This window comes from Candidatus Acetothermia bacterium, from assembly GCA_024653305.1.
Classification (GTDB): Bacteria; Bipolaricaulota; Bipolaricaulia; order Bipolaricaulales; family Bipolaricaulaceae; genus JACIWI01.
This window is the reverse complement of the sequence record JANLFW010000002.1, coordinates 11,993-68,732: the sequence shown is the minus strand read 5'-3', so window position 1 is coordinate 68,732 and position 56,740 is coordinate 11,993. Positions and strand designations below refer to the sequence as shown.

General features: G+C 67.6%; 53 protein-coding genes and 1 pseudogene (2 of these 54 cut by a window edge). 30 read left to right on the top strand and 24 right to left on the bottom strand.

From position 1 onward, the window contains the following. From NUV94_01515 to NUV94_01505, 3 genes and pseudogenes are all read right to left on the bottom strand, one after another. A protein-coding gene (locus NUV94_01515) for a hypothetical protein (GenBank protein ID MCR4391467.1) crosses the window boundary here: on the bottom strand, window positions 1-3,607 show its 5' portion. Its footprint begins 221 nt before the window's first position; only the first 3,607 of its 3,828 coding nucleotides appear in the window; its start codon is at window positions 3,605-3,607; its stop codon lies beyond the left edge, outside the window. Further along, on the bottom strand, window positions 3,604-4,419 hold the full coding sequence (locus NUV94_01510) for a hypothetical protein (GenBank protein MCR4391466.1): 816 nt from the start codon (window positions 4,417-4,419) through the stop codon (window positions 3,604-3,606). The genes NUV94_01515 and NUV94_01510 overlap by 4 nt, the downstream gene beginning before the upstream one ends. Window positions 4,420-4,799: 380 nt before the next feature. Continuing rightward, window positions 4,800-6,572 (bottom strand): annotated as a pseudogene (locus NUV94_01505) (S8 family peptidase). Between the two features lie 82 nt (window positions 6,573-6,654). On the opposite strand from NUV94_01505, the gene ftsH reads away from it, so the two are divergent. From ftsH to NUV94_01480, 5 genes are read left to right on the top strand one after another with little or no spacing between them, the layout of a single operon-like run. Then, window positions 6,655-8,496 carry an ATP-dependent zinc metalloprotease FtsH gene (gene ftsH, locus NUV94_01500; GenBank protein MCR4391465.1) on the top strand — a complete coding sequence of 614 codons (1,842 nt, stop codon included), beginning with the start codon at window positions 6,655-6,657 and terminating at the stop codon, window positions 8,494-8,496. Beyond that, a complete protein-coding gene (dxr, locus tag NUV94_01495; GenBank protein MCR4391464.1) occupies window positions 8,493-9,659 on the top strand; it encodes a 1-deoxy-D-xylulose-5-phosphate reductoisomerase in 1,167 nt (388 codons plus the stop codon). Before ftsH ends, dxr begins: the two co-directional genes overlap by 4 nt. A 10-nt stretch (window positions 9,660-9,669) precedes the next feature. Beyond that, window positions 9,670-10,128 carry an Rrf2 family transcriptional regulator gene (locus tag NUV94_01490; protein MCR4391463.1) on the top strand — a complete coding sequence of 153 codons (459 nt, stop codon included), beginning with the start codon at window positions 9,670-9,672 and terminating at the stop codon, window positions 10,126-10,128. After that, window positions 10,125-10,430, top strand: coding sequence for a metal-sulfur cluster assembly factor (locus NUV94_01485; GenBank protein ID MCR4391462.1), 306 nt, complete (start codon window positions 10,125-10,127; stop codon window positions 10,428-10,430). The genes NUV94_01490 and NUV94_01485 overlap by 4 nt, the downstream gene beginning before the upstream one ends. Window positions 10,431-10,486: 56 nt before the next feature. After that, window positions 10,487-11,020: a hypothetical protein gene (locus NUV94_01480; protein MCR4391461.1), complete on the top strand. Its 534-nt coding sequence runs from the start codon at window positions 10,487-10,489 to the stop codon at window positions 11,018-11,020. On the opposite strand, the gene murJ is transcribed toward NUV94_01480, so the two are convergent. Continuing rightward, on the bottom strand, window positions 11,004-12,491 hold the full coding sequence (gene murJ / locus NUV94_01475; protein MCR4391460.1) for a murein biosynthesis integral membrane protein MurJ: 1,488 nt from the start codon (window positions 12,489-12,491) through the stop codon (window positions 11,004-11,006). The genes NUV94_01480 and murJ overlap by 17 nt on opposite strands. Before the next feature lie 107 nt (window positions 12,492-12,598). Next, the gene (gene rplI / locus NUV94_01470; protein ID MCR4391459.1) at window positions 12,599-13,045 is read right to left on the bottom strand and encodes a 50S ribosomal protein L9; all 447 of its coding nucleotides are present in this window, start codon (window positions 13,043-13,045) and stop codon (window positions 12,599-12,601) included. A gap of 74 nt (window positions 13,046-13,119) precedes the next feature. On the opposite strand from rplI, the gene folP reads away from it, so the two are divergent. From folP to polA, 4 genes are read left to right on the top strand one after another with little or no spacing between them, the layout of a single operon-like run. Next, window positions 13,120-13,953: a dihydropteroate synthase gene (gene folP, locus NUV94_01465; GenBank protein ID MCR4391458.1), complete on the top strand. Its 834-nt coding sequence runs from the start codon at window positions 13,120-13,122 to the stop codon at window positions 13,951-13,953. Beyond that, complete coding sequence (locus NUV94_01460) at window positions 13,950-14,426, top strand: YceD family protein (protein MCR4391457.1); 477 nt, start codon at window positions 13,950-13,952, stop codon at window positions 14,424-14,426. Before folP ends, NUV94_01460 begins: the two co-directional genes overlap by 4 nt. After that, window positions 14,423-14,890, top strand: coding sequence for a crossover junction endodeoxyribonuclease RuvC (locus NUV94_01455; protein MCR4391456.1), 468 nt, complete (start codon window positions 14,423-14,425; stop codon window positions 14,888-14,890). Before NUV94_01460 ends, NUV94_01455 begins: the two co-directional genes overlap by 4 nt. Next, entirely contained in the window at window positions 14,887-17,589 is a 2,703-nt protein-coding gene (gene polA / locus NUV94_01450) for a DNA polymerase I (GenBank protein MCR4391455.1), read from the top strand. Before NUV94_01455 ends, polA begins: the two co-directional genes overlap by 4 nt. Here the strand turns inward: polA and nagB are convergent. From nagB to NUV94_01405, 9 genes are all read right to left on the bottom strand, one after another. Then, window positions 17,586-18,323, bottom strand: a complete 738-nt coding sequence (gene nagB, locus NUV94_01445; GenBank protein MCR4391454.1) for a glucosamine-6-phosphate deaminase — start codon at window positions 18,321-18,323, stop codon at window positions 17,586-17,588. The two genes, polA and nagB, sit on opposite strands and share 4 nt — an antisense overlap. Then, window positions 18,320-19,531 (bottom strand): N-acetylglucosamine-6-phosphate deacetylase, encoded by a 1,212-nt coding sequence (gene nagA / locus NUV94_01440; GenBank protein MCR4391453.1) that lies wholly within the window; start codon window positions 19,529-19,531, stop codon window positions 18,320-18,322. Before nagA ends, nagB begins: the two co-directional genes overlap by 4 nt. Then, the gene (locus NUV94_01435) at window positions 19,524-20,654 is read right to left on the bottom strand and encodes a serine hydrolase (GenBank protein MCR4391452.1); all 1,131 of its coding nucleotides are present in this window, start codon (window positions 20,652-20,654) and stop codon (window positions 19,524-19,526) included. The genes nagA and NUV94_01435 overlap by 8 nt, the downstream gene beginning before the upstream one ends. Beyond that, window positions 20,651-21,820 carry an anhydro-N-acetylmuramic acid kinase gene (locus NUV94_01430; protein MCR4391451.1) on the bottom strand — a complete coding sequence of 390 codons (1,170 nt, stop codon included), beginning with the start codon at window positions 21,818-21,820 and terminating at the stop codon, window positions 20,651-20,653. Before NUV94_01430 ends, NUV94_01435 begins: the two co-directional genes overlap by 4 nt. Before the next feature lie 81 nt (window positions 21,821-21,901). After that, on the bottom strand, window positions 21,902-22,819 hold the full coding sequence (gene murQ, locus NUV94_01425; protein MCR4391450.1) for an N-acetylmuramic acid 6-phosphate etherase: 918 nt from the start codon (window positions 22,817-22,819) through the stop codon (window positions 21,902-21,904). 29 nt (window positions 22,820-22,848) lie between these two features. Beyond that, complete coding sequence (locus NUV94_01420; GenBank protein ID MCR4391449.1) at window positions 22,849-23,664, bottom strand: ABC transporter permease; 816 nt, start codon at window positions 23,662-23,664, stop codon at window positions 22,849-22,851. A gap of 37 nt (window positions 23,665-23,701) precedes the next feature. Continuing rightward, a complete protein-coding gene (locus NUV94_01415; protein ID MCR4391448.1) occupies window positions 23,702-24,649 on the bottom strand; it encodes an ABC transporter permease in 948 nt (315 codons plus the stop codon). Window positions 24,650-24,711: 62 nt separating this feature from the next. Beyond that, window positions 24,712-26,259 (bottom strand): ABC transporter substrate-binding protein, encoded by a 1,548-nt coding sequence (locus NUV94_01410; GenBank protein ID MCR4391447.1) that lies wholly within the window; start codon window positions 26,257-26,259, stop codon window positions 24,712-24,714. A 109-nt stretch (window positions 26,260-26,368) separates the two neighbouring features. Continuing rightward, entirely contained in the window at window positions 26,369-27,124 is a 756-nt protein-coding gene (locus NUV94_01405; GenBank protein MCR4391446.1) for a GntR family transcriptional regulator, read from the bottom strand. A gap of 80 nt (window positions 27,125-27,204) precedes the next feature. Here NUV94_01405 and NUV94_01400 point away from each other — a divergent pair, with 80 nt between their 5' ends. The 3 genes from NUV94_01400 to NUV94_01390 all read left to right on the top strand — a co-directional run bounded on the left by NUV94_01400 (window position 27,205) and on the right by NUV94_01390 (window position 30,652). Further along, window positions 27,205-28,008: an electron transfer flavoprotein subunit beta/FixA family protein gene (locus NUV94_01400; protein MCR4391445.1), complete on the top strand. Its 804-nt coding sequence runs from the start codon at window positions 27,205-27,207 to the stop codon at window positions 28,006-28,008. A 9-nt stretch (window positions 28,009-28,017) separates the two neighbouring features. Then, window positions 28,018-29,028, top strand: a complete 1,011-nt coding sequence (locus NUV94_01395) for an electron transfer flavoprotein subunit alpha/FixB family protein (GenBank protein MCR4391444.1) — start codon at window positions 28,018-28,020, stop codon at window positions 29,026-29,028. Between the two features lie 199 nt (window positions 29,029-29,227). Then, window positions 29,228-30,652 (top strand): FAD-binding protein, encoded by a 1,425-nt coding sequence (locus NUV94_01390; GenBank protein ID MCR4391443.1) that lies wholly within the window; start codon window positions 29,228-29,230, stop codon window positions 30,650-30,652. Window positions 30,653-30,682: 30 nt separating this feature from the next. Here the strand turns inward: NUV94_01390 and NUV94_01385 are convergent, their stop codons facing one another. Then, the gene (locus NUV94_01385; GenBank protein MCR4391442.1) at window positions 30,683-31,579 is read right to left on the bottom strand and encodes a nucleotidyltransferase family protein; all 897 of its coding nucleotides are present in this window, start codon (window positions 31,577-31,579) and stop codon (window positions 30,683-30,685) included. A 12-nt stretch (window positions 31,580-31,591) separates the two neighbouring features. Beyond that, window positions 31,592-32,974 (bottom strand): glycosyltransferase family 4 protein, encoded by a 1,383-nt coding sequence (locus tag NUV94_01380; protein ID MCR4391441.1) that lies wholly within the window; start codon window positions 32,972-32,974, stop codon window positions 31,592-31,594. A gap of 209 nt (window positions 32,975-33,183) precedes the next feature. On the opposite strand from NUV94_01380, the gene NUV94_01375 reads away from it, so the two are divergent. The 5 genes from NUV94_01375 to NUV94_01355 are packed head-to-tail and all read left to right on the top strand — an operon-like array spanning window position 33,184 to window position 38,480. Beyond that, window positions 33,184-34,464 carry an ABC transporter substrate-binding protein gene (locus NUV94_01375; protein ID MCR4391440.1) on the top strand — a complete coding sequence of 427 codons (1,281 nt, stop codon included), beginning with the start codon at window positions 33,184-33,186 and terminating at the stop codon, window positions 34,462-34,464. Window positions 34,465-34,512: 48 nt separating this feature from the next. Next, window positions 34,513-35,388, top strand: coding sequence for a sugar ABC transporter permease (locus NUV94_01370; protein ID MCR4391439.1), 876 nt, complete (start codon window positions 34,513-34,515; stop codon window positions 35,386-35,388). Further along, entirely contained in the window at window positions 35,385-36,206 is an 822-nt protein-coding gene (locus NUV94_01365) for a carbohydrate ABC transporter permease (GenBank protein ID MCR4391438.1), read from the top strand. The genes NUV94_01370 and NUV94_01365 overlap by 4 nt, the downstream gene beginning before the upstream one ends. A 4-nt stretch (window positions 36,207-36,210) precedes the next feature. Continuing rightward, complete coding sequence (locus NUV94_01360) at window positions 36,211-37,335, top strand: ABC transporter ATP-binding protein (protein ID MCR4391437.1); 1,125 nt, start codon at window positions 36,211-36,213, stop codon at window positions 37,333-37,335. Beyond that, a complete protein-coding gene (locus tag NUV94_01355; protein MCR4391436.1) occupies window positions 37,332-38,480 on the top strand; it encodes a hypothetical protein in 1,149 nt (382 codons plus the stop codon). Before NUV94_01360 ends, NUV94_01355 begins: the two co-directional genes overlap by 4 nt. A 64-nt stretch (window positions 38,481-38,544) precedes the next feature. Here the strand turns inward: NUV94_01355 and NUV94_01350 are convergent, their stop codons facing one another. The 3 genes from NUV94_01350 to NUV94_01340 all read right to left on the bottom strand — a co-directional run bounded on the left by NUV94_01350 (window position 38,545) and on the right by NUV94_01340 (window position 41,370). Further along, the gene (locus NUV94_01350; GenBank protein ID MCR4391435.1) at window positions 38,545-39,894 is read right to left on the bottom strand and encodes a Gfo/Idh/MocA family oxidoreductase; all 1,350 of its coding nucleotides are present in this window, start codon (window positions 39,892-39,894) and stop codon (window positions 38,545-38,547) included. 117 nt (window positions 39,895-40,011) lie between these two features. Continuing rightward, entirely contained in the window at window positions 40,012-41,205 is a 1,194-nt protein-coding gene (locus NUV94_01345; GenBank protein ID MCR4391434.1) for an FAD-dependent oxidoreductase, read from the bottom strand. Window positions 41,206-41,208: 3 nt separating this feature from the next. Further along, window positions 41,209-41,370, bottom strand: coding sequence for a rubredoxin (locus tag NUV94_01340; GenBank protein ID MCR4391433.1), 162 nt, complete (start codon window positions 41,368-41,370; stop codon window positions 41,209-41,211). Between the two features lie 171 nt (window positions 41,371-41,541). Between NUV94_01340 and NUV94_01335 the strand changes: the two genes are divergently transcribed. Continuing rightward, window positions 41,542-43,209 carry a M3 family oligoendopeptidase gene (locus NUV94_01335; GenBank protein MCR4391432.1) on the top strand — a complete coding sequence of 556 codons (1,668 nt, stop codon included), beginning with the start codon at window positions 41,542-41,544 and terminating at the stop codon, window positions 43,207-43,209. A 13-nt stretch (window positions 43,210-43,222) separates the two neighbouring features. Here NUV94_01335 and NUV94_01330 read toward each other — a convergent pair whose 3' ends face one another. Continuing rightward, entirely contained in the window at window positions 43,223-43,372 is a 150-nt protein-coding gene (locus NUV94_01330; GenBank protein ID MCR4391431.1) for a hypothetical protein, read from the bottom strand. On the opposite strand from NUV94_01330, the gene NUV94_01325 reads away from it, so the two are divergent. The 10 genes from NUV94_01325 (at window position 43,371) to NUV94_01280 (ending at window position 50,492) form a co-directional block, all read left to right on the top strand. Continuing rightward, on the top strand, window positions 43,371-43,760 hold the full coding sequence (locus tag NUV94_01325) for a transcriptional repressor (protein ID MCR4391430.1): 390 nt from the start codon (window positions 43,371-43,373) through the stop codon (window positions 43,758-43,760). The genes NUV94_01330 and NUV94_01325 overlap by 2 nt on opposite strands. A gap of 3 nt (window positions 43,761-43,763) precedes the next feature. Then, window positions 43,764-44,267, top strand: a complete 504-nt coding sequence (locus NUV94_01320) for a rubrerythrin family protein (protein ID MCR4391429.1) — start codon at window positions 43,764-43,766, stop codon at window positions 44,265-44,267. A 13-nt stretch (window positions 44,268-44,280) separates the two neighbouring features. Then, window positions 44,281-44,952: a peroxiredoxin gene (locus NUV94_01315; protein MCR4391428.1), complete on the top strand. Its 672-nt coding sequence runs from the start codon at window positions 44,281-44,283 to the stop codon at window positions 44,950-44,952. Further along, on the top strand, window positions 44,949-45,443 hold the full coding sequence (locus tag NUV94_01310; protein MCR4391427.1) for a ferritin: 495 nt from the start codon (window positions 44,949-44,951) through the stop codon (window positions 45,441-45,443). Before NUV94_01315 ends, NUV94_01310 begins: the two co-directional genes overlap by 4 nt. Before the next feature lies 1 nt (window position 45,444). Next, window positions 45,445-45,837 (top strand): class II SORL domain-containing protein, encoded by a 393-nt coding sequence (locus NUV94_01305; GenBank protein ID MCR4391426.1) that lies wholly within the window; start codon window positions 45,445-45,447, stop codon window positions 45,835-45,837. Then, entirely contained in the window at window positions 45,804-46,799 is a 996-nt protein-coding gene (locus NUV94_01300; protein MCR4391425.1) for a DUF523 and DUF1722 domain-containing protein, read from the top strand. Before NUV94_01305 ends, NUV94_01300 begins: the two co-directional genes overlap by 34 nt. Further along, window positions 46,796-47,698: a UV DNA damage repair endonuclease UvsE gene (gene uvsE / locus NUV94_01295; protein MCR4391424.1), complete on the top strand. Its 903-nt coding sequence runs from the start codon at window positions 46,796-46,798 to the stop codon at window positions 47,696-47,698. The genes NUV94_01300 and uvsE overlap by 4 nt, the downstream gene beginning before the upstream one ends. A gap of 296 nt (window positions 47,699-47,994) precedes the next feature. Continuing rightward, the gene (locus NUV94_01290; protein ID MCR4391423.1) at window positions 47,995-48,231 is read left to right on the top strand and encodes an alpha/beta hydrolase; all 237 of its coding nucleotides are present in this window, start codon (window positions 47,995-47,997) and stop codon (window positions 48,229-48,231) included. After that, window positions 48,228-49,589 (top strand): deoxyribodipyrimidine photo-lyase, encoded by a 1,362-nt coding sequence (locus NUV94_01285; GenBank protein ID MCR4391422.1) that lies wholly within the window; start codon window positions 48,228-48,230, stop codon window positions 49,587-49,589. The genes NUV94_01290 and NUV94_01285 overlap by 4 nt, the downstream gene beginning before the upstream one ends. Before the next feature lie 3 nt (window positions 49,590-49,592). After that, on the top strand, window positions 49,593-50,492 hold the full coding sequence (locus NUV94_01280) for a hypothetical protein (GenBank protein MCR4391421.1): 900 nt from the start codon (window positions 49,593-49,595) through the stop codon (window positions 50,490-50,492). A gap of 42 nt (window positions 50,493-50,534) precedes the next feature. Here the strand turns inward: NUV94_01280 and NUV94_01275 are convergent, their stop codons facing one another. Together NUV94_01275 and NUV94_01270 are read right to left on the bottom strand one after the other, a co-directional pair. Further along, window positions 50,535-51,965 carry a hypothetical protein gene (locus NUV94_01275; GenBank protein MCR4391420.1) on the bottom strand — a complete coding sequence of 477 codons (1,431 nt, stop codon included), beginning with the start codon at window positions 51,963-51,965 and terminating at the stop codon, window positions 50,535-50,537. A 399-nt stretch (window positions 51,966-52,364) separates the two neighbouring features. Then, window positions 52,365-52,832 (bottom strand): NUDIX domain-containing protein, encoded by a 468-nt coding sequence (locus tag NUV94_01270; GenBank protein MCR4391419.1) that lies wholly within the window; start codon window positions 52,830-52,832, stop codon window positions 52,365-52,367. Between the two features lie 76 nt (window positions 52,833-52,908). Between NUV94_01270 and NUV94_01265 the strand changes: the two genes are divergently transcribed. Together NUV94_01265 and NUV94_01260 are read left to right on the top strand one after the other, a co-directional pair. Next, window positions 52,909-53,253: an MTH938/NDUFAF3 family protein gene (locus NUV94_01265; GenBank protein ID MCR4391418.1), complete on the top strand. Its 345-nt coding sequence runs from the start codon at window positions 52,909-52,911 to the stop codon at window positions 53,251-53,253. A gap of 78 nt (window positions 53,254-53,331) precedes the next feature. Further along, entirely contained in the window at window positions 53,332-54,471 is a 1,140-nt protein-coding gene (locus tag NUV94_01260) for a M42 family metallopeptidase (GenBank protein ID MCR4391417.1), read from the top strand. A 16-nt stretch (window positions 54,472-54,487) separates the two neighbouring features. Here NUV94_01260 and uvrB read toward each other — a convergent pair whose 3' ends face one another. Both uvrB and NUV94_01250 read right to left on the bottom strand, forming a co-directional pair. Further along, window positions 54,488-56,395: an excinuclease ABC subunit UvrB gene (gene uvrB, locus NUV94_01255; protein MCR4391416.1), complete on the bottom strand. Its 1,908-nt coding sequence runs from the start codon at window positions 56,393-56,395 to the stop codon at window positions 54,488-54,490. Window positions 56,396-56,730: 335 nt separating this feature from the next. After that, on the bottom strand, window positions 56,731-56,740 hold the end of the coding sequence (locus NUV94_01250; protein ID MCR4391415.1) for a hypothetical protein. It continues 1,238 nt past the right edge of the window; the window shows 10 of its 1,248 coding nt (coding positions 1,239-1,248); its start codon lies off the right edge, out of view; it ends in the stop codon at window positions 56,731-56,733.

Genomic DNA, 56,740 nt, shown 5'->3' with positions numbered 1-56,740 from the left:
CGGTGAGGGTCAGGCTCCCGTCTCGGCCCTTCCAGGTGAGGGTCAGGTCGTTGCGCCATGCCGCCCGCGGCTCCCAGGCCACGCGCAACGTGGCCTGGTGGTCCTCCGTCACCTGATCGGGATAGCGGGGATGCGAGAGGATCTGCCACGATCGCTGCCAGCGGAAGCTCGGTCGGACCTCGCCCCAACCCGAGTAGTCCCAGGTGAGCGCGAGCGAAAGCACGCGGTCGGTGCGGTCCGTGGCCGGCCGATACCCGTGGCCAACGCCGACCTCGGCCTGCCAGGATGCCGCGGGCTGGCTGAGCTGGGCGATCCCACGGACCTCCCAACGCTGCTCGCCTGTGTCCTTCCAAAAGGCCGTCAGGCGCGGGGCGAGGCGTGCGTCGCCGATGGACCAGGCCGTCCACCGGATCTCGCCCTGGATGGTCCGCTCCTCCCGCCAGTCCCCGGTGAGCAGGCGGTGGCGCAGGACCTCCTGCCAACTGGCGCTCCACGAGGCGATGGCCACTCCACCCGTCCACTTGGTGGTGACGGTCACGCTCTCATCGCCAGGATGGCCGCGGCTACGGAACGGCCGGATCCAACTCCCTTCTACGCTCCAACCCGCGGCAGGCCGAAACGCGAGTTGTCCAATGAGCTGCCCCGATGTGTACGGATCCGGGGCCGTGAGCTTTCCGCCTAAGGCGAGTTGCCCAGATAGGGCCTGCCATTCCCCGGAGATGCCGGCACGGTAGTCCAGGTCCAGGCGGGCTGCCTCGGACGGGCCAATCCCGGTCAGGGTGGGGGAGAGGGTGAGGCAGACCTTGGCCCCCTCGGACCAGCTCCAGTCGAGCCCGCCGCTCAACCGGGCACGGGGCGTGGTGAACAGGTCCACCACGTCCCACCGCCCGCGCACCTCGAGGCGGACGCTCTCCTCCTTGAGGTAGCGGGCCACGAACCCGACCCCATGGGAGTCGGATCGGCCGGCCTGCCCGATGACCTCATACCCCGGGGAGCGGGTGCTGCCGCTCAGCTCCCACCGCCAATCGCCCACGTCGCGGGCGAGGGTCAGGCCCGCCGTCACCCCGAGCCGGGTATGGTCGGCCTCCGGGATGTCGTTGAACCGGCCGAGGTCACGGCCGTCGATCCTGGTCAGGCCCGGCGGATACCGCTCCGGTTGTGGGGCAAGCCGCCACAGGTCCAGGCGGAACTCGGCATCGGCCCGGCCGCCGGCCCACAGTCCACCGCTCCCCACCCCCACTGCGGTGATCGGCCCAGCCACCGCCGGAGTTGGCTCTCCATCCCGCCACAGGCCGTCCTCGGCCGCATACCATAACGCCCCGTCCCAGATCGCCATCCCGTACACGCTCTTGCCGATGGCGATCCAGCCGGCCCCGGTCCCGCCGCGCAGCACCCGGATCCCCTCGTCGGTGGCCACGTGGAGCTCGTCCCCGCGGGCGAGGAGGGCGCGCGCCGGTCCAGGGACCGCCGGCACTTGTGTCCACCCCTCGCCCTCCTGTACGTACAGGCCGTCCTCCGTCCCCAGGTACAGTTGTCCCCCGGCCCAGAGGAGGGACATGGGACGGGCGTCGGCGGGCAGTTCCCACGTGCGCCAGGTGCGTGGGGCCTCCACGTCCGCCGGGGCGAACACGGCCACCGCCTCGTCGGTGGCCAAGAACACCTGACCTCCACCTTGAGCCAGCGCCAGGACCTCGCTCCCCGGCAGGTCGTCCCTTGTCTTGTCCAACCGGATCCAGCTCCGTACCCGATCGAACGGGGACGCCTCCCACAGGCGGACCACGGTCAGCCCGACGTCGGTGGCGATGAGAAGCCGATCCGAAAGCGCCAGGAGATCCCGCGCCGCCCGCCCGGACATCCCCTCCGCCCCCCCATACCCGGAGAAGGCCCCGCCCCGGTATACGGTGATCCCGTTCTGGTGGGCAAACACCACGTACTCCCCGTCCGCCGCCTGGACGCGGGCGATGGCGTTGATCCGGTTCGGGGCGGGGATGCGAGCGTTGTCGTCAGCGGGGAACACGTTCTCCGAGCCGCCCAAGCTCAGGCGGTACTTCCACCCCGCCACCTCCCCGGCCAGGCGCAGCGCGGCCACGGAGTGGGTGTTGGGCATGGTCCGGCTGGTGGGCTCCGGCCGGCCGGAATCGGCCGCCCGGGACAGGGAAAGCTGGAACCCGTCCAGACCGGGCACGGTCACCGTCAGCCCGAAGAAGTTCCGCTCGTACTCCGTGTACCCGCCCAAGCCCCCCCGCTGCCGCTCGAAGTCCACCCGCAGCTCGTCGGTCTGGGAGAGGGGCGCAAACAGGATCAGCATCCCGACCTCATAGTCGATGGTGTAGTCCGTGTTCCGCACGAGGGGCTTCCCGTTTAGGTACACCCGTTCCGACCCGGGGACCACGGACAGCCCGAGCATGAACACGTTCCCCTCCCGCCGGTAGTCGAACGCCGCCCGCACCGCGGCCCCGGCACGGAAGAACGTGTCGGGGAAAGCGATGCGCAACACCCCCTCGGCGGGGTACAACGACCAGGCGAAGTCGGCCAGGGCCGGGTCGTCGATGGGGCGGAACGCCTCTTCCCCGGGCAGGCGCACGAGGAGCGTGAGCGTCCCCTCGATCACGTCCCGCTCCCCGAGCAGGAGGTAGCGACGCCGCGCGGCGGCGGAGAACGCGTACCCTTCCTCGTCCACCGTAATCTCTACGAATTGGGAAAGCTCGGCCAGGAACTTCTCCTCAAGTGCGCTCCCCTCGATGAACGGGTACGTTTTCCGATCCGGGCCGGAGAGGCCATGCTGGTCGTTGTAGGCTTCGATGGTGTCCTGGACCCGACGGCGGAGGAGCACCGCCGGCGCGGCCTGCAGGATCAGGACATCCCCCTCGTCGCGCAGCACGAGGAAATCGCCTGTGGTGAGGGGGACTGCCGAAGCCTCCTCGATCACCTCTTGGAGGTAGCCGAGGCCCCAATTCCCGAGGAACCGCCACAGGGGTTGAGACAGGAGGAACTGGAACTGGGCCTCGGAGAACCCCTCCACGAACGGGGCGCGCAGGGGCCAGGAGTACAGGCCCTCCACGTGGCGTAGGTACGGGGCCGGCTGCCAAGGGCGGTCGGGGTCCTCGGTCGCGAACAGGGCCTCAGCGCGGGCGCTCTCCCCGCGGAAGGTAAGGGACTCCGAGATCCCCTCCAGGCGTGCGGCGAGGCCGCTCACCGTGACCCCATCCCCGTGGTAGCCCAGCCGTGCCCCGAGGAGCTTCTTGTTGTACACCCCGAGCTCGGCCCCATCCGCCCCGACCACGAAGTGCCCGAGCTGCCCCTCCCAGGGGGGGCGGTCCACCAGGAGCACGAAGTCCTGGAAGGCCGAGCCGAGCTGATCGTTGAAGCTGGCCTTGAGGGTCAGGAACCCTAGGGCGATACCGGTGACCTCGGCCCAAAGGGATTGGCCCAACACGAGCTGAGCAGGGGGGATGTTCTCCAGCGCCAGGAGCTCCGGGGCGCCGATCCCGAACCGTACGGTCCACGTCTTTTCCCCGGTCACGGTGAGGGTGAACGACGGGGTCTGAACCTGGGCCAGCCCGGCGAAACCGATGAGCACGATCAAGATAAGCCACGCTTTTGTCATGGAAACCTCACGGTTAAGGATACGCGAAACGCGGCCGGGAGCACGGGGTGGGCCACCGCCGCCCAGTCGAGCTGGAACGAGCTCCACCGGACTGAGGCACCGAACGAGACGGAATTCGCGGTTATGCCTGCCCGGACCGCGATGCCCCCCGCCCACAGCTCGCCGCCCGCGGCCAGTGCTGGCGCCCCCGCGGCGAGGCCGGTCACGTCCAGCGCCACGATTCCGGATAGGAAGGTGCCCCATCGGAACGGGACCGCGACGCCCGCCGCCAGGGTCCGCGGCCAGTGTTCCCCTGGGAACGCCGGCTGGGAAAGCACCCCTTGCCAAACGAGGCCCACCTGGACCGGGCCCTGCCAGAGCACCCCTGCGTCCACCGCCCACCCCAGCGCCTCCACCGGGGCCACCGGATGGAGCAGCCGCGCCCGCGTTCCCACGGAGAGCCCGCCGTAGATGGGGATCCCGACCGCGGCCACCGCCCCCTCCACCCGGAACGCGAGCCCGGGGCCGATGGACCCGGCATCCAGGGCCATCGCAGCCACGCCCAGCCCGGGGCCGGCCAGGGACACGAGGGCGAAGTCGGCGGCCCCGAACTGGCGCGCGTACGCGGACAGGGCCTCCCATCCCGCCGTGCCCACTAGAGCAGCCGGGTTCAGGAACAGCCCTGCGCCGTCGGCCACGGCCAGGCCGGCCCCGGCCATCCCTGCCGACCGGGCGCCCCCGGCGAGGGCGAACAGGACGCCGCCCCCCACATGCCCTTGGCCGAGGCCCGCCACCGCCACGGCGAGGACCAGCGCCGCCACGCTCCGGATCATCGCTGCACCACCAACCGCACCACCTCTGACCGCCCGCGGTCGGTGACGAGGACCACGAGGTACAGGCCGCTCGCCACCGGCCGGCCATCCGCCGCCCGGAGGTTCCACCGGATTTCCCCCTCCCGCCCCGTCAGCCGCCACGCGGCGAGGCGGTTTCCGGCAATATCGTACACGTGCAGTTCCGCCCACGTGGCCCCCTCCGGCCACCGATAGCGGAACACGGCCTCCCGGTCCACCGGGTTGGCCAGGGCCGCAAGCACCGAAGCCTCGCCCGGTCCCCCGCCGGAGACGAGGTCCGCCGCCCGCGGCACGTCCAGCTTCCCCGCCCCCCACGCGTCGTTGGGGGCCGGCCCCACGAACGGGTCTCGCCGCGCCCCGCCGGTGAGCGCCTTCTTGAGGTCCTGCCAATCCAGGCCGGGGTTGCGGGAGAGGAGCAGGGCCACCGCTCCGGTGACGTGGGGCGCGGCCATGCTCGTCCCAAGGAGCATGGAGTGCTCCCGGTCAGGGAGGGTTAGCCACGGTGAGGGCGGTGCGTCCCGGGATCGGGCGGAGGCGATCCACGCCCCCGGCGCGGCAAGATCCGGCTTGAGCCGGCCGTCCCGGGTCGGGCCGCGGGAGGAGAACGGGGCCAGCGCCCCGAGCGGGTAGCCTTCGGTCACCGACTGCTCTCCCGCGAGCGACGTCCACCGGTTCTTGGTGACGTACGCCCCCACGGTGATCACCCGGCGGGCGTTGCCCGGCTCGGCGATGGCCATGTCCCCGTCCCCTTCCATGAACCACCCCGCAGCGGGGTCCTCCACCCACCCGTCCACCCGGCCGCCCCGCACGGGGTCCAGGGTGATCGTCCACCGCGATCCGCGTTCCGCCCCGATGAGGGAGATGTAGATGACCCTGTCCCCATTGGGCGGGATGGAAACCGCGTTGTCCAGCTGCACCGAGCCCGAGGCGGTGGGGGCCCACCGGGTGGTGCCGGGGGGGGCGGTGACCGTCTCCTCGGTGGGGGCTGTCACCCTCACGGTGAAGCCCGCCGCCGCCGGGTGCCAGAGCTGCACCCCCACGATCCCCTTCTCGGCCACGAGGTGCCACGTGGTGCGGGCCCATACGTCGGCCCCCACGTGGACCTTCCTGTCGCCCTCGTTCCCCGCGGACACGACCACCGCCCGCCCAGGGCGGTCCACGAGGGCGTCGAGCATCTGCTCGAACAGGGACGTCCCGTCATGGGGCCCGGCGTGTCCGCCCAGGGACAGGTTCACCACCGCCGGCCTCCCCAGCGTCGCCGCCGCCTCGAACACGAACCGCACCCCGTCCACCACGTCATCCTCGTAGAACGTGGTCTTCACCACCACCAGGTCCGCCCCCGGGGCCACCCCGCGCAGGCCGAGGGTGGAGGAGGTACCGTCCCCCGCGGCGATCCCGGCGACGTGGGTGCCATGGCCCAGGGTGTCCGTGGTCGGGGAGGTCCCGGCGGCGATGGCCGCCTCAAGGTCGTTCTGGGTGAACACGCGGCCGTAGCGACGTTCCGTGAACGCGTCCCCCCACCACGGCGGCATCCACCCGCCGGGGGCGGTCTGATCCCATAGGTAGACGATCCGCGTCTTCAGCTCGTCCCCAGCACGCCCAGTACGAAAGTCCTTATGCAGGACGTCGATCCCCGAGTCCACCACCCCCACGATCACCCCCTGGCCGGTGGTGCTGAGGGTGCTGTACCACAACGCCGGGGCCCCCACCTCGGGCACGGACAGGTCTAGGGTCGGGGAAAGGGGGCGGCTGGCCGCGACGTACACCACCTCCGGGTGGTCGGAAAGCGCCGGGAGATCCGGCACCGCCACCTCCCCGGTGGCGAGGCGCCCCACGGCCTGGCGGGGCTGGAACCCGGGGAGGGCGTGGGCGGCCGCGCGTGTGCGCGTTTGCACGAACACCCGCACCCGCAGCTGGTCCGGGGCCGGCGGGACCTGTTCTGGGTAGAGCGGGACCCCGTCCACGGACGCGGATGCGATCTGGACGAGCACCTGAGGGTCGAGGAGCTGTGCCGGACCGCCCTCGGTTTGGGCGTGGACGAGCGCGCGCAGCACGGGATCCAGGCGTTCCAGGCCGGCCCAGGCCGGCCCAGCGAGGGAGGCGACCAGGGCGAGGATCAGGAACCACCGGGGCATGTCGGCATTGTATCCGTCCCCTCGCGCGCCGGCTACGCGGGGCCGTTGATCCCGGGGAAAATCAGGGCTACAATGAAGCGATATGGACAGAAGATCAATTCCACCGCCGCGCAACCTGCGCAGCCTCACCTTCATCCTGGTGATGGTGGTGGTGGCGCTGCTTTTGGCCCAGGCGTTTTGGCCCTCCAGCCAGCAGCGGGCGAATGAGTTCAGCTATTCGTACCTTCAGGACAGGATCCGGGCCGGAGAGGTCCAGGAGGCCGTGATCCAGGGCAGCCGCATCGAGGGCGCGCTGGCAAGCGGGGAGCGGTTCGTGGCCCAAGGCCCGCCCGAGGGCTCGCCCCTGTACGTGGAGCTGGCCCGGCTCATGGACGAGAACGGCGTTCGCTACCGGTTCCAGGCGGCCAGCGGGGGGACGTGGCTCCTGCCGCTCCTGATGTACCTCCTCCCCGTGGTGCTGGTGATCGTGTTCTGGATGTACATGATGCGCCGCATGCAGGGGGGCGGGGCGTTCACGTTCGGCCAGTCCCGGGCGAAGCTGGTGGCCAAGGAGTTCACCAAGGTCACGTTCAAGGACGTGGCCGGGATCGACGAGGTGCTGGACGAGGTGCGGGAGATCGTGGAGTACCTCCGCGACCCCCATCGGTTCTCCCGCCTCGGGGCCAAGATCCCGAAGGGGATCCTCCTCGTGGGGCCGCCGGGCACCGGCAAGACCCTCCTCGCCCGGGCCATCGCCGGGGAGGCGGGCGTCCCGTTCTTCTCCATCTCCGGCTCCGATTTCGTGGAGATGTTCGTCGGGGTGGGGGCGGCCCGGGTGCGCGACATGTTCCAGAAGGCCAAGGCCAGCGCCCCGTGCATCGTGTTCATCGACGAGATCGACGCGGTGGGCCGCAAGCGTGGGGCGGGCTTGGGCGGCGGCCACGACGAGCGCGAGCAGACCTTGAACCAGCTCCTGGCGGAGATGGACGGGTTCGAGGGGAACACGGGCGTGATCGTGCTCGCCGCCACCAACCGCCCGGACGTGCTCGACCCGGCCCTCCTCCGGCCGGGCCGGTTCGACCGCAAGATCGCCGTGCCCCCGCCGGACCTGCACGGCCGTGAGGCGATCCTCAAGATCCACACCCGGGACAAGAAGCTGGCCCCAGACATGGACCTGAACCTGCTCGCCCGGCGGACCCCTGGGTTCGTAGGGGCGGACCTGGAGAACGTGTGCAACGAGGCCGCCCTCCTCGCCGCCCGCTCCAACAAGGACCGCATCGAACTCCGTGACTTTGAGGAGGCGCTGGACCGAGTCCTCACCGGCCTCGCCCGCCGCGGCATGTACATCAGGGAGGAGAAACGCCTGCGCATCGCGTACCACGAGACCGGGCACGCCCTGGTGAGCAAGCTCCTCCCCCACACCGACCCCATCTACAAGTTGACCATCGTCCCCCGCGGCGCCGGGGTCCTCGGGTTCGCCCTGCCCCTCCCCACCGAGGACAAGTACATCATCTCCAAGGCCGAGCTCCTGGACCGGCTGACGGTGTTGTTCGGGGGGCGGGCAGCTGAGGAGATCGTGTTCGGCGAGCAGACCACCGGGGCGGCGGAGGACTTCAAGCAGGCCACGGAGATCGCCACCCGCATGGTCGTGGAGTACGGGATGTCCGAGGCGGTGGGCCCAATCAGCCTGGGCAAGGAGCGGACGAACATCTTCCTTGGCGAGGAGATCGTCAAGAGCGACGCGCACTCCGAGGAGCTGTCCGCTGCGGTGGACCGGGAGATCCGCCGCATCCTCACCCAGGCCTACGAGAAGGCCAGAGAGCTCCTCGCCCGCAACCGGGCGGCCCTGGACCGGGTGGCCCAGGAGCTTCTGCGGCGGGAGGTGCTCGAAAGCGACGATCTCAACGCCCTGCTCGCCGACGTCGTGCTCGAACCGGCGGGATGACCCGGATCGCCGTCCTCGGGGCCACCGGCTCCATTGGCACCCAAGCCCTTGACGTCGTCCGCGAACTGCGCGCCCGGGGGGAACCGGTGGGAGTGGTGGCCCTGGCCGCGGGCCGCGAGGTCGAGGTCCTGGCCGCCCAAGCGCGGGAGTTCGGGGTGCGCCGGGTGGGGGTGGCCGGTGCGGGCGAGGCCACGGCCATCCGGCGGCTGCTCCCCCCTGAGGTCGAGGTCATCCACGGCCCGGAAGGCCTCGCCGCGCTCGCCTCGCTCCCCGAAGTGGACCTCGTGCTCAACGCGGTGGTGGGGGCGGCCGGGCTCGTGGCCACCCTGGCCGCCCTCCATGCCGGAAAGAAGCTCGCCCTGGCGAACAAAGAATCCCTGGTCGTGGCCGGAGAGCTGGTGCTGGCGGCGCGGATGTGGCCGGACCAGATCGTCCCCGTGGACTCCGAACACGCCGCCCTGTGGCAGCTCCTCGCCGGGGTGCGCCCCGATGAGGTGGCCCGTCTTTGGCTGACCGCGTCCGGGGGGCCGCTCCGCGACCGGGATCCGGCCACACTGGCTCAGGTGACCCCGGCGGAGGCCCTCGCCCATCCCACGTGGCGCATGGGGCCCCGGATCACGGTGGACTCGGCGACCCTGGTGAACAAGGCGTTCGAGGTCATCGAAGCCCATCACCTGTTCGCCGCGCCGTGGGACCGGATCGGGGTGCTGCTGCACCCGGAATCACAGGTCCATGCGTTGGTGGAGCTGGTGGACGGGACGGTGCTGGCGCAACTGGCCCCGGCGGACATGCGTATCCCCATCCGGGCCGCGCTGACCCATCCCCGGCGGCTTCCCCCGCCCCCGGCGCGATTGCCCCTGGAGGGGCTCCGGCTCGCGTTTCGTGAGCTCCCCCGGGACCGCTACCCCGCGTTTTGGACGGTGCTCGCCGCCGGGAAGGCGGGCGGGACGGCACCGGCGGTGGCCAACGCCGCGGACGAGGTGCTGGTGAACGCGTTCCTGCGCGGGAAGATCTCGTTCCCAGCCATCGCCCACGGCATCGAGACCGTGCTCGCGCGGCACGTTCCTCAATCGATTGCCAGCCTGGAGGCGGTGCTCGCCGCCGACAACTGGGCGCGGGCCGAGGCGGAGCGGGTTGTGGACCGCGCGCGCCGTTGGGTATAAAATGCCGACCATGATCACCAGTAAGCGGTTAGGCTACGGAGTGCGGATCCTCTACGAGCTCGCTACCAAGCCGACTGGATACCACTCAGCTCGCGAGATCGCCGACGGCTATCACGTCCCCGAGGCGTTCGTGCGCAAGATCCTCCTCGATCTCCGTCGGGCTGGCGTGGTCACCGCCCAGAAGGGCCGCACCGGTGGGTACCGCCTGGCCCGTTCCCCGCAAGAGATCAAGCTGGACCAGGTCATCAAGGCCCTGGAGCCGGAGACGCCGGTCCTCGTGTACGGGAAGGTGCGGGGCGGAGGCTACCCTATGAACGAGGGTTGCCCCACTGTGCCCTTCTGGCGGCAGCTCGAGGCGCGCTTTATCCAGGAGCTCGCCGGGAGCACGCTGGCCGACGTGGTCGGCCTGGCCCAGAAGCCAGGGGAGACGGGGAAGCCGAGCGCGCGCAAGGGGAGGGGCAAGCGATGAAGCCCAGCCCGGACGCGGTTCGGGCGATCATCCGTGACCACGTCATCGATCCCGAGCTGGGGATCAACGTGGTGGATATGGGCCTCATCTACGACGTCCGAGTGGATGACGACCAGATCCTTGTGGACATGACCCTCACCACCCCCGGATGCCCGCTGGCCGCGTCCCTGCCGGCCCAGGTGGAGGAGGTCCTGCGCCGGGAGTTCGAGGGGTACGACGTCGAGGTCAGCCTGGTGTGGGAGCCCCGCTGGACTCCGGACATGATGTCTGAGGAGGTCCGCCGCCAGTTCGGCGCCCTGTGAGTACCACCCGTTGCCAACTTTGCGGAAAGCGCACGGGCGACCGGCGCTGTCCGGCGTTGGACCAGCGCTTGTGCAGCCAGTGTTGCGGGGCCCATCGCGGTCGGTTCATCCGGTGTCGGCCTGACTGCACCTATTACCTGGCGGCAGAAGAACGGCTGCGGGCCCGGCGGGCGCGGGAGCTCGTCCAGGCGTGGACCGCGTGGCGCCGTGAACTCGACGCGGCGGGCCGCGAGATCACGTGGTCGTACGTGGAGGCCCTGGCCGAGGCGCTGGCGGCGATCCTCCACCGCGAGCCGGCCGACGACGCCGAGGTAGAGGCAGCCCTCGTGCACCTCGCCCAGAGCCTGTCCCCGGTGGTGATGGTCGGACCGGCGCCCCCCCCGTTGGGACGGATCCTGGTCGACCTGTTCGGCCCTCTTCGTCAGAAGGGCGAGGTCGACGGGGACAAGCTGCGCGGGGCCGCGCAAGCGGTTGCCGATTGGCTCGGGTGCTACCGCAGCCCGGAGGACGAGAAACGGTTCGTGCGTGGGCTCTTGGGCGCGTTCCCCCCGCCCCCCGAGGAGGAGCAGGGCCTCATCGTGCGGCCCTGAGCCAGCGGGGGAGGCCGAGGAGCCAGGCGAGCCCTAGGTAGAGGACAACTCCCAACATCGTCCCCACCGCCACTTCCACCCACGGGCCGTAGGGGACGAGGAAGCGGTCGGCCACCGCCACGCCCAGGCCCATCCCGGCCGACGCCAGCCCCACGGCCAGGACCGGTCGCCACTGGACCCACCCCGGATGGCGCCGCCACAGGATGATCCCCAGGAGGAGGGCATCGGCCCAGCCGGCGATCCCGGTGGCCAGGGCCAGGCCGAACGTGCCCCAGATCCGCACCCACCACAGGTTGAGTCCCACGTTCAGGGCCAGGGCTACTGCCCCGGCCAGAACGGGGAGAGCGGGCCGTCCCAGGGCGAAGAACGCCCGCGAGAACAAGTACATAAGCGCGTAGGCCCACAGGCCCGCGAGGTACCCGGCGAGCGCCCCGTACGTGCGCAGGGTGTCGGCGGCGGTGTACGCCCCCCGCTGAAACAGCATGGCCAGGATCGGCCGGCCCAACACGAGGAGGCCGGCCATCGCCGGGAGCATGCACGCCGCGGTGACCAGGAACCCCCGCGCGAGCGCAGTTCGGAACCCCTGCTCCTCACCCCGGGCCACGTGCTGGGCGAGGCGGGGCAGGGCCACCGCGGCCACGGAGGCCGCCACCACCCCGAGGGGAAACTGGAACAGCCGCATCGCGTACTGGAGGACGGCGATGGACCCGTCGGCGAGGTACGAGGCGAGGCGGTTGTCGACGAGCGTGTTCACCTCGGCCACCATCAGCCCGCCCAGCACCGGCAGCAGGCGCCGCCCCACGTCCCCGAGGTCGGGGTGAGGCGGCCACACCGGCCACCGCCCGAGGATCTGGCCGCGCAGAAATGGGAGCTGGATCGCGACCATGCCCACGCCGCCCACCAGCGCCCCGGCGGCGAGGCCGAAGATCGGGGGACGAAGCCAGCGGGACAGGAACACCGCGCCCACCACCATGCTCAGGTTGAGGGCCGCCGGAGCGAGGGCTGGCAGGAAGAACCGGCCATGGGCGTTGAGGATCCCCCCGCTCAAAGCGGCCACGGACACGAACCCGATCAGGGGGAACAGCCACTGGGCGAGGTTCACCGCCTGGGCCATCTTCTCCGGAGGGAAGCCGGCGGCGAGGATGGGCACATACCACCGGGCGAGCAGGGCCCCGACCAGGCACAGCGGGGGGAGGATGACGAAGAGGAGGGCGAACGTGGACCGGGCCAGAGCGTCGCCTTCCCCGTGCTCCTTGGCCCGAGCGTACACGGGGAGGAACGCGGCGGCGAGCCCCCCCTCCCCGAGGAGCTGCCGCAGCGCATTGGGGATGAACAGGGCCACCAGGAACGCGTCGTAGGAGGCCGAGGCCCCGAACACGTAGGCCACGGCCGCGTCACGCACAAGGCCGGTGATGCGGGAGAGGATCGTCCCCAGGGCGGACCGCGCCACCGCCCACAGGAACGGGCCCATAAGCTAGCATCCCAAGGATTCCTGGCGGAATCCCTGGGGGCCCCGCTTATCCGAACCCCGACCGACGAGCGCTCCCGGTATGCTCGCCTCTTTCGGCCACCCCGTCCTCAGGCGGCGACCTCGACCTTCACCGTCACCGTGGCGGTGATGTCCTCGTACAGGGTGATCTCCGCCGGGTACTCCCCCAGCGCCTCCACTGCTCCCATTCGGATCCGGTCCGGATCGATCTTCTCGCCGAACCGCTCCTCGATCGCCCGGGCCAGGTCCGCGGGGCGCACGGCGGCGTAGAGCTTGTCTTCGTCGTGCACCCGGCGGAGGAACACGAACTCCGCCCCGAGGAGCTTCTCCGCCAGCGCTTGGGCCCGGGTGCGGCGGTCGGCGAGCTCCATCTTGTATTGGGCACGCAGCTTGGCGAACCGGGCCATCGCGTGGGCGGTGGGGGGGACAGCGAGCTTCTGCGGGAACAGGTAGTTACGGGCATGGCCGTCCTTGACGTCCACCACGTCCCCGGGGATCCCTAGGCCCGGCACTTCCCGGATCAACAGTACCTTCACGTGCATCACCCCTTGGCCCGGTAATGGTAGAGGGGGATGATCCCAAGTTCAAATCCCGTGCTATACTTGCCCCGATGGCCCGGTGGGGGGAATGGGATCTTGAGGGCCGCGTCCTGGTGGTGGGCGTGGTGAACGTGACCCCGGATTCGTTTTCCGACGGGGGGCGGTTTTTCGATCCCGACGCCGCGGCGGCCCATGCCCTGCGCCTGGCCAAGGAGGGCGCAGACCTTGTCGACATCGGCGGCGAATCCAGCCGGCCCGGGGCGGAGCCGGTCCCGGCCGAAGAGGAGCTGCGGCGGGTCCTGCCGGTGATCGAGCGGCTGCGTGGTCGCCTGGGGGTGCCGATGTCGGTGGACACCACCAAGGCCGCGGTGGCCGAGGCCGCCTTGCGGGCCGGGGCGCAGGTCGTCAACGACATCTCTGCCCTGCGTGCCGACCCTGGAATGGCCCGGGTGGTGGCCGGCCACGGCGCCCCGGTGGTGCTGATGCACATGCAGGGCACCCCGAGAACGATGCAGCTCGCCCCCCACTATCAGGACGTGGTCCGCGAGGTGAGGTCATTCCTGGCCGAGCGGATCGAGGTGGCCGCGGCGGCCGGCATCGACCGCGATCTCGTCGCCGTCGACCCTGGGATCGGGTTTGGCAAGACGGTGGAGCACAACCTGGACCTCCTGCGGCGGCTTGACGAGCTCGGCGAGCTCGGCCGGCCGATCCTGGTCGGCCCGTCGCGCAAGAGCTTCCTCGGGGCGGTGCTCGGCCTGCCGGTGGCGGAGCGTCTGGAAGCGACGCTCGCCGCCTGCGCGGTGGCCGTGGCCCGGGGGGCGGACATGGTCCGCGTCCACGACGTGGCCCCGGTGCGCCGGGCGGTGGACCTGGCTGTTCGGCTCAGGGCAAGGAGGGGAACATGAAGCTGGACCTAGAAGCGATGCGGGCTGCCCCCGGCCGCCCGTTTGCGGTGAGCGGCGAGGAGGACATCCCCGAGTTGGACTGGCGGGGCGAGTCGCTCCTGGTGGAGGGAGCGGTGCACGCCGATGCGGTCGCGTTCTACCAGGACGGGCGGGTGGTGCTGACGGTGCGCGTTCAGGGACGGGTGCACCGCCCGTGTTCCCGGTGTCTGGTGGACCTGGTGGAACAGGTGGACCACGAGGATTCCCTGGAGGTGCTGCCCGACGAGCTCGTCGGCCCCTATCTTGAGCTGCGGCCGATGATCGAGGCCGGGATGCGGATTGGACTTTCCCTGAAGCCCCTGTGTCGGCCGGATTGTCGCGGCCTGTGCCCGACGTGCGGGGCGGACCTGAACCGGGAGGGACATCGGCCGGGGTGTGGGACGGCGGAGAAGACCCGGGATCCTCGGCTGGCCAAGCTCAAGGACCTCCTATGAGGGCGATCCGGATCCTCGGCGTGGACCCTGGGCTCACCGCCACCGGGTACGCGGTGGTGGCCGGAGGCGTCCGGCCGGAGTTGTTGAGCGCGGGCACGATCCGCACGAGGGCTTCGGTTCCGGTCCCCGACCGATTGAGCGCCATTCACGGCAAGCTCGCCGAGGTGATCGCCGCCTACGACCCCACTGGGGTGGCGGTGGAAGAGGTGTACCTCGCCCGCAACGCCCCTTCGGCGATGGCCACGCGGGAGGTGGTGGGCGTGGTGAAGCTCCTCGCCCAGGGCCGGCGCCTGTACACGTTCGCCCCGCGCGAGGTGAAGAAGTGGATCTGCGGCAGCGGCTCCGCCCCGAAAGACCAGGTGATCCACATGGTGCAGAGCCTCGTCGGGGAAAAGGTCGGCAGCGATCACGCCGCCGATGCCCTGGCCATCGCGATCTGCGCCCTCCTGGAGGGGACGGGATGAACGTCTACCAGGCCCTGGGGATCCACGAGGTAGCGGAGCGGCTCCTCCTCGTGGACGGTCACTCCGCCCTGTTCCGCTCCTTCTACGCGATCCCCGACCTCGCCACGTCCAAAGGGGAACCGACGGGCGCCCTGTACGGGTTCGTTCGCACCCTCCTCATGGCCCTCCGCCAGTACCCGTCCCGGTACGTGGCGGTGGCGTTCGACGCGGAGGGGAAGACGGTGCGCCACGAGGCCTACGCCGACTACAAGGCGACGCGGAAGCCGATGCCGGAGGCGTTGGCCAGGCAGCTGCCGCGGGTGCGGGAGCTCCTCGATGTGTTCGGGATCCCCTACCTTGAGTGCCCCGGGTACGAGGCCGACGACGTCATGGCCACCCTGTCCTGGGCCGCCGAGCGGGAGGGGATCGCTGTCCTCCACCTCACCGGGGACAAGGACATGGCCCAGCTCGTGAGCGATCGGGTGGCCCTGCTCCGTCCAGGACGTAAGCCCAGCGATCATTTGGTGCTCCTCGACCGGCGTGGGGTGGAGGAGCGGTTCGGCGTCCCGCCGGAGCGGATCGTGGACCTCCTCGCCCTGGAGGGGGATGCGGTGGACAACGTCCCCGGGGTCAAGGGGGTCGGCGAGAAGACCGCGGTCGAGCTCCTGCGCGAGCACGGGTCGCTGGAGGCGGTGCTCGCCGCCGCCGATCGGGTGCGCAATCGCAGGATCGCCCACGCCCTTACCGAACATCGCGAGGAGGCGCTGCTGTCGCGAGAGCTGGTGCGCCTGAAGGAGGTCCCGTTGGGCCTTTCCGTGGCTGACTGTCAGCCCCGGCCCATCGTCCCGGAGCACCTCGCGGAGGTGCTCGAGGGCCTCGAGTTTCGGTCCATCCTGGCCGAGCTCAAGCTCCAGGCGGGTCCGGCGCCGCGCTACGAGGTGGTGCTCAGCGAGGACGCGTTCGCTGCCCTGCTTGACCGGTTGGCCGGGGCCGAGGAACTCAGTCTGGACTTGGAGACGACGAGCACCGATCCCCTCGCGGCGGAGATCGTGGGGATCGCGGTAGCGGTGGAGCCGTATGAGGCCTACTACATCCCGGTGGGGCATCGCTACCCGGGGGCGCCGCCCCAGCTCCCCCTCCCCAAGGTCCTCGCGGGGCTGCGCCCCCTCCTCGAGGGGGAGAAGCCCCGGATCATCGGGCAGAACCTGAAGTACGACCTCCAGGTGCTCGCAGGCTACGGGATCGAGGCCCGTGGGGTTGCTTTCGATGCCATGATCGCCCACTGGTTGCTCCGCCCCGACGCCCCGGCCCACGGCCTCGATGTGGTGGTGCGGGACGAACTCGGGGAGAAGGTGCAGACGTACCGAGAGCTCCTCGCCGAAGGGGGGGAGAAGGAGATCCACGAGGTCCCGGTGGAGCGGGCGGCCCGCTATTCGGGGGAGGACGCGGAGGTGGTGTGTCGGCTGCGGCCCCGGCTCACGCAACGGCTGCGAGAGGCGGAGCTGTTCCCGCTTTTCGCGGAAGTAGAGGTTCCGCTGATCGACGTTTTGCGGTGGATGGAACGCCGCGGGGTGCTCCTGGACGTGGACGTGCTGCGGGAGCAGGGCAAGGAACTGGAGGTCCTGCTCGACCAGCTCCGGGGGGAGCTCTACGCCCTGGCCGGCTGTACGTTCAACCCCAACTCCACCCCCCAGGTGCGGGAGGTCCTATACGGGCGGCTGAAGCTCCCGGTGCTGGAGCGGACCAAGACCGGCCCTTCCACCGATGCGTTGGTCCTGCGGGAGCTCGCCCTCTACCACGAGTTCCCCGGCAAGCTCGTGGCGTACCGGGAGCTCGAGAAGCTCAGGAACACGTACGTGGAGAAGCTTCCGGCCTACGTGCACCCCAAGACTGGCCGGATCCATACCTCGTTCAACCAGACCGGGACCGCCACCGGGCGCCTCTCCTCGTCCGATCCCAACCTCCAGAGCATCCCGTCCCGGCACGAGGTGGGGGTGGACATCCGCCGGGCGTTCGTGGCCCCGCCGGGGCGGGTGCTCCTCGGGGCGGACTACTCCCAGATCGAGCTCCGGATCCTCGCCCACCTCTGCGGGGACGAAGGGCTCATCGAGGCGTTCCGGCGGGGGGAGGACCTCCACCGGCGCACCGCGTCCGCCCTGTTCGGCGTGCCGCCGGGGCAGGTGGACGGGCGGATGCGCACCGTGGCCAAGCGCGTGAACTTCGGGATCATCTACGGGATCAGCCCGTACGGCCTGGCCCGGGACCTTGGGATCTCCCAATCCGACGCGAAGTTCTTCATCGACCGGTTCTTCGCCGCCTACCCCACGGTGGCCACGTTCGTGGAGGCGTTGGTGGAGGAGGCGCGGCGGACCGGGTACGCGCGGACCCTCCTCGGCCGGCGGCGCCCCCTGCCCAGGCTGGCCGCGGCCGACCGGCGGGGGGCCGGGGCGGACCGCAGGAACGCGATCAACACCCCGATCCAGGGCTCGGCCGCTGATCTCATGAAGCTCGCCATGCTTCGCCTGCACGAGGCGTGGCGGGAGAGGGACCTTGCGGCGGAGATGATCCTCCAAATCCACGACGAGCTCGTGTTCGAGGTGGACGAGGCCGAGGCGGCGGGGGCCGCGGAGCGGGTGAAGCGGCTCATGGAGGGGGTGTGGGAGCTCAAGGCCCCCCTTAAGGTGGACGTGAAGTCCGGCAAGAGCTGGGGCGAACTCTAGCCGGCAAGGCCGCGGGCGGCGGCCCGGTCCGCGACCACCGTCAGCGCAGAGTGCAGTTGCAGCACGGAGGCGGGGACTTCCGGGGTCACCGGGCCGGCCAGGGCTCGGGCCAAGGCCTCCGCCTTGCTCGCCCCGCTCGCGAGGAGGAGGATGGCGCGGGCGCGCATGATGGTCTTGATCCCCATGGTGATGGCACGCTGGGGTACCTGCTCCAGCCCGCCGAAGGCGCGGGCCTCCCGCCGCCGCGTCTCCAGGGACAGGGTGGCCACGTGGGTCAGGCGCTCCCACGGCGTGCCCGGTTCGTTAAACGCGATGTGGCCGTTTTCGCCGATCCCGAGGACGGCGAGGTCGATCCCACCGCTTTTTCGGATCAGCTCCTCATAGCGAAGGCACTCCGCTTTCGGATCTTCGGGGAGACTCGCCGGGATGTGTACCTTGTCCTTCGCCAGATTGACGTGATTCCAAAGGTGCCGGCGCATGTAGGCGGAAAAGCTTTGGGGATGGTCGGGCGGGATCCCCAGGTACTCGTCTAGGTTGAATGCGGTGGCCTTAGAGAAGTCCAGGAACCCGTTCCGATGGAGCTGAACCAGGACCCGGTACATCCCCTCAGGGGTGTCGCCAGTGGGGAGGCCCAGAACCGAGTCGGGCTTGAGGAGGAGCTGCCGAGCCACGATCCGCGCCGCCTCCTCAGACAATTCCTCATAGCTCCGCCGGACGATCAACTGCTGAGTCATGGCTTGTCCTGCTCCGACCAACTGGGGAACGGATGGTGGGGGCGGAGATCCCCTCCGGCGCCGCCCTCCCGGGCGTAAGCGATCTCGCCCCCGATGATGGTCCAGTGGACGTTGAAGTTGTCATCGAAAACGACGATGTCCGCGTCCTTGCCCACCTCGAGAGCCCCCTTTCGATCGGCGATCCCGAGGAGCCGGGCCGGGGTAAGGCTGGCTGTTCGGACCGCCTGGGGGAGCGAGCACCCGGTGAACTCCATGAAGTTCCGCACCGCCCGGTCCATGGTAAGGGTGCTGCCAGCCAGGGTCCCGTCGGCGAGCCGGGCGACTCCATCGTGCACGTGGACCGGAAGCCCTGCGAGCGCATAGTCCCCATCGGGAAGGCCGGCGGCGCCGATGGCGTCGGTGACCAAGCAGATCCGATCGAATCCCTTGGCCTTGACCGCGAGGCGCATCGTTGCCGGATGGAGGTGTATCCCGTCCACGATGAGCTCGACCCAGGCGTCCGCGTCCAGGGCCGCCCCCACTGGACCGGGCTCCCGGTGATGGAGGCCGCTCATGGCGTTCCAGAGGTGGGTGAAGTGTCGGGCCCCGTGCCTTAGGGCGGCCATGGTCTCCTCGTAGGTGGCCGCGGTATGCCCGATGGCTGGCACCGCCCCCACCGCCAGGACTTCCCGCAGGAGTTCGTCTGCCCCCGGGAGTTCGGGGGCGAGGGTCACCACCTTGACCAGGCGTTCATGACCATGAACAAGGTTCCGGAACGCGTCCGGTGAAGGGGTGAGGAACCAGCGCCCATCAAGGGCGCCCGGCTTGCTGGGCGGAACGAACGGCCCCTCCAGGTACACGCCGGCGATCCCGCAAGGGGCGGCTTCGCTCACCGCGGCCATCGCCCGTCGCATCGTGTCCGCGGGCGCGGGGAGGATGCCCGCGAGGAGCGTCGTCGTCCCATGGGCGGCGTGGAAGGCTGCGATCGTCCGTATCGCCTCTGGCTCCGCGTCCATGAAGTCGGCCCCGCCTCCTCCGTGGACGTGGAGGTCGATGAACCCTGGGGCCACGTACAGGCCCGCGGCGTGGAGCTCCGTCGCCCCTTTCGGAGCTTGGATTCCTTCGTCTAATCGAACGATACGGCCGTCTCGGGCGAGCAAGTCCCCCTTCCAGGCTTCCGCCGGTTCCCCCAAAATGAGCGTCCCTCCCCTTACCAAGAGCTCACCCATCGACGATCGCCCCAGCAGCCACGTTATTCACCGACGCCCGGAGGCCCGGTATTTCTGCGGCTCCCCGATCCCGTAACGGGTGGACTCTGTTCGTCAGCAGCACCACGATAAGTGCGTACTCGGGATCAACCCACAGGGAGGTCCCGGTGAACCCAGTGTGCCCGAACGCGCGCTCGGACAGCAAGTCCCCCGCGGACAAGGTCCCTGGGCCTTGGAGCATCCACCCGAGACCTCTTCTCTCATTCAGGCCCTCGGTGTGCGGGGAGGTCATCACCTCAACCGAACGAGGGGAAAGCAACTTCTGTTCTCCGTACACGCCGCCGTTCAACAGCGTCTGGGCATAGATCGCCACATCTTTGGCCGTGGAAAACAAACCGGCGTGACCGGCCACCCCGTCCATGGCCCACGCGTTCTCGTCGTGCACCGTTCCCACAAGGACTCCCCCTCGATTCGGATCGCGTTCTGTGGCCGCAATCCTGTGTACTAGCTCCGGCCGGGGGTTGAACATCGTGTCCGACATGCCGAGCGGGGTGAATAGCCACGTGGAGGCCAGGACGTCCAGCTGTTCTCCGGTCACCTTCTCGATGGCCGCGCCCACGAGGATGTAGCCCAAGTCGCTATAGATGACCCTACGGCCCGGGTCCTGGGTCAGGGGCGGCACCGGCCAGCGATGGCTGCACAGGAGCTCCAGCACCCTGTCCCGCCCGCGTCCGAGGTAAAACAGGTTCATCCATGGGGGGAGGCCGGCGGTGTGCGTCAGAAGGTGCAAGATCGTAACTTGATCACCCCACCCGAGTTGAGGGAAGAAGCGCGCGACGGGATCCCGAAGGTTCCATAGGCCCTGCTCCACGAGCATGAGGGACAGGGGAACCGTGACCACCACCTTGGTCAGGGAGGCCAAGTCGAAGATCGTTGCGGTGCACATGGGGCGCTGCTCGGGGATCTCCATGGCCATCCCGTAGCTTGTGTGCTTCACGACCTTACCGGACCGGGTGACCAGCACCACCGCCCCGGGGATGGTCCCCGCCGCGATGGCCGCCTCGATCACCGCGTCGATCCGCCCGAGACGACCTGGGTCCATACCCACGTCCCGGGGGTCCGCGGCTTCTGGAAGACAGGTCATCGGGCCACCTCCCAGCTGATCTTGCCCATGACCACCGGGCACCGTGCTCCCGTGCCCGACGGCACGTTGTTCGGTCTTCGGTGAAGGGCCTGATAGGCCAACAGCGCGAATCCCAGAGCTTCCTTCGCCTCCACTGGGATCCCGTATTCCTGGGTGGTGGTGACCTTGATCCCGGGGAACCGTGCGGCCAGACGCTCCATGAGCGTACGGTTGTGAGCACCACCCCCACCTGCGATGACCTCGTTCACCGGTCCCAGGAACCTCCGACAGTTCACGGCGATGGCTTCGGCGGTGAAGGTAGTGACGGTGGCCATCAGATCCTCATCGTTCAATCCCATGCTCCGGCCCTGGGCCATCACCTCCTCCACGAACTCGTCGCCGAACTCTTCCCGGCCCGTGGTCTTCGGGGGCTCCTTCGTGATGAACGGATGGTCGAGGAGGAGCTGCAGGAGCGGCGGATGGACCCGCCCCCGGGCGGCTATCGCGCCATCCTCGTCGTAATGGAGCTGGCCGTTGCTGATCCTGCGTACGAGTCCGTCGATCACCATGTTCCCTGGCCCGGTATCGAAGGCCTTGATCGCCTCGAGGGGGGCTCCGGCCGGGATATAGGTGACGTTGGCGATCCCACCGATGTTCAGGAGCACGCGATGGAGCGCGGGGTGCCAGAACAACTGGTAGTCGACGTAAGGGATAAGGGGGGCACCCTGCCCCCCCACCGCCATGTCCTTGGGCCGAAAATCTCCAACGGTGGTGACCCCAGTGCGGGCGGCTATCACATCTATCTCACCAATTTGGAGTGTACAAGGGCGCCGGAACGGATAATCAGCAAGTCCACCAGGAAAGTGACAGATCGTTTGCCCGTGGCTACCGATAAGCCCCGCTTCCGAGATATCGCGTCCGGCTTTGGCCACGACCGCCAGCGCCGCCTCGGCGAAGAGCTCCCCGAGGAAGACGTCCATATTGGCCAGCTCGAACACATGGCCTGCAGTGGACAGCGCGAGCAACTCCTCTCGGACTTCCCGGGGATAAGGCTGGGTATGGTGTGCCAGAAGCTTCACCCGGAGCTTTGGCCTTTCTGGGAACCTCTCCCCAGCTTCTTCGATCTCCACAAGTGCCGCCGTGATCCCGTCCAAGGAGGTGCCGGCCATGAGCCCGATCACGAGCATGGCCCCTCCCGGCGATCCTCGGGCCTGGCCCTGGCCCAGAAGCTCGGCCTCCGCAGGTGGCCCAACTGAAGTGGTTCCGTCTCAGCACGCATCTTCACCTCCGATGCCCAGTGCTTCCAGTGCTTTCCGCACATACCCTCCATGCGATTGGAGGAGTTCGCGGGCAGTTTGGCATGACACACGCCCGAGGAGCATCAACAGCGCGGTCTTGACCTGATAGTTCGCGTCTTGCAGGACCACTTCCACTACCGCTTCGTCCTCCCCGGTGATGGCCATGAGGATGCGGGCCGCTCGCTCCCGCAGCTTTCGGTTCGTGGCCTGGAGATCGACCATAAACCGATCGTAGACCTTCCCAAGTCGGATCGCCGCCGTTGTGCTCACCATGTTGAGGACCAGTTTCTGGGCGGTGCCAGCCTTCAGCCGGGTTGAGCCCGCGACGACCTCTGGCCCCACCACGACCACCACCGGGATGTCCACTAGCCGGGAGATGGTGGAGGCGGGGCTGCAGGTGATGGCGCCCGTGGTGCACCCCCGTTTCTTCGCGGCCGCGGCGCACCCCAGGACAAAGGGTGTCTCCCCGCTGGCGGTGATCCCGATCACGAGATCCTCGCGGCCCATCTCCTTCTCGATGACCACGGCCTGCCCGGCCGCCTCGTCATCTTCGAGGCCCTCCCACGACCTGAAAAATGCGCCTATTCCCCCGGCAAGGATAGCCTCCACACGTCCTGCGGGGATCCCAAAGGTGGGCATGCATTCCACAGCGTCCAGAACCCCCAGGCGGCCGCTCGTCCCCGCCCCCACGTAGAACACCCGGCCTCCCGCCTCATAGGCGCGCACGAAGGCATCCACGAGCCGAGCTATGGTCTCCAATTGGGAGGCCACGGCCAGGGGGACTTTCTGGTCCTCGGCGTTCATAATGTTGAGGATGCCCAGTGTCGTCTTCGTGTCCAATCCCACGGCTACCGGGTTCGGCTGTTCCGTCACGGGAAGGTCCAGCATCCACCCATCCTTCACCTCTGCTCCTTTCCCTATTGCGTCCTCCTCAGCTTGGGATCCAATACCTCACGGAGACCGTCGCCCAACAGGTTGAACCCCAGCACGGCAAGGCCGATGGCGAGCCCAGGAAAGATCACCGGCCATGGACTGAGCTGGATGTAGGGACGATTCTCGCTGACCATCAGCCCCAATGCGGGATTCGGGGGCTGGGTACCGAGCCCAATAAAACTCAAGGACGCCTCAAAGAGGATGGCTGTGGCCAGATTGATCGTGGCTTGCACGAAAATAGGGATGGTTACGTTGGGTAGTACATGACGGAGGATGATTCGCATATGGCTAGCTCCTAAGCCCCTAGCCGCTTCCACAAACGCTTCCTCCTTAACGACCAGGGTAGGGCCCCGAGCCACGCGCGCAAATATAGGGATATACACAATCCCAATCGCCAGCACCGTGCTCCGGAACCCTGTGCCCAAGATCACAGCGATGACGATGGCGAGTAACAGGACCGGGAAAGCAAACAGGACATCCATTGCCCTCATGACCAGGGTATCCCAAGAAGCGCCGAGGTAGCCCGCGGTGATACCGAGGGCACTTCCCATGGCCATGGCGAAGATCACGGAGAGCGAGGCGATGCTGAGGGAACTCCGATATCCGTGGAGGACGCGGCTTAGGACATCCCTGCCGTAGAAGTCAGTCCCAAGGAGATACCGACCGAAGGGGGGGGCAAACCGGTCCCCGGGATGCATCCTCGTCGGCTCGTAAGGGGCCACTAGGGGACCAAGACCGGCCACCAGGGCGAGGACCGTGACGATGGTCAACCCGAGTGTGGCCCGGAAGTTCCGGAACAAAACGGAACGCCTCCTGGCGCCGGCCTCTAGAATTAGATCAGGCATAGCGTATTTTGGGGTTAAAATATACGTACAAGATGTCAACAACAAGGTTAGAAACCGCGAAACCTACGGCTGAAAATAAGACCACGGCCTGAAGGAGCGGGTAGTCCCGCTGCACAATGGCTTGGGCCCCCAGTCTGCCCAAACCGGGGACGGCGAACACTTGCTCCACCACGATGGCCCCGCCGATCAGGTATCCGGCGGTGATGCCGATCGAGGTGATGATGGGGATCATCGCCGTCCGCAGCATGTGTCGGAAGAGGACGGCCCTCTCCGATAGACCTTTGGCCCTGGCAGTTTTGACGTAGTCGCCCTGCGCGCTCTCCAAGACGCAGGCCCGTGTCATCCGAATGATGGAAGCTATGCTGGGGAGGGCCAAGGTGAGCGCGGGGAGGAAAAACCCCCAGAGGTTGCCGAGAGGAGACGAGAAGAATGACGGATACTGAAGAAGAGGGAACAGGCGCAGCCGTACGCTGAAGAGGAGGATGAGCAACGCACCGACCCAGAACGAAGGGAGCGATAGTCCCAGCAAAGTGGTCAATTGCACGAGGCCGGCGATGGCCCGTGAGGAAGTGGCTGCTCCCACTGTGCCGAGGGGTATGCCCACCGAGACGACCAAGAACAAGGCATAGAGAGCGAGCTCGATCGTGAACGGCATGGCCTCGAGCACCATGGAGAGGACTGGCCTCCCCGTGCGCGGCGAGGTGCCGAAGTCGCCCGTTGCCGCCCGAAACAGCCAACGGGTATATTGCTCGTACAGGGGCCGATCCAACCCCAGGGTGCGCCTCACCTCTTCCAGCTTGACCGGATCCACCGTCTCGAAGCCCAGAATGACCTCGGCGGGGTCACCGGGAATGGCATGCATCAGCAAGAAGGTGATGGTTGAGATCACGAGGAGAACGGGGATGAGGAGGAAGATGCGCTTGAAGACATAGCTTCCCACCGCTGGCCTCCTTGCGGTGTGCCGGGGATCATCCCCGGCACACCGTACCAACACGTTGGCCTTTACCTGGCGAAGCTGGTTTGGCGCAAGAACACGGTGGAGCTGTTGGGCAACAGCACGAAGCCCGTCACGGTATCCTTCACCACCGCGTAGAGATCCGCGTAGGCGATGAATAGGAAGGGCACTTGTTCCGCGAGCCGACGTTGGAGCGCGGCGTATACATCACGGCGCGCTTGGGGGTTGGCAATCAACTGTCCTGCCTCGAGAAGCCGGTCCGTAGCTGGATCATTGTATTTGAAGACGTTGGTAGTCCCAGTGGAATGCACGTGCCGGTAAAGGTGGATGTCCGGGTCCACGGAGCCCGCGTTGAGCGACACGAACGTGTCGAAATCGCTATTGCGCCAACGGCTGAGGAAGGTGGCGAAGTCCACGATCTCGATTTCCACCGCAATGCCCAGTGGCCGAAGCTGCTCCTGGATGACCAGGGCGACTTGTAGGGCCTCAGGCACGGTAGGGATGGGCATGATCTTCAACCTGAACCCATCGGGGTATCCAGCTTCCTCGAGGAGGTGCTTCGCCCTGGCAAGATCGGGTGTGTAGTTCGGCAAGTCCTCGGGCGGAAGAGGCGCCCAATCCACAAGGGATGGGGGCAATGGTCCTCCCACCTTGGCGGCGCCGAAGTAGACGAGGTCCACAATAGCCAGGCGATCGATGGCCAGGCTCAGGGCTTGCCGAACCCGGGCGTCGTCAAATGGAGGTCGGGCGTTGTTGATGCCGAGAAGGCTATACGCGAGTTGAGATACGGCCAGGATCTTCAGGCCCGGCGTGGGCCTGAGGAGCTGGACTGCCGTAGCGTCGACGCCAAACCCCAAGATCAGATCCACCTCTCCGGTCACAATGGCCGCCCGAAGCGTGGCCGGGTCGGGGATCACCCGGAAGAGAAGGCCGTCAAGGTAAGGCAGGCGGTTCCCCCGGCCATCGGTGCGCCAATAGCCTGGGTTCCGCACGAGCCTGACGAAGTCGGGACCGAACTCAGCGAGTCGGAACGGGCCTGTTCCAAGGGGCGTCGTCTTCGGGTCGGCCACTTTGGAGACGAAGTCACTCGGCACGATGGAAATCAACGCGAGGTAGGTGAGGAACGAGGCGGTGGGATACTTCAGGGTGATGCGCAACTGGTACGGACTCGTGACCTCGATCTCCCTCACCGAGGCCAGGTAGCTGGCCTGGGGTGAGGCCGTGGCCGGATCGAGTACCCGCTGGTACGTGTACTTCACATCTTCCGCCGTCAGGGGGCTTCCATCGTGGAACACCACCCCCTGGCGGATGGTGAACGTGTAGACGGTTCCATCTGGAGAGATCGACCAACTGGCGGCCAGCCCAGGCTTGAGCCCCATGTTCTCATCGAATTCGAGAAGGGTTTCGTAGACGTTCTCCATGATCCGAAACGAGGAAAACGCCGTGGCCACATGGGGATCCAGGTTCAGGATCTCTTGTGTCATCCCGATCCGCAATATGCCACCGTAGCTGGGCCCTCCCGGGACCTGTCCCATCGCCACAGGAGCCAAGGCCAGCAACACCCCCAGGGACATCCCCAACATGCGATACATCATGATAACCTCCTCCTTTGAGTCGTGTTGACGAACGCACGACGTTTCGCGTATTCGCAAGTTCCCTCGAGGGCCACCCCCTTTCGCACCCTGGTCTTTATATGACGGTGCACTAGCGGACCAACTCAACCACAAACCGATAACGGTCGCCTGGGTACACGGAGCGGACGTACTCGATAGGCGCCCCATTCTGCAGGTACGTGGTGCGCTCCAAGACCAACACCGGCTGACTGGGGACGATCTCCAAGAGCTCGGCCTCGTACTGGTCGGCGGGTTTGGCGGCCAGCGTTTGCACGGCCCGGCCCAGGCGCAGCCCGTACACTTCCTCCAGGGCCCTGTACAACGACCCCTCAAGAAGGCCTCGCTCCACCAACCCCGGGCAGAACCGGTGTCGGATGAATGCATTCTGAAAAGCTATCGGCTCGTCTTCCACCAACCGCACGCGCTGAAGGTTCACAAGGTCCTCGTCTGGCGACACTCCCATTCTCTGGGCCGCCTCCGCGTCCTTGACCACCTTGAACTCGAGGACTTTCGAGCTCGTGGAGAGCCCCCGCGATCTCATGTCCTCGGTGAAGCTCGTTAGCCGGCCGAGTTGATCCTGAACGCGGGACTTCACCACGAACGATCCGCGCCCTTGCTCTCGGACGAGGAACCCCTCGTGCACCAGCTCGGCTAAGGCGCGCCGGATGGTCATTCGGCTCACGGCAAACTGCTTCTGGAGCTCGCTTTCCGAGGGGAAACGCCCACCTGAATCGAACTCTCCGGCGGTGATCCACGATCTGAAAATTTCCTTGCACTGGTAGTACAGTGGCACCGGACTGCGCCGGTCCAATCCTGCCGTAGCCTCCACCGCGGGTTGTCTGTACATATGGACGTCTGTATTATAGCACGAGAGACCATGGTGTCAAGCCGGAGGGGCGATCGCGGGAAACCACGGAGGGCAGATGAATGCGGATCCTCGCAGCGGTGAAGTACGTTCCAGATACGGATGAGCTCCGGATCGACGAGACCACGGGAACCATGATCCGGGAAGGGATCCCGGGGATCATCAATCCGCTTGACCTGTACACCGTGGAGGCGGCCCTGCGGCTACGGGAGGCGTACGGCGGGGAGATCGTCGCCCTGTCCATGGGCCCACCAACAGCGGAGAAGGCGCTGCGCGAGGCCTTGTCCATGGGAGCCGACCGGGCGTTCCTCCTCACCGACCGCCGATTCGCCGGCGCCGATACCTGGGCCACCGCCCTCACCCTGAGCGCAGCAGCCCGAAAGCTCGGACCTTTTGACCTCGTCTTGTGCGGCGAGCGAGCCACCGATGGGGAAACGGGCCAGGTGGGCCCTGAATTGGCGGCAATGCTCGACCTCTCTGCGATCACCTACGTGAGTGCGATCGAAGAGCTCCGCCTGCCTCAAACGGGGAACTCGGGCTGGATACGGTGTCGCAGGCTGACCGAGGAAGGCTACCAGCGCCTGGAGGCACCGCTTCCCGCCTTGCTCACCGTGGTCAAGGAGATCAACGAGCCCAGGCTCCCCACCTTTCGCGGGAAGCTTTCCGCCCGTCGGGCGGAGATCCGCCGTCTCACCCTGGATGACCTGGGCCTTAGCCCAGAAGAAGTGGGGCTAGATGGCTCCCCTACCCGCGTGGTCAAGGTGTTCTACCCAACCTTGAGCCGGGATACCGTGCTCGTCAACGCCCCACCGGAGAAGGCGGTGGAGGAGATCGTCTCCTTCCTGCGGGAACACGCGCTGATCTGAGGGGGATCCATGGAAGACTGGCAGGGCGTCTGGATCGTTGCTGAGCAAGGGCAAGGGAAACTCAAGCGGGTCTCGTTCGAACTCCTTGGGCGAGCCAGAAAGCTCGCAGACAAGCTCGGGGTCCCGCTGGGCGCCGTGCTTCTTGGGCACGACGTTGAGGGTGGGGCTCAGGAGCTCATCTGCCATGGCGCGGATCGGGTGTACCTCGTGGATCATCCGAGCCTTGCCCGGTTCGACCCCGATCCCTACGCACGCTGCCTAGAGCGGCTGGTGCGGGAGGAACGGCCGGCGATCGTCGTGGCCGCGGCCACCACAAGCGGCCGCACCCTGATGCCCATCCTCGCGGCACGCCTTCACACTGGGCTCACGGCCGACTGCACAGAGCTCGACATCGAGGAAGGAACAGGGCTCCTTCTCCAGACTCGCCCAGCAATTGGGGGGAATGTCATGGCCACCATCAAGACGCCAGATCATCGGCCGCAGATGACCACGGTGCGCCCCCGCTCCTATCCCCCCGCTCCTCGCGATCCCTGGCGCACCGGCGAGGTAGTCCGGCTGGACTTCCCCGAGGAGGTCTTCGCCAGCCGGTTCAGGCTTTTGGGCCTAGAGAAGCCCGAGGGAGGAGCGGCGAACATCGAGGACGCCGACGTGGTGGTGGCTGCCGGCAAGGGCTTGGGAAGACCGGACGGCCTCCGCTGGGTCCAGGAACTGGCTGAACTCCTGGGTGGAGCAGTGGGGGCCTCCCGGCCGGTGGTGGATCAGGGCTGGCTCCCCTACCCTCATCAGGTGGGGCTCTCTGGGAAGACGGTGTCGCCGAAACTGTACATTGCGTGTGGGGTGTCAGGGGCAATCCAGCATCTGGCGGGCATGCGCGGTGCGGAACTGGTGATCGCCATCAACAAGGACCCTCGGGCCCAAGTGTTCCAGGTTGCCGACCTGGCCGTGGTGGGCGATCTTGCCGAGATCCTGCCCCGCCTCGTCCGGCGCCTGCGGGAGATCAAGGGGAGCAGCTGCCCTTAGGACATGAATGAGACATCGGCTGATCCAGTGTTTCTACAGTGCCTCTTCTCTCCCCGGCGTGGGAGGGGCCAGGGGAGGGGGACAATCCGTTCTGCCCCCTCACCCTACCCTCTCCCAAGGCGGGGCGAAGCGAATAACTTCCGGAGGGATTCGCGATGTTCCATCTCATGTCTGGCTGCAGGTACAAGGGAGGGAAGACATGAGGTTTAACGAGGTGACCCTGGAGGTGGTGGACCGGCTGCGGGCGATCGTGGGTGAGGCCTACGTCCTCACTTCCCCGGAGGACTTGGAACGGTACAGCTTGGACGAGATCGAGGCGCGCTACCGACGCCTCCCCGAGGTCGTGGTGAAGCCTCGCACGGCGGAGGAGGTCGCCGCCATCTTGCTGCTCGCTAATGAGCAGCGGATCCCGGTCACCCCGCGGGGAGCGGGGACCGGGCTTTCCGGTGGGGCGGTGCCGGTCTTCGGGGGGATTGTCCTTTCCCTGGAGCGGATGAACGAGATTCTGGAGATCGACCCAAACAATATGATGGTCACCGTGGAGCCGGGGGTGGTGCTCGGGGACATGATGCGGGCGGTGGAGGCAAAAGGCCTCTTCTACCCGGTGGATGTGTCCACATTAGAAAGCTGTCATGTCGGGGGCAACGTAGCAGAAAACGCCGGCGGCGCCCGGGCGGTGAAATACGGGCTCACTGGCGACTGGGTATACGGCCTTGAGGTGATCACCCCCAGCGGGGAAATCGTGCACCTAGGCGGCAAGTGTATTAAGGATGTCACCGGCTACAACCTGGTGCAGCTCGTGGTGGGATCGGAGGGGACGCTCGGGGTCATCACCAAGATCACCTTCCGCCTCACCGTAAAGCCCAAGCACGTGCTCGACCTCCTTGTCCCGTTTGAAACCTTAGAAGGGGCGGTGACCCAGGTGCTCGGGCTTCTCCGCGAACAGCCCGGTCTTGCCACGATCGAGTTCATGGACCGCCTGAGCATCCGGGCATCGGAACGGTACCTCAACCTTTCCCTCCCCTATGACGACTGTGAGGCACACCTGCTCATCCAGATCGACGGGATGGAGGAAGATCAGGTATGGCAGATCGGCGAGATGGTCTACCGAAGGCTCACCGAGGCGGGGGCCAAGGAGGCGTTCGTGGCCGACAACCGCCTGACCCGGGAGCGGATCTGGCGGGCCAGGCGGGAGATCGCCGAGGCCCTCAAAGCACTTCACCAGCATGTATCGGTGGAGGATATCGTGGTGCCGCGGGCCAAGATCCCGGAGATGGCCCGCCGTCTGAAGGAACTCTCGCGCGCGCAAAACCTGGAGGTGCCCCTGTACGGTCACATCGGCGACGGCAACCTCCATCCGACCCCGGTGAGCGATGATCCCGATGAGGAGAGATGGATCCGTGATCTCGAGGCGTTCTTACTGGACATGTTCCGAGCAGTCCGGGAACTAGGGGGAAACCTCACCGCCGAGCACGGGGTGGGCCTGAAAAGGATCAAGTATCTTCCGCTCGCGTTCAGCGAGGCTGAGGTTGCGCTCATGGCCGCCATTAAGCGGGCCTGGGATCCAAACGGCATCCTCAACCCAGGGAAGATCTTCCCCCATCATCTCGGCAGGGGTATGTAGGGCAAGGCCGCGGTTTCGGTCATCGTGCGTTCAGCCCCGGCACAGCCAGGCACCCTGGCCCACCAGGGCGTTGCGGAGCTCGACCCCGATGAGGCGGACCCCCTCGTCCACCACGCAGCCGGAGAGGGAGGAGCTCCTGATCTCACACGGGCCGAGGACCACCGAGCGTTCCACGGCCGAGTCCACCACCTCGGCCCCGGGGTGGATCCAGCTCGCCCCTCCGGTATGGCGGAGGTTGGCCTCGATGTAGGTCTCGCGGTTGCCGATGTCGTACCAGCCTCCGCGAAAGGCGAACGCCTCGATTGGTTCCCGGGGAAGGAGCCATTCCAGGAAGTAGCCCGGGGTGTCGTGGCTCGCCGGGGCCTCGCTGAGGAACTCCCGGAATCGAGGAAGGACATGGCGCGGGAACAGGAAGCAGGCGGTGCTGGCGAGAGCTGAGCGGGGGACCTCGGGCTTCTCCTGGAACTCGACGACCTTGTCCCCCTGGACCACGGCCACCCCGTACCGGAGGCGGGCCGCGCGTGGGTCGCCGAGGTCATAGAGGGCCACGAGCGTCCGGCCCCGGAACGCCCGTACGAACCCAGCGAGATCGAGCTCGAACAGGTTATCCCCGCCGATCACAACCAGGTCGTCGTCCAGCCCCAGGCGGTCCACGAGGTACGCCAGTGCCCCCATGGATCCGAGTTTCTCTTCCTCGGACCGGGTTTCTTCCACCACCAGCTCCACCGGATGTCCCTCCGCCCACGCCGCAAACGCCGCGGCGAACCGGCGGTTCACGGAAAGGATCGGGCGATCGGAGTCGGGGATCCGGTCCATGAGCCAATCCAAAATGGGCTTCCCGGCCACGGGAAGGAGGGGCTTTGGCCGATCCCAGGTGATGGGCCAAAGCCTTCTCGCGTACCCACCGGCGAGGATGATCGTGCGCACCGTGTTCCCACTCTACTGTCGGACTCCGGGGCCGTCAACGGCCGGACGTCCACCGAGGGCGGCCGTCACCAGTCGGTCCAGGTATCCGGCCAGGGTTTCGAGGGAGAAGTGGGTCTTACCCAGCGCGAAGTTGTGCTCGACGACCCGTCGGTAGCGGTCCGGGCTCGCCAAAAGATCGGCGACCTCCTGTGCTGCCCGGCGCAAAACGGGCTCAGGCACGCGGGCGAGGCCCATCTCATCCCACTCGTGGCTATCCCCCAGCGACACGTACCGGAACCCCACCGGGGCGATGTCGGAGCGGAACACCGGGTATTCATAGAGCGCCACCGGCAGCTTCGCCCAGATCGCCTCCAACAGCTGGTTCCCCCACCCCTCCTGGAGCGAGGGGTAGGTGACGAAGTCGGCGCAGAGGTAGGTATCCCAGAACGAGAACCGGGGCGGCTTTCGTTCCAAAGCCACCCTATCCGACACGAACCGGGCGTCCACCCCCCGCTGGGCGATCCGCTCTTGGAGGGTCGCGCCGTACGCCGGGTCCTCTACCAGGTTGGGGAGGAGGAGCACCGGTCGGGCTCGGGAGCTGCCTCCGCGGGCGCGCACGCGCTGCGCTAGGGCCCCCTGGTATTCGGGCAAGGCGAGGCGCGCCACGAGTTCCACGGCGATCTCGATCCCTTTGCGGCGGACCACCCGCGTCGCCTGGAGGAACACCACGTCCTCCGGGGAAAGGCCCATCCGCTCGGGGAAGTTGGCGGAAAGATCGTCCCGGATCAGCGGGGCACTGAAGTCAAACACGTTGGGCACCACCACCGCGGACACCCCACGGTGGCGCAATTCCTCCTGGGCAAGGCGGTTGATGACGATGTGCGTCACGCGAGGGCTGCGGGGTGGATAGTGCTCGGCGAGCAGGTTCCGCACCAATGGGCACGTGGGGCTGCGGTAATCGTCCTTCTCCCAGTAGAAGTCGTGGTGATGGGCGATCGCCGACAAGTGAAGATCCTGAACGGCTCGCCACACACCGATCGTGGCGGGAAGATTGATCGGGAGCGCCCAGATGTTGTGCACGATGAGGAGATCGAGGCCGAAGCTGGTCACGAACCGTTTGACCCCCGCCTCGACCCGTGCCGCCACGTCCTCGATGTGGTCGTGGAGGGCGTCCTCGGACGAGTAATCCGCCAAGCGCTCCAGCGCGTTCTTGCGAATCTGAACAACCTCCGGATGGTCGAGGGCGAGTTCGGGGATGACAAACGCCCCTCCGCTTCCGCAGCGCCCGGCGCACAAAAAGGTCTGGTGCCCCAACCGCTCCAGAACCCGTCGGGATTTGTCGATCTCCAGCGACACGCCGTCCATTTCCCCGACGCGAAAATGGCAGATTCCAATCCGTGCCACGCCTCCCCTCATGTCACGATTATACGTCGATGCCGACCGCCTACGGGCGACGTCAGGACTTAACGCGTATGTGAACGAAAGAAAGGGGACGCGCTCTCCCGCTCGGTTGACAGACGCTACCACAACCGGGTAAACTGGAATTACTCTACAGGAAGGGGGGTGAATCCCAGGAGGGATCAGGAACCAATTCCAATCCCAGATGCAAAAGGAGGAAATTCAAGATGAAGAGGTGGAACATGCGGTGGTTGTTCATCGGATTGTTGGTAAGCGTCGGTGTCACGGCCGGGGTTGCCTCGCCGGACCTGACGTTCATGTCCACGCAAATGCGGCCGATCACCGAGGCGGAGTGGGCCCGCACAGAGCTCCTCCCGCCGTTCACGGAAGAGACCGGCATCCGCGTCGTTTTCCTGGGGGCGGAGGAGCCGGAGTTGACCAATCGTATTCTTGCCGAGTATCAAGCCGGGAAGGGATCGCTGGATTTGGTCGGCGACCTCCACGGGAACTTCCTCGTATACCACACGGCGCTCAAGGACCTGAGCGCGGAACTAAGCCTGCTTGAGGGGTTGGGCGACCGCACCCTGGCCAAGACGTTCGTGGAGCTCGGGCGCATTGACGGCGCCCAGGCCTACATCCCCTGGATGCAGGCCACGTACGTGCTGGTGGCCAACAAGAAGGCGCTGGCGTACATGCCAGGCCGGATGGCCACCGAGGGCCTCACCTACGACGTGCTTCTGGAGTGGGCGAAGAACGTCTACCAGGCCACCGGGGAAAAGCGGCTTGGCATCCCGGCCGGCCCACGGGCCTTGCTCCACCGGTTCCTCCACGGTTATCTCTACCCGTCCTTCACCGGGGCCCAGGCCAAGAAGTTCAACTCGCCGGAAGCGGTGGCCATGTGGCAGTACCTGAAGGAACTCTGGGAGTACGTGAACCCGGCCGCCCCCACGCTCGATTCCATGGACACGGCACTCCTCTCCGAAGAGGTCTGGATCGCGTGGGACCACACCGCCCGGGTGAAGACGGCGATCCTGGAGCGGCCGGATGACTTCGTGGTCCTGCCTGCTCCGGCGGGCCCCAAAGGCCGTGGCGTCATCACTGTGCTCGTCGGCCTCGCCATCCCCAACACCTCGCCCGATCCGGCTGGGGCTTACCTGCTCATCGAGTACCTGACCCGCCCCTCCACACAGGTCACGATCCTGCAGGGCGTGGGGTTCTTCCCTGTGGTCGCCGAGGCCGCCGGGGCGGTGCCCACCGGCGGGCTCAAGGTCCTCGCCGACGGGGTGGCCGTGCAGTCCGCGGCTCCCGATCTCTTGGTGTCCATCATCCCCGGCGGGTTCGGCGCCCGGTCGGGCGAGTTCAACAAAGTGTACCTGGACGCGTTCACCGAGATCGTGCTTCGCGGCCGGCCGATCGAGGACGTCCTTGCCCGGCAAGGGGCCCTGCTTGAGACGCTGTTCCGCGAGACGGGCGCCCCCACCCCGGTGCCCGACGTGTACCTGCCGTAGCCTGAGCGGGGCCGGGGGGGCCTTCTCCCCCGGCCCTGTTCTCATCCTATGAACCGGACGCAAGTTACACGGTGGCTGGTCTCGGAGAAGGTGCTGCCGTATTGGCTCATCCTCCCCACCCTCGCCTACGTCGCCGCGTTCTTCCTGGTGCCCCTGGCCCAGGCGCTCCTCCTTGCGTTCCGCACCGAGGGCGGCCAGTGGACGATGCGGTTCTTCGTGCGGATGGTGGAGGATGTCCGGTTTTTCGACGCCCTCAAGTTCACCCTGATCCTGGTGGCCATCGTCGTCCCTCTCCAGCTTGTCACCGCGCTCTCGATCGCCCTCCTGGTGAACACCCGCTTCCGCGGATCCCGGAGCTTCTTGTACATCTGTGCAATTCCTCTCGGAATTTCCGACCTTGCCGCCGGGTTGATTTGGTTCTCTTTGTTCACCCAGCACGGGTACGTCAACTCCTTCTTGTACACCCTAGGGCTGATCGACAAGCCCATCTACTTCCTGTCCACGCAGAACTTGGGGTGGGTGGTGGGGTCGATCGTGTTGGCCGAGCACTGGCGGGCGACGGCGATCGTGCTCGTGATCCTCGTCGCGGGCCTGCAGATGATCTCCCGGGACTACCTGGAGGCGGCGGAGGTGTTCGGGGCCCGGCCTTGGCAGAAGCTGTGGCACGTCACTTTGCCGCTCCTTAAGCCGTCGCTGCAGTCGGCGCTCATCATCCGGACCATCTTGGCCCTCCAGATGTTCGCCGTGGCCGTGGCGCTCGGCGGGCGCCTGGTGCCGGTGCTGGCCGGGGAGGCGTACTACTGGTACTACCTGTACCGCAACGCCAACGTGGCCTCGGCCTACGCCCTGTTCCTGATGGTCATTTCTCTCCTCCTGGCGTGGGGGTACCTGCGGTTCCTGCGGCCGCGGGAGGTGCGATCGTGACCTTTCCCCGCCTGCAGCGGCGGATCCTCCTCTACATGGCGGTGGTGGTGATCGCCCTGTGGGTCCTGGTGCCGCTCGTCCTCATCGCCTTGGCCGCGTTCACTCCCCGATTGGAGCTGTACCGCTGGCCGAAGACGATCATCCCGAGCGCGTTTTCTTCGGCGACGATGTCGTTCTTTCTACGCTCGTACGGGACGGTGTCCTCGCTCCGCAACAGCGTGCTGGTGGCACTGCTGACCCTGGGGATGACGCTCGTGGTGGGGGCTCCGGCCGGCTACGCGGTGGCTCGGTACGTGTTCCGTGGGCGGGAGGCATTCCGGTTGGGCATCCTGATGACCAGGATGTTCCCGACCTCGCTCCTGGCGATCCCGCTCATCGTGACGTTCATCCGGTGGGAGCTCTACGACACCCTGATCGGGGTTGCGTTCATGCATACCGCGATGGCGCTCCCGTTCGCGGTGCTCATCACGTCGGGGATCTTCTCCGGGGTGCCCAAGGAACTGGAGGAGGCGGCGATGACCTTGGGGTGCAGCCGTCTGGGGGCGTTCGTGCGGGTGGCGCTCCCGCTGGCCCTGCCGGGGCTGGCCGCGGCGGCGATGTTCACGTTCGTCATCTCCTGGAACGAGGTGTTCGCCGCGGCCATCCTCACCGTGCACAACCGCACGCTCCCTGCCCAGGTGTTGACGTCGCTCGAGGTGGCGCCGCTTGACTTTCGGTTCGCGGGGGGGTTCTTCATGATCATCCCCGCCGTGATCTTCATGGCCCTCGCCCGGCGGTACCTGTTCCAAATGTGGGGCGGGGCCATCGCGGAGAGGTGAGCTGGTGGCGGAGATCGGGCTGCAACGCGTGCGCAAGACGTTCGGCCGGGTGGTGGCGGTCAAGGACGTGGACCTGACCATCGCGGACGGGGAGTTCCTCGTCCTCCTCGGCCCCTCCGGCTGCGGCAAGACCACCACCCTGCGGTGCATCGCCGGGCTGGAGCGGGCCGACACCGGACGCATCTTCATCGGCGGCCGCGACGTGACCGAGCTGCCCCCGGCTCGACGCGGCATCGCCATGGTCTTCCAGAGCTACGCGGTGTTCCCGCACATGACGGTGGCCCAGAACATCGGGTTCGGGCTACGCATGAGGCACATCGCCAAGCGGGAGATCCGCGCCGCTGTGCAGGAAGCGGCAGAGCTCCTCCAGATCGACGAGCTCCTCGATCGCTACCCGGCCCAGCTCTCCGGCGGGCAGCGGCAGCGGGTGGCGGTGGCCCGGGCGATCGTGATGAAGCCGGAGGTGCTGCTCATGGACGAGCCCCTCTCCAACCTGGACGCGCTACTCCGCCTTCAGATGCGGGCCGAGCTCAAGCGCCTCCATCGGGAGATCGGCACCACCACCGTGTACGTGACCCATGACCAGATAGAGGCCCTCTCCCTGGGGGACCGGATCGCGGTGATGCGGGAGGGGGTAATCGTCCAGCTCGACCACCCGAACACCGTCTACGACCGGCCGGCGACCACGTTCGTCGCCGGTTTCATCGGCACCCCGCCGATGAACTTCCTGCGAGCCACGGTGAACACAAGCGGGGACGACCTGGCCCTCGCCGTGGGCGATTTCACCTTGCTGTTGCCCCCGGCGTGGAAGCCGAGCCTCCGGGCGATGGTGGGGAAGCTCGTCGTCGTGGGGATCAGGGCCGAGAACATCGGCGTGCACGCGGACGCGACGCCCGGTTCTCTTCCCGCTACCGTGCTCGTGTCCGAACCCTTGGGTGCGCAGCAGCTCCTGACCGTGCAGGTGGGGAAGGACGTGCTGAAGGTGGCCACCGCTCCGGAACCGCTCCTGCGGGCCGGGCAGACCGTCGGCCTTACCATGACCAAGGAGAAGCTGCGCCTGTTCGACGAGGAGAGCGGCAAGGCCCTGTCCATCGAGGCAGGCCCGCCTACGCAAGGAGAACACCGATGAGTCTGGTGGTTTTTCCGTTCAAGCGCGAGGACCCCGATGTCCTCCTTAAAAACGTGCGCATTGCCGCGGCCCATCCCCGGGTTCGGGGTGTGGTGTGCATTGGGGCCGATGAAGACGCATGCTTCCGTGCTGCGGCAGCCGCAGCCCCGGAGATCGCGCGGGCAACGGGCAGGCGGGTCGAGGTCATCGTCCAGGAGAGGATCGGAAGCAAACGCCCAGGCAAGGGCGATGGCATGAACACTGGGCTCCGGTACTTCCTCGCGAAGACCGACCACGAGCGGATCCACTTCTACGACGCCGACATCCTGTCCTTTTCCGAGGAGTGGATCACCAAGGCCGAGGACGCTGCCGATCAAGGGTACCAAGTCGTGCGTCACTACTTCCCCCGGGCGAGCACCGACGCGATGATCACCTGGTTCATCACCCGCACCGGGTTCGCCCTGCTGTGGCCGCGGTCGGAGCTCCCGCGCATCGAGCAGCCCCTGGGTGGGGAGCTTCTGCTCACCCGGCCGGTGGCCGAGGCTTTGGTTGCCAACCCCCGGGTGCAGGCCCAGAGCGACTGGGGGATCGACACCCTGTACACCTTCGCCACCGTGGCCGGGGGATTCGGGATGTACGAGACGTACCTCGGGGTCGGCAAGCTCCACAAGCTTTACGGGACCCTGACCGATCTCCGCACGATGCTCGTCGAGTGCTTCTCCGCCCTTCAGTCGCTGGCCGGGGAAAAGGTCCCCGAAGGCACCGTCCACCACGTCGAGTACCAGGGACCGGTGTCGGAGACGGTCAAAACGAAGATCGGCTACAACTTCGACGGGACCCTGGCCCTCCTCGCCCAAGGGTGGACCGCGCGCCAGCTTGCGCTCCTGGATCTCTTCCCCACGCGGGTGCGCGATGGCTTGGCCCGCTCGCGGAGCTTCCCGCAGCTTGGGTTCATGGACGACGAGGCCTGGTACGATACGTACCAGGTCCTGCTGCGGGAGTTTCGGGCCGACGATCCGGACTGGCAAGAGCTCCTGTTCAGGTTGTGGATCGTGCGGGTGCTCGCGTACACGGTGACGGTGGCCCTGCGCGGCTACGACGTGGCCATGCACCACCTGCACGGGATGGTGGAGCGCTACGCCCGCCGCGCGGCGCGAGCGCCCTAAGGCTGGTGGGCACCCGGCTTCCTCATCGCCTGGAGGCGTTCAAGGCGGCCACCTCCAACGGACCTCACCGGTCCAGATGGACGACCCTTCCCGTGCGTCGGGACTCCTCGGCGGCGAACGCCATCAGGTGACTGTCCACACAGTCCGAAAGCGACGTGATCGCCGCCGACGCCTCTGCTCCTGTCCGCAGCCGCTGAACCCGGTCCAGAAACGCCTGCATGAGCCCTTCATCGCCTCCTGCGTGCCCTTCCCCGCCCTGCGTGTGGAGCACAAGAGGCGGACCGGACGAGAATGGGTACGCGACGATCTCCCCCCGGCCGAGGTGCCCGCGGATCTCGCCGTGGGTGCCCATCAGCTTCACGGTGCGCGTGTTCTCCGCAGTGAACGCAGACACGATCAGCGTGGCCGTGATCCCCCCGGCGAACTCGAGGGTCACCACCTGATGGTCGGGGACATCGTTGTCGCAACGGAACACGCACCGCCCGTACGGGCTTTCCCGAAGCGCCTGGAGCCGCGCGGTCGGCCTTGGGTCGACGGTGATCACCGATCCCGGCCACCCGGTGCGGTGGGCGAACCGTCGGACGTAGATCTCGACCGCCGAGTATAGGCAGGTGGGCTCGACCGGGCATGGGTCGGTGCACCGTTCGGTGGCCCCGGGCGGGGCGTTCTCCGGCCGGAAGTACGTCAACTCGCCGCACGAACTCACGCTCCGACAAGGGCGGTCGGCGAACCAGCGGATGAGGTCGAAGTCGTGGCAGGCCTTGGCGAGGATCATCGGGCTTGCGGTCTCGGCCCTGCGCCAATTGCCCCGCACGTAGGAGTGGGCGAAGTGCCAGAACCCGATGTTCTCGATGTGGACGATGGAGATGAGGCGGCCAATCCGACCCTCGTCAAGAAGCCGCTTGATCGTGGCGAAGAACTCCGTGTACCGCAGCACGTGGGCCACGGTCACCGACCCCGAGGACTCCATGGCCGCTCGTTGGAGCCGGAGGACCTCATCGCGCGTGGTGGCGATGGGCTTCTCCAGGAGGATGTGGTAGCCGAGGGCGAGCGCCCGAAGGGCCGGCTCCACGTGCACGCGGTCCGGGGTGGCGATGATGAGGGCATCGGCCAAGCGTTCGCGGGAAAGGAGGTGTTCCCAGGTCGTGAAGGCTCGGTCCGGCGGAAGACGGTGGAGCCGGACCGTCAACGCCCGTCGGGTCGGGTCCGGTTCGGCCACCGCCACCAGCCGCGCCGCCTCTGGATGACGGAAGATGTAATCCCCGTACACCTCGATTCCCCGTTGCCCGGCTCCGACGAGCGCCACGGACACGGGCGCCGTTTCCCCACCGTCCGCCACGGTCACGGGCCCCAGTGTACCCCGGGGAAGGGCAAGAAGCCCCCGACCGAACCGGGTCCGTTCCTTGCCCGGCACCAGCCCTTCGTCGCCGATGACGATCTTCGCCCCGGGCGTGGCTGGCGGCAGGTAAAAGCCCGTGCACCACCCACCCCTCGGTGCCGGTCGGCCTCGGTGAAGCCATGGTTGGGCCGGTCAGCTCGGGGAACCGAGAAGCCGGTCGATTTCCCCTTCTGCGTAGGCCCGGTCCTGGATCCACGCCTCTACCTGGGCGGCGAGGTCCGGCGCCCCGAGGAGGATCGCCCCCACCAGCCGTCCCTCGCGATCGAGCACGAACTTGAGGTAACGGGCGTGCTCGGGATCGGCCTGGCGCAGCTCCCGGCCCGGCCCGCCCTGGGGCTGGGTATCGCCCAAGCACACCAGGTCCACCCCGGCCACCTTCAGCCGGTTGGTGGGGGTAGTGCCGGTGTAGGCCGCGCTTCCCGGTTCGACCATGTTCTGGGCAGCGACCTCGGCCTGCTCCCGGGCGGCGGGGATGATCCCGTAGCTCCTCCCCCGCCACTCCGCGACATCGCCGGCGGCGTAGACGTCGGGTGCTGTGGTACGAAGCCGATCGTCCACGACAATCCCGCCCTTGACCTGGAGCCCGGCCGCCGCGGCCAGCGCCGCCCGAGGCCGTACCCCGGCCGCGAGGAGCACCAGTTCGGCCGGGATCTCCTCCCCTGAGGCAAGCCGCACCCCGGCCGCCGTCGTATCCCCATAGATCCCGGTGCAGTCCACGCCGATGCGCAGGGTGACCCCGTGCTGGGCGAGGAGCGCGGCCAGGACCTGGGCCCCATCCGGGTCGAGCTGGCGGGGGAGAAGCCACGGCCCCCGTTCGAGCACGGTCACGGCGAGCCCGCGGTCGCGGAGGGCCAGGGCCGCCTCCAGGCCGAGCCAGCCCCCGCCGATGACCGCGGCGCTCGACCCCCCTTCGGCCTGGGTCCGGATGCGCTCCGCGTCCGCAGCCGAGCGCAGGGTGAACACGCCCGGTTTGTCCGTGCCCGGGATCGGCGGACGCAGGGCCTGGGCTCCGGCGGCGAGGAGCAACCGGTCGTAGGAGAGCTCATCCCCTGCGGTCAGGGTCACCCGGTGCCGCGCCGGGTCGAGGGCCACCACGGTGGTCCCGGTGCGGTACACGATGCCATGGCGGTCGTACCACCCCTGGGGAAACGGGGTGATGTCGGCGAGGCCCTTCCGTCCGGCGAGGAGGTCGATCAGGCCGGGGCGAAGGTAGTAGAGAACCGGTTCCGCCTCGAGGATGGTGATCCGCGCGGTGGGGGCCAGGGTCCGCAGCTTACGGGCGGCGGTGACCCCGGCGATCCCCCCGCCCACGATCAGAACATGCATCCGTTAGCCGACGATCTCGAACATGTCTTTGGGGGCACCACACTCCGGGCACACCCAATCGTCGGGGAGGTCCTCGAACGCCGTGCCCGGCTTGATCCCCTGGCTGGGATCGCCCTTCGCTGGATCGTAGATCCATCCGCACACGGTGCACTCCCATTTCTCCATGATCCACCTCGACTGCCAAGGATGGGCCATTATAGCGGGATGATCGCGCCCGGGCCATGTTCCACGCTGGACGGCCGCTTCGGTACAATGGCGTCTGCCGAAATTCGATATTGGGAGGTGCATATGACGTTGGATCCCGCACAGCTACCGCGTGAGTTCCCGCGGAGGTTCGTGCCCGAGGACATTGACGTCTCCGAGTGGGGTGACCTTGAGCCCCTGTTCGACGATCTCGAGCGGCGCCCGCTCAACACGGCGGCGGACCTAGAACGGATGATCCTCGACCTCTCCGAGTTGACCGCGGTGGTGTATGAGGACGGCGCGATCCGCCGCATCCGGATGACCTGCGACACGTCCAACCCGGAGCACGAGAAGGCGTATCTCCACTTCGTGGAGAACATCGAGCCCCGCCTGAGGCCCCGCTACCACCGCCTCCGTCAGCGGTTCGTGGACAGCCCGGCGCGGGCGCGCCTCGATCACAAGCGGTACATGGTGCTGGCGCGCAGCTTTGAAAACGCGGTTCAGATCTTCCGGGAGGAGAACGTCCCCTTAGAGGTGGAGGACGAGAAGCTCGGCCAACGGTACCAGAAGATCACCGGGGCGATGACCGTGGAGTTCGACGGGAAAGAACAGACCCTGCAGCAGATGGCCCGGTATCTAGAGGAGCCGGATCGGGACGTGCGGCGGGCGGCGTGGGAGAAGGTGGCCGAGCGCCGGCTCCAAGACCGGAGAGAGCTCGACGAGCTCTACGACCAGTTGGTCCGTCTGCGGGAGCGGCAGGCGCGCAACGCCGGGTTTGCGAGCTTCCGCGACTACGCGTTCCGCAAGCGGGAGCGGTTCGACTACACCCCCGACGACTGTGCGCGGTTCCACCGCGGGGTGGAGGAGCACATCGTCCCCCTGATGCGAGCCCTCCAGAAGCAACGCAAGGAGAAACTGGGGGTGCGCACGCTGCGGCCATGGGACCTGGTGGTGGACCCTGAGGGGCGGCCCCCGTTGCGGCCGTTCTCCACGGCGGACGAGCTGGTTCGCGGATGCCGGGAGATCTTCGCCAGGGTGGACCCCGAGTTGGGCCGCCAGTTCGGGCTCATGGCCGACCTTGGGCTTCTGGACCTGGAAAGCCGCAAGGGCAAGGCCCCGGGGGGGTACCAATCCACGCTCTCCGAACGGAGGCTCCCGTTCATCTTCATGAACGCGGTCGGACGGGACCGCGACCTGCGCACGCTCCTCCACGAGGGTGGGCACGCGTTCCACACCTTCGCCACCCGGGAGGAGCCGATCCATGCTTACCGCCATGCCCCGCTCGAGTTCGCCGAGGTCGCCTCGATGGCGATGGAGTTCCTGGGCGCCCCGTGCCTGGAGGTGTTCTATTCCCGAGCCGATGCGGACCGGGCGCGGGAGGACCACCTGCTTTCCATCGTAGACCTGTTTTGCTGGATTGCCACCATCGACGCGTTCCAGCACTGGATTTACACCCATCCCGGGCACACCCAAGAAGAGCGCCGGCGAGAGTGGCTTGCCCTGCACCGTCGCTTCGGCGGGATCGAGGACTGGACCGGGTACGAGGAGGCGCTCGCGAGCGACTGGCAGCGCCAGCTTCACCTCTATCTTCATCCATTTTACTACGTCGAGTATGGGATCGCCCAACTCGGGGCGCTTGGGATCTGGCTTGCGGCGCAGAAGGACCGATCCGGCGCGGTGCGCGCGTACCGGCAGACGCTGGCATTGGGCGGGTCGCGGCCGCTGCCCGATCTGTTCCAGGCGGCGGGGCTCCCGTTCGACTTCGGTTCCGGTGCTCTCGGCCGCGCCGCGGCCGGGTTGCGCCAGGCGCTGTGGAGGTGAGGGGGACCTGTCCTCACCGCGGGGGGTGCCCGGCGAGGACCACCGCGTCTCCGGTGCCGGCCATGTTCGCGGCCAGATCGAGCATCCCCGCGATTGCGCTGCGATCTCCGCGGTCCGTGTTGATACCGCAGCCAACCTTATGTACAATGCAAATCACAATCATGAGCAACTGGCAGTGGACCCGGAAGCGCCACCAGGTGATGACCGCCATCCAAGGCCGCACCGACCACCCCACCGCGGAGGAGGTCTACCAAACCCTCCACGCCCAGGGCCACCACATCAGCTTGGCCACCGTGTACCGCACCCTGCGGGCGCTCGCCGGCGAAGGCCTCGTCCGCGAGCTCCGCTGTGGCGGCGCGGATCGGTTCGACCCCAACCCCAGCCCCCACTACCACTTTCTCTGCACCCGGTGCCGCCTTCTGTTCGATGTTGACGCCCCGTACCAGACCCAGCTCGACCACCTGCTCCACCACGACCACGGGTTCCGAATCCAGGGGCATATGCTCATCTTCTACGGCTGGTGCCCCACCTGCCAGGAAAAGGAGGCATGATCCATGCGTCGGATGACGGAAGACAATCTGAAGACCGCGTTCGCCGGGGAATCCCAGGCCCACATGCGCTACCTCATCTTCGCGGAGGTGGCGGAGGAGGAGAAGCGCCCGAACCTGGCGCGCCTGTTCCGGGCAATTGCCTACGCGGAGCAGGTCCACGCCACAAACCACCTCCGGGAGGTGGGCCTCGTCCGGGCGAGCCCCGACAACCTGGCCGAGGCCATCGCCGGTGAGACGTTCGAGGTGGAGGAGATGTACCCGGCCTACCACGCCGTGGCCGAGCTCCAGGGGGAGAAGGGCGCCGTTCGCTCCACCCACTACGCCCTGGAGGCGGAGAAGATCCACGCCGGGATGTACACCAAGGCCCGGGAGAGCGTGCTCGCGGGCCAGGACGTCCCCCTGGGACGGGTCCACGTGTGCGCGATGTGCGGTCACACCGTGGAGGGGGAGGCCCCGGAGCGGTGCCCCATCTGCCAAGCTCCGCGGGCCAAGTTCAAGACGTTCTGAAAGGAGGTTCCACATGGAAAAGAGGCTTCCGCTCATTGGTGAACCCGCGCCGGAGTTCAAGGCCCAGACCACCCACGGCCCCCTCGAGTTCCCCAAGGACCTCAAGGGAAAGTGGGTCGTGTTCTTCTCCCACCCCGCGGATTTCACCCCGGTGTGCACGACAGAGTTCGTGTCCTTTGCCAAGAACTACGAGAAGTTCAAGGCGCTCAACGCGGAACTCGTGGGCCTGTCTGTGGACCACGTCTACTCCCACATCAAGTGGGTGGAGTGGATCCAGGAGAAGCTTGGGGTGGAGATCCCCTTCCCCATCGTGGCCGACACCACGGGAAAGATTGCCGAGCTTTACGGGATGATCCACCCTGGGACCTCGGAGTCGGCAACAGTGCGGGCGGTGTTCGTCCTCTGCCCGCAGGGGATCATCCGGACCACCCTTTACTACCCCCTCAACATCGGCCGCAACATCCCCGAGATCTTGCGCATCCTCAGGGCGTTCCAGACGGCGATGAAGGAGGGGGTGGCCATTCCCGCCAACTGGCCAGAGAACGAACTCATCGGCGGAAACGGGATCGTCCCTCCCCCAAGCGACGTCCAGGGAGCGAAGAAGCGCGTCACGGAGGCTCAGGCGGGGAACGTTCAGTGCTACGACTGGTGGTTCTGCCACCGGACGGTGAAGGAGAAGCCGTGATCGGGAAGAAAATGGAGCAGGCCCTCAACGACCAGATCAGGGAGGAACTCGGTTCGGCCTACCTCTACCTGGCGATGGCCGGGTACTTTGCCCACGAGGGATGGGACGGGATGGCCTCGTGGATGCGGGTCCAGGCCGGGGAGGAGCTGGGGCACGCGATGCGGATCTTCGACCACCTCGTGGAGCGGGGAGGCCGGGTGCGACTCCAGGCCCTTGCGGAGCCGGAAGCGACGTGGGCCTCGCCCCTTGAGGCGTTCAAGGCCGCCTACAAGCACGAGGGGCACATCACGGCGCGGATCCACGCCCTGGTGGAGCTCGCCGCCGAGGAGAAGGACCACGCCGCCGCGGCGGCCCTCCAGTGGTTTGTGTCCGAGCAGGTGGAAGAGGAGGACCACACCCTGAAGGCCGTCCAGCTCTTGGAGCGAATGGGGCCTGACGGGCGAGGGCTGGCGATGGCGGACCGGGACCTGGGCCGACGGAAGGAGGACTGACATGTCCATTGCGGGGAAGATTCAGACGGCAGACTGGAAGGCAGAGAAACACGTTCCGGCCATCGACTGCCCAGACCGGGTGAAGGCGGACGAGTGGGTGACGGTGAGGATCTCCCTGGGCAAAGCAGCTGCCCACCCCAACACCACGGAGCACCACATCCGCTGGATCGGGGCCTACTTCGCCCCGGACGGGGATAAGTTCATCTACGACCTGGGGAAGTTCGAGATGGGCGCCCACGGGGAGGCGGTGGCTGGCCCGAACCAGGGCCCGGTGTACACCCACCACGAGGTTGCATTCGCGTTCAAGACGAACAAGCCGGGGACGCTCCACGCCCTGGCGTACTGCAACATCCACGGGCTGTGGGAGTCGGAGAAGCGAGTCGAGTTGGGCTAGGGTTCTCCCGGCCCCACCTCGTCGTCTCCCGGTGCCTGGGGTTCGCCCCCTGCCGGTACGACGGGAGCGTGATCCCCGCACCCCACGTCCAAGCCCTGGCAGGGGAGGTGGAGTTCCTCACCGTGTGCCCGGAGATGGCCCTCGGGCTTCCCTCCCCCCGCCCACCCCTGCGCCTGGTGGGGGGAGGGGAGCCCCGGCTTCTCCAGCCCGCCACAGGGCGGGACTTCACCGAAGCCATGCGCCGCTTTGCCGACGAGTTCCTATCCTCCCTCCCCGCGGTGGACGGCTTCCTCCTCAAGAACCGGTCCCCCTCGTGCGGCATCTCTGACGCCAAGGTATACGCGTCGGTCGAGAAGGGTGGGGCGGTGGCCCGCCGGGCGGGGCTGTTCGGCGGCGCGGTGCGGGACAGGTTCCCCCATCTCCCCGTGGAGGACGAAGGTCGCCTCACCAACCGCGCCCTGCGGGAGTCCTTCCTCACCGCGGCCTTCGCCCTGGCGAGCCTGCGGGAGACCGAGGCGGGAGGACGGCTCCGAGACTTGGTGGCCTTCCACTCCCGGTACAAGCTCCTCCTCATGGCCCTGAGCCAGAAGGCGCTTGCGGAGCTGGGGCGGATTGTGGCCAACCCCACCCGGAGGCCAACCCCGCAGGTCTTCTCCCAGTACCGGACGACGTTTGAGGCCGCGCTGCGCCGTCCCTTGCGGCGCCCATCGGCGGCCAACGCGCTTCTCCACGCGTTCGGGTACGTGTCGGAGGGCCTGTCCGCAGGGGAGCGGGCCTACTTCCTGGAGGCGCTGGAGGACTACCGCACCGGCCGCGTGCCCCTCTCCGCCCCCGTGGGCGTCCTCCGGGCGTGGATCGTCCGGTTCGACGTCGCCTACCTCGCGGACCAGCGGCTGTTCTTCCCGTTCCCGGCGTCCCTCCTCTCCCCAGAGGACTCCGCCGGGGGGCGGGAGATCCGGTGAGGATCGGCTACCCCTGCGTCAACCTGAGCCTCCCCTGCCGGGCCAGCCGCACCTTCCGCCTCGCCTCCCTGGACGAGGGCCTCCTGTACGCCACCGTGGAGGGAAACCTGCGGTGCCTGGCGGAGATGGTGCGGTGGAACGCGGCCCGGGGGCTCCTCTTCCTCCGCGTCACCTCCGACCTTGTCCCCCTCGCCTCCCACCCGGAGAACCGCTTCCCGTGGGAGCGAGCCCTCCGTTCCCCCTTCGCCGAGGTGGGCTCACTCATCAGGTCCGTGGGGATGAGGATCTCCATGCACCCGGGGCAGCACACGCTCCTCAACTCCCCCCGCGCGGAGGTGGTGGCGTCCGCCCGGGCCGACCTCCGCTACCACGCCACCGTCCTGGACCTCCTCGGCCTCGACCGGACGGCGAAGATCCAGGTTCACGTGGGTGGCCAGTACGGGGACAAGGAGGAAGCCCTGCGGCGGTTGGTGTGGGCCGTGGGGGAACTGGAGCCAGAGGTGCGGGCGCGGCTTGTGGTGGAGCACGACGAGCGCCTGTACACGTTCTCCGACACCCTGCGGGTCCACGAGGCGACCGGGGTCCCCGTGGTCCTTGACGTTTTCCACCACGCCCTTCACCCCGACGGCCACACCCTGGGGGAGGCCCTCGCCCTTCAGGCCGAGACCTGGACGGACCGCGACGGCCTCCCCATCGTGGACTACTCGTCCCCGCGCCCGGGCGGGCGGCGGGGGAGCCATGCCCACACCCTGGACGAGGAGGACTTCGCTCGGTTCCTTGAGGAGAGCCGGCCCCACGATTTTGACCTCATGCTCGAGGTGAAGGACAAGGAGCGGAGCGCGCTGCGGGCCTTGGCCCTCGCCCAAGGGGACCCCCGCGTGGTCCGGGAGGCGTCGTGATGGCGGTCGGGATCGCGTTTGGGGTCCTCCTTGCCCTCGTGGGGGGTGGAGCCGCTTCTTGTTTTGATCCCGCCTCTCCCCGCGGAGCCCGCCGACCCCGACAGTTCGTCTGCCCACCTCACTGGAATACAAGCCCACTCCAGGCCGCGGGCGAGAGGGAAGCCGGAGTTCGTCGCCCTCCGCAGGTTCGGAAGCAGGAGCTTCTCCTGGCCAGAAGTTTTCCTTCCCCTTGTCGCGTGGAGCAAGGCCGTGGGCTTGGACCGGCGGGGCCTTGGGCCCAGCGAGCGGCCCCTCCGGTGGCAAGGGCTCAACCCCTCCTCGGCCTCCAAGAGGAGCTCCGGATCCCGCCTTTCGTGATCACCAGCGACAACCGGGTCGTCTCGCCTGAGGTCTGCCGGCGGCTTTGGGACCTCCTCCCCGGGGCGAAGGTCGCTCTCGTCCCAAGCTGCGGACACCTCCCCCACGAGAAGCGGCCGGGAGAGTTCCTCACCGCCGTGGGGGCGTTCCTCCAGGGGCACGCGCAGGGCCGATGACCCAAGGGGTAGAGCCAGAGCGGGTTCGGTTCCTGAACGACCGGCCTGTCCGCCAGGGCCGGTACGTCCTCTACTGGATGCAGGCCTCCCAGCGGGCAAGCGGGAACCCAGCCCTGGAACATGCGGTCGCCCTGGGAAACGACCTTGGCCTCCCCGTGGCCGTGGCCTTTGGGCTCACCCCAAGCTACCCCGAGGCCAACCTCCGCCACTACGCGTTTATGCTCGCGGGCCTGAAGGAGACCGCCCTGGAGCTTGCGGACCGGGGGATCCGGTTCGTCCTCCGCTTCGGGGACCCGCCGGAGGTGGCCCTGGAACTCGCCAGGGAGGCGGCCGCGCTGGTGACGGACCGAAGCTACCTCCGCCACGGCCGGGCGTGGCGGGCGGACGTGGCCTCCCGTGCCCCCTGCCCAGTGGTCGAGGTGGAGGGCGACGCCGTGGTGCCCGTCGAACTCGCCTATGGGCGCCAGGCCTGGAGCGCTGCCGTCCTGAGGCGGCGGATCCGCCCCCTCCTCCCCCGGTTCCTCCACCCCCTCCCCGAGCAGGAACCCCGCCGGAGTTCCCTTGGGCTCGACCTCCCTGGGGAGGACCCCGAGAAAGTTGAGCCCCTCTTGGACCGCCTTCCCGTCGTCCGTCCGGTCCCGCCGCTCCCCCTCCCAGCGGGGACCGCGGCCGCGCGGCAGCGGCTGGACCGGTTCGTCGCCGATGGCCTCCGCTTCTACGCCGACAGGCGAAACCACCCGAGCGGCCCCGTCACCTCGGGCCTCTCCCCCTACCTCCACTTCGGCCAGATCTCCCCGGTAGAGGTCGCCCTCCGGGTCCAGGGGGTCGGAGGCCCAGGGGCCGACGCGTTCCTCGAGGAGCTCGTCGTCCGCCGAGAGCTCGCCCTGAACTTCGTCCTGTACAACTCAAGCTACGATGCGTTCCACGGCCTCCCCCTCTGGGCCCGGCGGACCCTCCGCCGGCACTCCGCGGACCCCCGGCCCGCCCTCTACTCCCCCAAGGCGCTGGAGCAGGGGGAGACGGACGACCCGATCTGGAACGCGGCCCAGACGCAGCTCCGTCGGGAAGGGACGATCCATGCCTACCTCCGCATGTACTGGGGGAAGATGTTCCTCCTGTGGACCACGACCCCTGAAGAAGCTTTCCGCCTTGCGCTCGCCTTGAACAACAAGTACGCCCTCGACGGCCGAGACCCCTCGAGCTACGGGGGGGTGGGATGGTGCTTCGGCCTCCACGACCGGCCGTTCCCGGAGCGGCCGATCTGGGGTAATGTCCGGCCGATGACCCGGCGTGGGCTGGAGGGGAAGTTCGACCTTCGGCCCTACCTCGCCCGGGTGCGCGCTTTGGAGGAGGAGTAAGCCATGCTCATGCAAGCTCTGCTCTGTGCGTTGGGGGTACTAGCCCTCGCCCAAGACTATGGGCCCCACGGCCCGCTGCCTTACGGGTCCCACGAGCTTGTGCTGCGCGACCCGGCCCGAAACCGCACGGTGGAGGTGCTGCTCGTGGCCCCAGCGGGGGACAGGGCGGTGCCGTTTGTCCTCTTCAGCCCAGGGTTCCTCCTCTCCGGCCGCGCCTACCAGGGGACGGCCAAGCTCCTCGCCTCCCACGGAATTGCGGTGGCCCTCCTCACCTACGACGTGAACTTGTTCAACGCTGACCACCGCGCCCTTGCCCTCGACCTCCGGTTCGTCCTCGGGGCGCTTCCGGAGCGGGCGGCGGCGCGGGGAGTGCGGCTCGACCCCGAGCGAGTCGGCCTCGCTGGCCACTCCCTGGGCGGGAAGCTCTCGTTCCTTGTCGCCGCCGACGAGCGGGCCGTGCGGGCGGTGGCCGGGCTTGATCCCGTGGACGGGGGGCCGCCAGGGGCGGACGACCCCGTCCGCTTCCCCCGCGCCGCGGACCGGATGGCAGATATTGCCGTCCCCAAACTCCTCCTGGGCGCGGAGCGGGGAGGGGAGGCGCGTTTCGGAACCCCCTGCGCCCCCCGGGAGGCCAACTACGAGCGGCTGTTCGAGCGGGCGACGGCTCGGGCGTGGGAGGTGACCCAGCTCGGGGCCGGGCACATGGACTACCTCGACGACCCCAACTGCGGGTTCGCCTGCTCTCTATGCGTCCCGGGGACGGACCCGGCCCGCGCCCGGACGACCGCCCAGACGTACCTCGTCCTGTTCTTCCGCGCCCACCTCCTGGGAGAGGAGGACGAGCTCGGCGTGCGCCTGGCCGAGGACGAGGCGGCGGGGATCATCCGAGCCCGGGGGAAATGAAAGGGGCGGGCAAGCGCCCCCCCGAGCTTCGTCCCAACCGCTCTACCCGATGATGTCTCCGTACCAGACTACGATCTTCACCTTGGCATTCATGGTCACGGTGATCGAGTGGTACTCCCTCCGCGCATCCCAGGTGCCGGTCTTCCGCGTGGGCGTCGTCGCATCCCCCACGTACTCGTCGTAGTAGAGGGGCCCGCGGCCGTAGGCACCGCCGGAGATCCTCCCGGGGAACCTAAGCGTGACCGAGGTCCCCGGGCCAAACGAGGCGGTGAACGGGGTCACCCGGTCCGCCGTCTCCCCGGTCACCCGCACCGGCACCTTCAGCTCCTCGTACCCCGGGGTGACGTTCACCTGACGGCGGGCGTAGACCTCGAGGGTGTACGTGATTGGCCGGATGATGGGACCGATGATCGTGGGGAGACACGCCTCCAGGTCTGCCGTCTGCTCCGCGGTCTTTGTCCGGCCCGCGGCGTCGTTTGCCTGGACCCGGACCGTGACCTTCCCGCCTCCGGACAGCGTCGCCCGGAACCCCACGGACCCCGAGGCCGGGAACCCGTCGATGACCGCTTGGGTCCTCCCGTCGGGGTAGATGAGGCTCACCGGCCCGATGTGAATCGGGGCCGTGCCGCCGCTGGCCTGCCAGTACACGGTGACGAGGTGGCTGTAGTCCTTCTCGCACACCTTCTCCACCGCCACCCGCGTGATCTGGACCGTGAGATCCGGCACCCGCGCCGCCGCGGGAGTTCGCAACGACGCCGAGTACCGGAAGAGCTCGCAGTTCCGCGCGTCGTGCAGCCCAAACAGGACCTCGTAGCTGGCCCCGGCCGTGGGGAGGTTCCCGGTGAGGACCCCCAAGCCGCTCCCAAGGTCGAGGTTGAGCGCGGCCCCGGCCGGGAGGTTGGAGGAGATCGTTGTCACCTTGGTAATCCCCGCCGATCTGAACTTGGAGAGGTCCGCACTGGGGATGGACCGCGCCGTGAGAACGTGGAGCCCGGTCGCGACCTCGCCGAAGTCCCACTTGAGCCCGGTGAAGGCCGGGCACCCGGTCGTGGCCGCGGTGGAGATGGTGATCGTGAGCCTGATCACCACACACTTGTTCTTGTCGAGAAGGTTGTACACCACCGTCCACCGGCCGCCCTCGCGGGGCACCGTCCCCGAGATCCGGCCTTGCCGCGAGGTCAGGATCAGGTCGAACGTGAGGCCCGTGGGCAAGGTGGAGCTCACCCGCGCGGCATCCACACCGCCCAAGGAGGTCACCGCGCTCGTCACGTCCGCGGGGAAGCCCTTCGTCGTGTTGACGCTGCTCCCTGCCGTCACCTGGCCGAAGTCCCAGGCGAGCTCCCGCGTCGCGGGGCAGCTCGGGGTCGTGGGAACGTACTGCTCGCATGTCGGTCGGAGACAGTTGGGGTCGATGAATGTGCGGATGTTGGCCTCGTCGCCGCCGCCTCCGCCGCGGCCTGGGCCGTGGCGCACGCCTTGGCGATCGCCGAGGCCTCCGCTTCCGCGGAACCCTGGGCCCTGGCGATTGCTTGGGCTGTCGCCACCGCTATCGCCTTGGCCTCGGCATACGCCTGGGCACATGCCGTGGCCTGCGCTTGAGCAGCGGCTTGGGCCTGGGCCAAGGCCAGGGACACGATTTCCGGGAGGAACGGCTGGTGGGCCGGCGTTTGCGCGAAGATGGGAAGGAATAGCCCCACCACGAGCAACACCAGCACTGGGAAAAGCCGAACTGATCTGGACATACAGGATCCGCCTCCTTCCCATCGGAAGGGGAGGATAACGCACTATAGCACCCGGCGATGGCAGGTGTCTAGAGACACAAAGCGAGGGTCAGAATTAGGTCCGGTGAGGTGTTACCGAAAATCATGAACATCAGTTCACGTCACCGAGATAGTGGGGGCCGGGGAGAGCGCCCTGGCTCAGCCGGCGCAGTGGCTCGGCGAGCGCGGCCGGGTACAGGCGGAGGCGGGGGAGTTCGGCGATGGGGAGCCAGGCGATCCCGGTCTGGCCGGTGTCGGGCACCATGCCGGCTCCCGGGATCTCCCCATCGGGGAGCCGAGCTACGAACAAGAGCTCGATCTGGTGCACATCGCCATCGTGGTCGGTGAACTCGTGCTGGGCGCCGATGTACTCCCGCACGAACACGAGGTCACCGATCTCCACATCGGCCCCGATCTCCTCGCGGCACTCCCGGCGTAGGGCTTGGAGGAGCGTCTCGCCGGGCTCCTGCCCGCCGCCGGGCAGGAGGTAGAACACTCCATCGGGATCGCGGTTTACGGTCACAAGGAGCCTTCCGTCCCGGATGACGATGGCCTTGGCCGCGGTGCGAATGGGCTTCATCCTGGTCCTCCTTGGGTCTGGATGGGACGAGTGTACCCCATGCTTCCCCCTCACCTTTTATCATGGATCAGGGGTGATGGTGATGAGGCTTACCGGTTACCGATTCGGGCGGATTGAGGTGGACGGGGTTCCCTACCACCACGATCTCGCCATCCTGGAGACCGCGGTCCGAGAATGGCGGCGCCGGGAGGGGCACCGCGTCCACCCGGAGGACATTCAGGACGCCCTCGCCGAGCGGCCTGAGCTCCTGATCGTGGGCACCGGCCACTCCGGCCTCCTCCAGGTCACTGCCGAGGTGGCGTGGCTGCTTGCCGACCGGGGAATCGAGCTCCTCGCCGTGAAGACGGCCGAGGCCGTGGACGCCTACAACGATCTCGCCCGGGCGAAGCGCGTGTGCGCAATGCTCCATCTCACCTGTTGATGGAAGGGACCTGCGGGGGCGCGGTTTTTCCTGGCCATTCGACGGTGTTAGAATTTACAACCAACGGAGGTCGGATCAATGGACAAGGGCAAGATCGGGTTCCTGGAACAGTTCCTGGCCACGGTTAGCCCATCGGGGTTCGAGGCCGAGGCGGCCGGGGTCTGGCGAGAGGAGGCGGCGAAGTTCGCGGAGCGGACCTGGGGTGACCTCCACGGGAACGCGTTCGCCGTCGTGCACGAGGCTGGCTCCCCGCGGGTCATGCTCGCCGGACACATGGACGAGATCGGCCTCATGGTGGCCCACATCGACGACCATGGGTACCTGTACGTGCGCGCGATCGGGGGGTGGGATTCCCAGATGCTGCCCGGCCAGCGGGTATGGATCCAGACCAAGAGCGGCCGGGTGCTCGGCGTCATCGGGCGGAAGCCGATCCACCTTCTGGAGGACGAGGAGCGCAAGAAGGTGGTCCGGCCCGAGGACCTGTGGATCGACATCGGCACTGCGTCCAAGGAAGAGACGCAGAAGCGCGTGGCGATCGGGGATCCGGTCGTGCTCGCTTACGGCCCGGAACGGCTGAACGACGACCTCCTCGTGGCCCGGGGCATCGACGACCGCATCGGCGCCTTCGTCGCCCTAGAGGCGTTGCGCTTGGTCAAGGGGCTTAAGCCCAAGGCGGCGGTGTTCGCCGTGGCCACGGTGCAGGAGGAGATCGGGCTGCGCGGGGCCCACACCAGCGCGTTCGGGATCGACCCGTTGGTGGGGATCGCCGTGGACGTGACCCACACCACGGACACCCCGGGCACGGAGGGGGAGAAGAAGCGGCTCGGGGAGGTCCGGCTCGGCAAGGGCCCGGTCATCGCCCGGGGGGCGAACATCAACCCAAGGCTGTTTGATCTCCTCGTGGACACGGCGGAGAAGGAGAAGATCCCGTACCAGGTGGAGCCAGCCCCGGGCGGCACCGGCACCGACGCCAACGCGATCCAGCTCACCCGGGCCGGGGTCGCCACCGCCCTCGTCTCCATCCCCAATCGGTACATGCACTCCCCGTGCGAGATCGTGTCCCTCTCCGATCTCGAGAACGCGGCCCGGCTCATTGCCCACGCCGTGGCTCGGATTGAACCTAGCACGAACTTTATGCCCGGGTTCGCCGAAGGCACCACGGGCGGTCGGCGCGCGACGCGAGGACGACAGCGGAAAGGCTGGGAAGAAGCGGGTTAAGGCGGGGGCTTCGGCGCTAGAGCAGGCGGCGCAGTTCCCGGATCTTGTCCCGATACGCGGCGGCGAGCTCGAACTCCAGACGCTCGGCCGCCGCGCGCATTTCCCGCTCCAGGGCACGGATGAGCCCGGCCAGCTCGTCCCGCGGGAGCTTCTCCGGGGCCTTCGGTACCTGCACCGGCTCCGCCTGCCGGCCGTGGAGCTCGGCCAGGATGTCCCGCACCTCCTTCTCCACCGTCTGGGGAGTGATCCCATGGCGTAGGTTGTACTCGTTCTGGATCCGACGCCGCCGGTTCGTCTCGTCCACCGCTTCGCGGATGGCGTCGGTGCCCTCGTCCGCGTAGAGGATCACCTTGCCCCGCACGTTCCTGGCGGCACGGCCGATGGTCTGGATGAGCGAGGTCGCGGAGCGGAGGAACCCCTCCTTGTCCGCGTCGAGGATCGCCACGAGCGACACCTCGGGGAGATCGAGCCCCTCCCGGAGGAGGTTGATCCCCACCAGGACGTCGAACTTGCCCAGGCGCAGGTCGCGGAGGATCTCCACCCGGTCCAGGGTCTCGATCTCCGAGTGCAAATACCGGGCGCGGATCCCCAGCTCCACGAGATAGTCCGTGAGGTCTTCGGCCATGCGCTTGGTCAACGTCGTGACCAAGGCCCGCTCGCCCCGCTCGGTGACCCGCTTGAGCTCGCCCAAGAGGTGGTCGATCTGCCCCTGCACCGGATGCACCTCCACCTCCGGGTCGACGAGGCCAGTGGGGCGCACGATCTGCTCCACGATCTTCTCCGATACCCGGCGCTCGTAGGGACCGGGGGTGGCGGACATGAAGATCACCTGGCGGATGCGGGCCTCGAACTCCTCGAACCCAAGCGGCCGGTTGTCCAGGGCGGACGGTAGCCGGAATCCGTACTCCACCAGCGTCTCCTTCCGCGATCGGTCCCCGTGGTACATCCCGTGGATCTGGGGCACCGTCTGGTGGGACTCGTCGATCACCACCAGGGAGTCGGGCGGGAAGTAGTCGAGCAGCGTCCACGGGGGTTCCCCAGGTTGGCGGCCGTCCAGGTGCCGGGAGTAGTTTTCGATCCCCGGGCAGTACCCCATCTCCCTGAGCATCTCCAGGTCGAACAGGGTCCGCTGCTCCAGGCGCTGGGCCTCGAGGAGCTTGCCGGCCCGGCGGAACTCGGCCAGCCTTTCTTCAAGCTCGGCCTCGATCCCCGCGAGGGCCTGCCGCAGCCGCTCCTCCGGGGTCACGTAGTGGGTGGCTGGGGCGATGGTGACCCGGGCCCGCTCGGCGAGGACGTCGCCGGTGAGGGGGTCGATGGCGGAGATCCGCTCCACCTCATCCCCAAACCACTCGATCCGGTACCCCACCTCCTCCGAGGCGGGAATGATCTCCAGCACGTCCCCGCGTAGGCGGAACGTGGCCCGCTCGAACGCGAGCTCGTTCCTTCGGTACTGGAGCATCACGAGCTGGCGCAGCACCTCATCGAGGTCGTACTCGTGGCCCGCCTCCAGGGCGACGGAGAGGGCCGCGTAGTCCTGGGGGGACCCGAGGCCATAGATGCAGGACACCGAGGCGACCACGATCACGTCCCGCCGCTCCAGAAGCGACGACGTGGCGGCATGGCGCAGGCGGTCGATCTCCTCGTTGATCTGGGCGTCCTTCTCGATGTAGGTGTCGGTTTGCGGGATGTACGCCTCCGGCTGGTAGTAGTCGTAGTAGGACACGAAGTAGTGCACGGCGTTGTCCGGAAACAGCTCGCGGAACTCCCCATACAGCTGGGCGGTGAGGGTCTTGTTGTGGGCGATGACGAGGGTGGGCTTCTGCACGTTTTGGATCACGTGGGCAATGGTGAAGGTGTTGTGGACAAAAAGCCCACCCCGGCCGGCGAGGAAGTTCTCGTCCTCCTCCACGCTTATGTCGTACACGAAAGGACGGCCATAAGGTACCTCGAGGACTTCCTTGACCTTGCTCCAGTGGACCCCAAGGCGCCGTCTTAACGTGGCCAAAGCGGCCTTGTCCCCCACAGCCTGCGCGACCTGAAGCAACCCTTTGGCTGCATCCCGGCTGGGGTTGCGCAGGTCTCTCTCGTAAAGGCCGATCACCGGCTGGGATCTTCCGATTATCCCTGCAAGCTGCGCTTGAGATAAAGCTGCCTGGGAGCGGATCCCTCGAACCAGCGGTCCCACAGCGGGGACCAAGTCCACGTTCGTGTTTGGGATCTTGTGGAGGAGCCCAAGGAGCGCCTTCCGTTTCCGCGCGCTCAGGAAGCC

Excerpts from the sequence above, each read along its gene's own strand:
- NUV94_01510 (MCR4391466.1), bottom strand. The coding sequence starts at position 4,419 with ATGATCCGGAGCGTGGCGGCGCTGGTCCTCGCCGTGGCGGTGGCGGGC.
- ftsH (MCR4391465.1), top strand. The coding sequence starts at position 6,655 with ATGGACAGAAGATCAATTCCACCGCCGCGCAACCTGCGCAGCCTCACC.
- dxr (MCR4391464.1), top strand. The coding sequence starts at position 8,493 with ATGACCCGGATCGCCGTCCTCGGGGCCACCGGCTCCATTGGCACCCAA.
- NUV94_01490 (MCR4391463.1), top strand. The coding sequence starts at position 9,670 with ATGATCACCAGTAAGCGGTTAGGCTACGGAGTGCGGATCCTCTACGAG.
- NUV94_01485 (MCR4391462.1), top strand. The coding sequence starts at position 10,125 with ATGAAGCCCAGCCCGGACGCGGTTCGGGCGATCATCCGTGACCACGTC.
- murJ (MCR4391460.1), bottom strand. The coding sequence starts at position 12,491 with ATGGGCCCGTTCCTGTGGGCGGTGGCGCGGTCCGCCCTGGGGACGATC.
- folP (MCR4391458.1), top strand. The coding sequence starts at position 13,120 with ATGGCCCGGTGGGGGGAATGGGATCTTGAGGGCCGCGTCCTGGTGGTG.
- NUV94_01460 (MCR4391457.1), top strand. The coding sequence starts at position 13,950 with ATGAAGCTGGACCTAGAAGCGATGCGGGCTGCCCCCGGCCGCCCGTTT.
- NUV94_01455 (MCR4391456.1), top strand. The coding sequence starts at position 14,423 with ATGAGGGCGATCCGGATCCTCGGCGTGGACCCTGGGCTCACCGCCACC.
- polA (MCR4391455.1), top strand. The coding sequence starts at position 14,887 with ATGAACGTCTACCAGGCCCTGGGGATCCACGAGGTAGCGGAGCGGCTC.
- nagB (MCR4391454.1), bottom strand. The coding sequence starts at position 18,323 with ATGACTCAGCAGTTGATCGTCCGGCGGAGCTATGAGGAATTGTCTGAG.
- nagA (MCR4391453.1), bottom strand. The coding sequence starts at position 19,531 with ATGGGTGAGCTCTTGGTAAGGGGAGGGACGCTCATTTTGGGGGAACCG.
- NUV94_01435 (MCR4391452.1), bottom strand. The coding sequence starts at position 20,654 with ATGACCTGTCTTCCAGAAGCCGCGGACCCCCGGGACGTGGGTATGGAC.
- NUV94_01430 (MCR4391451.1), bottom strand. The coding sequence starts at position 21,820 with ATGCTCGTGATCGGGCTCATGGCCGGCACCTCCTTGGACGGGATCACG.
- murQ (MCR4391450.1), bottom strand. The coding sequence starts at position 22,819 with ATGCTGGACCTTCCCGTGACGGAACAGCCGAACCCGGTAGCCGTGGGA.
- NUV94_01410 (MCR4391447.1), bottom strand. The coding sequence starts at position 26,259 with ATGATGTATCGCATGTTGGGGATGTCCCTGGGGGTGTTGCTGGCCTTG.
- NUV94_01405 (MCR4391446.1), bottom strand. The coding sequence starts at position 27,124 with ATGTACAGACAACCCGCGGTGGAGGCTACGGCAGGATTGGACCGGCGC.
- NUV94_01400 (MCR4391445.1), top strand. The coding sequence starts at position 27,205 with ATGCGGATCCTCGCAGCGGTGAAGTACGTTCCAGATACGGATGAGCTC.
- NUV94_01395 (MCR4391444.1), top strand. The coding sequence starts at position 28,018 with ATGGAAGACTGGCAGGGCGTCTGGATCGTTGCTGAGCAAGGGCAAGGG.
- NUV94_01390 (MCR4391443.1), top strand. The coding sequence starts at position 29,228 with ATGAGGTTTAACGAGGTGACCCTGGAGGTGGTGGACCGGCTGCGGGCG.
- NUV94_01380 (MCR4391441.1), bottom strand. The coding sequence starts at position 32,974 with ATGAGGGGAGGCGTGGCACGGATTGGAATCTGCCATTTTCGCGTCGGG.
- NUV94_01375 (MCR4391440.1), top strand. The coding sequence starts at position 33,184 with ATGAAGAGGTGGAACATGCGGTGGTTGTTCATCGGATTGTTGGTAAGC.
- NUV94_01370 (MCR4391439.1), top strand. The coding sequence starts at position 34,513 with ATGAACCGGACGCAAGTTACACGGTGGCTGGTCTCGGAGAAGGTGCTG.
- NUV94_01355 (MCR4391436.1), top strand. The coding sequence starts at position 37,332 with ATGAGTCTGGTGGTTTTTCCGTTCAAGCGCGAGGACCCCGATGTCCTC.
- NUV94_01345 (MCR4391434.1), bottom strand. The coding sequence starts at position 41,205 with ATGCATGTTCTGATCGTGGGCGGGGGGATCGCCGGGGTCACCGCCGCC.
- NUV94_01340 (MCR4391433.1), bottom strand. The coding sequence starts at position 41,370 with ATGGAGAAATGGGAGTGCACCGTGTGCGGATGGATCTACGATCCAGCG.
- NUV94_01325 (MCR4391430.1), top strand. The coding sequence starts at position 43,371 with ATGAGCAACTGGCAGTGGACCCGGAAGCGCCACCAGGTGATGACCGCC.
- NUV94_01330 (MCR4391431.1), bottom strand. The coding sequence starts at position 43,372 with ATGATTGTGATTTGCATTGTACATAAGGTTGGCTGCGGTATCAACACG.
- NUV94_01320 (MCR4391429.1), top strand. The coding sequence starts at position 43,764 with ATGCGTCGGATGACGGAAGACAATCTGAAGACCGCGTTCGCCGGGGAA.
- NUV94_01315 (MCR4391428.1), top strand. The coding sequence starts at position 44,281 with ATGGAAAAGAGGCTTCCGCTCATTGGTGAACCCGCGCCGGAGTTCAAG.
- NUV94_01305 (MCR4391426.1), top strand. The coding sequence starts at position 45,445 with ATGTCCATTGCGGGGAAGATTCAGACGGCAGACTGGAAGGCAGAGAAA.
- NUV94_01285 (MCR4391422.1), top strand. The coding sequence starts at position 48,228 with ATGACCCAAGGGGTAGAGCCAGAGCGGGTTCGGTTCCTGAACGACCGG.
- NUV94_01280 (MCR4391421.1), top strand. The coding sequence starts at position 49,593 with ATGCTCATGCAAGCTCTGCTCTGTGCGTTGGGGGTACTAGCCCTCGCC.
- NUV94_01270 (MCR4391419.1), bottom strand. The coding sequence starts at position 52,832 with ATGAAGCCCATTCGCACCGCGGCCAAGGCCATCGTCATCCGGGACGGA.
- NUV94_01265 (MCR4391418.1), top strand. The coding sequence starts at position 52,909 with ATGGTGATGAGGCTTACCGGTTACCGATTCGGGCGGATTGAGGTGGAC.
- NUV94_01260 (MCR4391417.1), top strand. The coding sequence starts at position 53,332 with ATGGACAAGGGCAAGATCGGGTTCCTGGAACAGTTCCTGGCCACGGTT.